Source organism: Allobosea sp. ASV33, from assembly GCF_016428755.1.
In the GTDB taxonomy this organism is placed as follows: domain Bacteria; phylum Pseudomonadota; class Alphaproteobacteria; order Rhizobiales; family Beijerinckiaceae; genus Allobosea.
Genome location: NZ_JAELTI010000015.1, coordinates 1 through 53,818 on the forward strand (window position 1 = coordinate 1; position 53,818 = coordinate 53,818).

The following is a 53,818-nucleotide window of genomic DNA, read 5'->3' on the forward strand; positions in this document are numbered from 1 at the left end:
CGTCGTGTCGGGATGGCCGAGGCTGTTGGAGCGTGCGAGCGCAGCCCAGTTCTCAGGCCGCAGCTTCTCGTCATTGCCGAGGACGCGGTCGACCTCGGGCATCTCGGCGAAACGGGCGGGCTCGATCTGCGCGGCGCAACCGGTGACGATGACGGGCCTGTCCGGCTGTTCGCGCTTGAGGCGGCGCAGGGCCTGCCGCGCCTGCCGGGTCGCCTCGGCCGTGACCGCACAGGAATTGACGATCGCGGCGTGTTTCAGCCCGGCCGCTTCCGCCTTGAGCCTCAGCGCCTCGCTCTCGACGATGTTGAGGCGGCAGCCGAAGGTGACGACTTCCAGCGTCATGATGTCCGGCCCTCAGGCCGCGCTCGAAAACAACGCCGGGTCGAGCGTGCCTTCCCATTCGAATTCGACTGGGCCTGTCATCAGGACACGGCCGTCGCGCTCGCGCCATTCGATGGCGAGATCGCCGCCGGGCAGGCTGACGGTGGCCTTGCGGGCAGTGAGCTCGCGGCGCACCCCCGCGACGAGCGCCGCGCAGGCGCCGGAGCCGCAGGCCTGGGTGATGCCGGCACCGCGCTCCCAGACGCGCAGCACGATATGATCGGGCGCCCTCACCGCGGCGAGCTCGATATTGGCGCGATCGGGGAAGATCGGATGGTTCTCGAGCAGCGGGCCGATCTGCTCGAGATTGTAGGCATAGGGGTCGGTGACGAAGAAGACCGCGTGCGGATTGCCCATGTTGACGGCGCAGGGCGTGTGCAAGATCGGGTTGTCGATCGGCCCGATCTGGAGCTCGAAGCGGCTGGTGTCCTCGAAGGGCTCGGCCAGGGGAATCTGGTCCCAGGCGAGACGCGGCGCACCCATGTCGACGGTGAAGAGCGTTTCGCCCTCGCGCACCGCCGGCAGCAGACCGGCCTTGGTCTGGAGCGCCAGCCGGGTCTTGGCTGCATCGCCCATCTGCGGATCGGCGATCATCGCCCAGGCGACGCAGCGCGTGCCGTTGCCGCAGGCGCCGGCTTCCGAGCCGTCGGTGTTGTAGATGCGCACGAAGGCGTCGGTGCCGGGCGTCGCCGCATCGTGAAGGACCATGAGCTGGTCGAAGCGGGCGCGCGGCTCGGATGCGATGGCGCGAGCCTCGTTTTCGCTGACGACATGCTTGCTGCCGCGCAGATCGAGCACCGTGATCTGGTTGCCGAGCCCGTTCATCTTCAGGAACCGGCGATTGGCCAGAGCGTTCATTTGGTCACACGTCCCATGAATAAGGGGTCTATGGCGGAGGCGACGTGAAAAAGCCACCCTCGTCCCCGTTCCCTAGGAGAAGGTGGACATTCTATGTTGCGCCGCAAGGGCGCGAATCGCGTGAAACTCGAAGGCCGTGACGATGCGTGATTCTCGGCAGTATTCCCTGAGCTATGTTCTGGCGCTCCTCGCGAGCCTGCCGAACGGAATGGCCTTCGCTCAGACGCGCGTGGCGCCTCCGCCCACGGTCGAATCCGCACCTCTTGCACCGCCGCCCGGCGCCAGTCCCGCACAGATGCCCTCGGCACCGGCGCAGACGCCGCCCGTGCCCGTGCCGGATTCCCAGCCGGGGCCGCAGCCGGTTCAGCCGGCGCCGCCACCGCCGAATCCGGTGGTGCCGCAGCCTGTGCAACCCGCGCCGACCTTGCCGGGACCGGCCGAGCCGCAGCCGGTGCAGCCGCCGCCGACCCTGCCGCCTCCCGGACAGCCCTTGCCCGCGCCACCCGCCCAGCAGCAGACCGGCGTGCCCGATCCCAATGCGACGCTCGCCGGCAAGCGCGGGGATTCCAGCGATATCGACGAGGTTGCGCTGGTCGCCAAGCCCGTTCTCGCGCTGTCGGGGCAGGCGACCTGGGACCAGGGTTTCCAGAAGCTCTCGGAAAGCTTCAACATCCTGCGCGCGGAAGCGCAGAAGGCGGGCCTGCCGGTCGCGGGCCGGCCCCTGTCGCTCTTCGTCGAGACGACGGATGACGGTTTCCGCTTCGAAGCCATGTTGCCGGTTGCGCCATCGGCCGGGGGGCAGGTTCCTGCCTTCGGTCCGGGCATCCGGCTTGGCGCCTCACCGGCGGGGCGGGCGCTGCGTTTCCTGCATGTCGCGCCCTACGATGATATCGATTCCACTTACGAGACGATCACGGCCTATCTCGAAGCCAAGAGCATCGCCGTGAAGGACGCCTTCCTCGAGGAATACGTCAGCGACCTCCGGGACCCCGGCGATCCGAACCTCGAGATCAACGTCTACGTTCAGCCGAAGTAGCGAGCGTCATGCTCGGGCCTGACCCGAGCATCTCATGACGATCGAGGCTCCCTGCGCCTCGCTTTCAAGAGATTCTCGGGTCTGCGCTTAGCTTCGCCCGAGAATGACGGTTGCGGATTTCGCTCACACGCTCCAGCTCAAGCCCGGCCGCATCGGCCTGAAGCGCTCTTCCGGCAGGCCGACTTCGGCGAGCGCCACCTTCAGCGCTTCGGGCGGGCGCTCGACGCCCTCGTCGGTGAGCTGGAATGTGCCCCAGTGATGGCCGATCGCCTGCTGCGCGCGCAGCGCCAGCATGACCTTCACGGCCTCGTCCGGGTTCATGTGGTTGTCCGACATGAACCAGCGCGGCTCGTAGGCGCCGATCGGCAGCACGGCGAGATCGAAGGGCCCATGCCTGCTGCCGAGCTCGGCATAGAGCGAGCCGTCATGGTAGCCGGTATCGCCGATATGGAAGATCTTCGCGGCCGGCGTTTCCAGGATGTAGGAGCACCACAGCGCCATGCGCCGGTCGAAGGCGCCGCGCGCCGACCAGTGATAGCTCGGCACCAGCGTCACCCCGACCTTGTCCGAGAGCGTGAGCCGGTCGTTCCAGTCATGCGCCTCGGCGCGGGCATCGGGGATGCGGGCGCGGACGATCGCGTCATTGCCGAGCGGCATGATCATGCGCGGCTGGTCTCTGGCATGCAGCAGCGCCAGCGTCTCGATGTCGAGATGGTCGTAGTGGTTATGCGTGACCAACACCGCGTCGATCTTCGGCAGATCGGCGAAGGCGACGCCCGGCGCGTTCACGCGCCTGGGGCCGATGAAGGAAAAGGGGCTGGCGCGCTCGGAATAGACCGGGTCGATCAGAAGATTGAGGCCGGCGACCTGATAGAGGAAGGAGGCGTGGCCGAGATGGACGATCCGGGCGCCCTCGACGCGGGCGGGGGGCTTGTCCTGCGGCGGCGCGGGGTAGGCGACTGGGAAGGCCTCGCGCTCGCGCTTGCCGGTCTGCCAGCGCAGCACGTCGGCGAGTCCCTTGGTCACCGGGCGGCCGTCGCTGAAGACGAGCCCGTTGAAATGGTCGCTGACGGGTCCCTGGTAATAGGGATTGCGCGAGCGGGTGATCGCGGCCCAGGCGGCGCCGGTCGAAGCCAGCAGGGCACCGAGGCCGACGAATGAGAGAAGCTTGCGGCGGGTCATGGTCCAGAACAGGTAGGCCGCCGCGGCGTTTGGTCAAGGCTTCGGCGATCTGATCGCCAGGGCGTGAAGCCAGCGTGTCGGCTGGCGGTCATAGCCGGAGCCGGTGTCCTCATCTATTGTCAGGGGCTGCCAGCGAGCGCTGTCGCCAAAGGCGGTGCGCAATTCGCCGGCCGAGAGATAGTTGAAATAGCGGCCGAGGCCGTCGCGTCCCTCCGCCCCGCCGGCTTTGAAGCTGGCATAGAAGATGCCGCCCGGCCTTAATGCCTGATGGATTCGGTCGATGATGCCGGGCAAGGCGGGGCGGGGTGCATGCAGGAGACAAGCGTGCGCCCAGACGCCGTCATAGGCAGCGACCTCTTCCAGGTCTTCGAAGAGCAGGACGCCGACCGGGCGGCCGAGCCGCAGCTCGGCCTGTTGGGCCAGCTCCGGGGAGCCGTCCGTCGGCACGACGTCGAAGCCGCGCCGCAGCATCTCCTCGCTGTCCTGCCCGCCGCCGCAGCCGAGTTCGAGAATCCGCGCGCCCGGCTTGAGCCCGGCCACGAAGGGATCGATGCGGCTGTGCTCTGCCAGCCGGTCGCGGCCGGCATAGGCGCTGGCTTCCTCGGCATAGAAGCCGAGCGTCCGGTCGTCCTTGCTCGACATGACGGGCGTCAGTTGCTGCCGGAGCGGATGGCGACGGTCGCGACGCCGGCGCCGATCAGCAGCGTGCCGCCGGCCTTGTTGAACAGCCCGATCGCACGGGGATTGCCGACCACCGCGCGGGCTCGCGAAGCGATCAGCGCGTAGCCCATGGCATTGGCGAAGGCGAGCGTGATGAAGGTCGCCTCGAAGATCAGCATCTGCGTCCAGAAATCGCCCTTGGTGTCGAGGAACTGGGGCAGGAAGGCGACGAAGAAGGTGATGCTCTTCGGGTTCAGCGCGGTCACCAGCCAGGCATGGCCGAGCATCTTCCAGCCGGGGGCGGCGTCCTCGCGCGGCTTGGCGTCGAGCGTGCCGCCGGCCCTGAAGAGTTTGATGCCGAGCCAGACCAGATAGGCCGCGCCGATCCATTTCAGCGCGGTGAAGACCAGGGCGGAGGTGGCGAGCAGGGCGCCAACGCCGAGCATGGAGAGCGTCATCGCGGTGAAATCGCCGAGCGCGACGCCGACCGCGATCGGGAACGCCGTGCGCCAGCCCTGGCCGAGCGCATAGGAGATGACGAGGAGGATCGTCGGCCCGGGAATGACCAGGAGGACGGCGGTGGCGGCGGTGAAGGCGATCCAGGCTTCGAACGTCATGGTGGTGATGGCTCCGTTAAAGACGAGAGCCATCACCAGAAGCCGGTGTTTGTAAAGAGCCGAATCGAGGTCGGCTCAGCCGGCTCAGCGCGTGCCCTTGAGGAAGTCGCAGAGACCCTTCCGAACGGCGTCTTCAGGCGCGATCTGGCCGGGCTGGACGGTGAAGGCGATATCGATGCGCGTGCCGGTCGGCTGCTTGCGTGCCGTCACTTTCAGGATCTGCGGGCGGCCGGAGCCGGTGACTTCCTGCATGGCGGTGATCGTGCCGCTCGCCTTGTCCGTCCGGATGTCGCCGAAATCGCCGTCGGCCTCGATCGCGCGGACGATGGCGGGCAGGACGGCGGCCGGAGCCTTCTTCGAGAGATCCCAGGTCCGGTAGGTGATCTGCGAGACCATCGGTACGCCCGATGAGGTGAAATTGGTGGCGCAGGGCTGGGCCTGAGCTGCGCCGATGGCGGCGAAAGAGGCGGTGGCGGCAATGACGAAGGGAATAAAAGAACGAATGGACATCTGAACGCTCGCTAGGAGTGACGGATATCGCTGGTTAACGAGGCTGCGGCGGGCTGTCACCGTAACCCATGGTCACGCGCGGCTCGGGATCGGCGGCGACCACCAACGCCCACCAGACGCGATATGTGGTGCGCGGATCCTTGGAGAGCGCGATGCCGTAGCGGGTCGCTTCCTTCATGCGCAGATTGGTGTCGTGGCCCGGCGACTTGCGCCAGCCGTCGAAGGCTTCCTCGACCGAGAAATAGCCGCCGCCGAGATTTTCCGCGGCCCGGGCGCTGTCGATGCCGGCGGCGTGGATGCGGCTGCCGAAGCTGCCTCCAGCGTCATGCGAGAGCGCATTGGCCTTGACCATCGCGTCGGCCTGGCGCTGTGCCATCGCCATCAAACGCGGGTCCGGCCGGACGGGGCCGAGGCCCTGGCTGGCGCGATAGGCGTTGAGGATGCGCCCGGCCTGGGCGGGATCGAGCGTGACAGCCGCGACCTTCTCGACCATGCGCGGATCGAGCGGGCCTTCGCGCCTTGGATCGCCGGCGCAGGCGGCCAGCAGGACGGAGAGGGCCAGCAGGATCGAGGCGGTTGTCAGTTTCATGGGCCGGCATGTCTCGCGAATCGGGCGCGCAGCGATGCCGCCAGATCAGGGCCGTTCTGCGGCCAAGACTCACAATTTCGTGTAGAGGTTGAATCGCATGCAGTGGAAGGACGCCGCTCCGGAACGAGACAGGGCGTCATTCTCGGGCTTGACCCGAGAAACTCTGAACGGTCAGGCATGGGAGCCTCTTTCGGCCGGAGATGCTCGGGTCAGGCCCGAGCATGACGGCCAAGAGGCTCTGCCGGCTCGCAAATCGCCGTCAAACTTGACTTTCGCCACAGTCTTCCGCTTTAAGACGCCCATCCGTTTCGCCGACATCGCCGAAACCACATCCGCCGACCGGGCCGCGCAAGCCGCTTTCATGAGCCCGGAGGTCAACGCCCGACAGCGCGATTGCGCCCTCGGGCGCGAAACCGCTTGGCGATGAGGCTCTGGCGCTGAAGGCTTCTGAGGCAAGCAGGCAGGTCCGCATGTTCGGCACGCTGAGCGACAGGCTCTCCGGCATCCTCTCGGGGCTGACCCGCAGGGGTTCGCTGACCGAGGAGGACGTCAACGCGGCTCTCCGCGAGGTTCGCCGCGCGCTGCTCGAGGCGGACGTCGCGCTCGAGGTCGTCCGGTCCTTCACCGACAAGGTGCGCGAGCGCGCCGTCGGCGCCGAGGTGCTGAAATCGGTCACGCCCGGCCAGCAGGTCATCAAGATCGTCAACGACGTTCTGATCGAGACGCTGGGCGGCGAGGGCGAGGGCATCAATTTCGATGCCGTGCCGCCGGTGCCGGTCCTGATGGTGGGTCTGCAGGGTTCGGGTAAGACCACCTCGACCGCGAAGATCGCCAAGCGCCTGACCGAGCGCCACAAGAAGAAGGTGCTGATGGCGTCGCTCGATACGCGACGCCCGGCCGCCATGGAACAGCTCGCCATCCTCGGCACCCAGGTCGGCGTGCAGACGCTGCCGATCGTCGCCGGCCAGTCGGCCGTGCAGATCGCCAAGCGAGCGGTCGAGGCCGCCCGTCTCGGCGGCTACGACGTCGTGATGCTCGACACCGCCGGCCGCGTGACGCTCGACGACACGCTGATGGCCGAGGTGGCCGAGGTGAAGGCCGCGACCAACCCGCATGAAGTGCTGCTCGTCGCCGACGCGCTGACCGGCCAGGACGCGGTCAACACGGCGCGCGCCTTCGATGCCCGCGTCGGCCTCACCGGCATCGTGCTGACCCGCATGGACGGCGACTCGCGCGGTGGCGCGGCGCTCTCGATGCGCGCGGTCACCGGCAAGCCGATCAAGCTGGTCGGTATCGGCGAAAAGGTCGACGAGCTCGACGAATTCCATCCCTCGCGCGTCGCCAACCGCATCCTCGGCATGGGCGACATCGTCTCGCTCGTCGAGAAGGCGGCGCAGACGATCGACGCCGCGCAGGCTCAGGCCACCGCGCAGCGCATGGCCAAGGGCCAGTTCGACCTCTCCGACATGCGCGCGCAGCTCCAGCAGATGGAGAAGATGGGCGGCATCGGCGGCGTGATGGGCATGCTGCCCGGCATGAAGCAGGCGCAGTCCCAGCTCGCCAATGCCGGCGTCGGCGACAAGATGTTCAAGAGCATGATCGCCGCGATCGACTCGATGACGCCGGCCGAGCGCAAGAACCCCGATCTGCTCAAGAACAGCCGCAAGAAGCGCATCGCGGCCGGCTCCGGCACCACGGCCGAGCAGATCAACAAGCTGCTCAAGATGCATCGCGGCATGGCCGACGCCATGAAGATGATGAGCAAGCAAAAGGGCGGCATGCTCGGCAAGCTCGGTTCGATGTTCGGGATGGGCGGCGGTCTGCCGGCCGGCATGCCCGATCCCTCGAAGATGGACGCAGGCCAGCTTGCGGAACTGCAGAAGCAGCTCGGCGCGGGCGGCGGCCTGCCCTCGATGCCGCCGGGCGGCTTCCCCGGCCTGCCGAAGGGCGTCACCCCGCCGGCCGGGATGATGCCGAAGCTGCCGGGCCTCGGCGGCGGTGGCTTGCCCGGCCTGGGCAATCCGTTCGGGGGCAAGAAGAAGTGATTCCCGTTCTGGAAACAGAGCGGTTGCGGTTGCGCGGCTGGACTGTCGCCGATTTCGACGTGCTCGCGCAGTTCTTCGGCAACGAGGAGCTCACGCGCTATGTCGGCGGCGCCAGCAACCGCGAAGATTCTTGGCGCCGTCTGTCCAGCATGGCCGGTCATTGGTCCCTGCGCGGCCACGGTCTCTGGGCGGTGGAAGCGAAAGATGACAGCCGCCTCGTCGGCTGGTGCGGCCTGCTCTCGCCGGAAGGCTGGCCCGAGCCGGAGATCGGCTGGAGCCTATTCGCAGGCGAGCATGGCCGCGGCTATGCGACCGAGGCGGCGCTGCGCGCCCGTGACTATGCCTATCGTGACTTGGGATGGACCACGCTGATGAGCCTGGTCCATCCCGACAACCGACCCTCGATCCGCGTCGCCGAGCGTCTCGGCGCGCGCTTCGAGAAACCCTTCGTGATCCGTGGCACCGAGGTCGGCATCTACCGGCACCCGGCCGCCACGCCTGCGAAACACTGAACCAAAACCAAACCTGACCGGAGAAGACCCATGTCCCTCAAGATTCGCCTGACCCGCGGCGGCGCCAAGAAGCGCCCGTACTATCGCATCGTCGTCGCCGACTCGCGCTCGCCGCGCGATGGCCGCTTCATCGAGAAGATCGGCTCCTATGATCCGATGAAGGCCAAGGACGCCGCCGACCGCGTCGTGCTCGACACCGAGAAGGTCCAGGCCTGGCTCGCCAAGGGCGCCCAGCCGACCGATCGCGTCCTGCGCTTCCTCGACGCTGCCGGCCTCGTCAAGCGCGCTGCCCGCAACAACCCGAACAAGGCCGTTCCCGGCGAGAAGGCCAAGGAGCGCGCTGAGAAGAAGGCCGAGAAGGCCGCTGCTCCGGCTGCCGAAGAAGCCGCCGAGGCGTGAGCCGTTTGATCCTCACACCGTCATTCCGGGGCGCGGCGCAGCCGCGGGCCCGGAATCCAGAACCGGAGGTCGTTGCAGGGAAACCTGAGCGGCTGTCGCGTTCATCCGAGATTCGGCATCGGTTCTGGATTCCGGGCTCTTCGCTGGCGCGAAGTCCCGGAATGACGGGAGTGGGGACATGAGCGACCTCATCCTGCTCGGTGTCGTCGGCGCGCCGCATGGCGTGCGCGGCGAGGTCAGGATCAAGACCTTTACCGGCGATCCCCTCGGGATCGCCGATTACGGCCCGCTGACCGATGGCAAGGGCCGCAGCTTCGAGATCACCGATATCCGCCCGGCCAAGGAGGTCGTCGTCGCCCGCCTCAAGGACGTGACGACGCGCGAGCAGGCCGAGGCGCTGAACGGGACGGAACTGTTCGTCGCCCGCGACAAGCTCTCGGCTGATGCGGACGAGGACGAGTTCCTGCATGCCGATCTGATCGGTTGCAGCGTGGTCGGGCCTGATGGCGCGGTGCTCGGCACCGTCACCATGGTCGAGAATTACGGCGCCGGCGATCTGCTCGATATCAAGACGCCGGACGGGCGCTACGTCCTGATGCCCTTCACCAAGGCCTTCGCGCCGCGGATCGACATCGCCGCGCGCCGGATCGAGGCCGAGCCGCCCTTGGGATTGTTCGAGCCCGACGATGACAAGCCATAAGCCGGCCCGCGCGCTGATCTTCGACATGGACGGCACCATCGTCGACAATATGCGCTTCCATGACGATGCCTGGGAGAGCTGGCACGTCAGCAACAAGCTGCCCTTCGACCGCAGCACCTTCGCGGCGCGCACGGCCGGCATGGCCGGCAACGAGATCATCTCCTCCTATTTCCCGGAAGCCGCCGTGGCCGAGCTCGACGCGATGAGCGACGCCAAGGAAGCGCTCTACCGTGAGGCCTATCTGCCGCATGTGACTGCGACGCCCGGTTTCCTGGACCTGATCGCGCGGGCCGAGGCGGCAGGCGTGCCGATGGCCGTCGGGACGGCGGCGCCGCCGGCCAATATCGAGGTGGTGCTCGACACGCTCGGCCTGCGCCAGCGCTTCGCGACGATCGTCTCGCCGAGCCAGGGCTTTCGCGGCAAGCCGCATCCTGACATGTTCCTGGCCGCGGCCGAGCGGATGAAGGTCGATCCCGCCGATTGCATCGTCTTCGAGGATGCGCCGCTCGGCGTCGAGGCGGCGCGCCGCGCCGGCATGCGGGCGGTGGCACTGCTCACCATGCTCGGCCCCGAGGGTTTCGCGGGCTATGACAACCTGATCGCCTCGGCTCGCGATTTCACGGCGCTGGACGGGCTGCCTGCGCTGCGCTTCAGTTAGTTAGTTCGCCTTTTTCGACCCGCGGGTCATCCCGGACAAGCCGCGTTAGCGGCGCCGATCCGGGATCCATGCCTGAACCGTTCCGGCATGGATCCCGGGTCTGCGCTTCGCTCCGCCCGGGATGACAGACCGGGAGCAATTGCCTGACACCAAGGTTGTCCATGTCCTTCCGCGCCTCGATCCTGACGCTCTATCCGGAGATGTTTCCCGGGCCGCTCGGCATCTCGCTGGCGGGCGAGGGGCTGCGCAAGGGATTGTGGTCGCTCGATACCCATCAGATCCGCGAGCACGGCATCGGCCGCCACCGCAATGTCGACGACAACCCGGCCGGCGGCGGCGCCGGGATGGTGCTGCGCTGCGACGTGCTGGCGGCGGCGATCGATGCGGCCGTGCCGGCGGATGATGCGAGACCGCGCCTGCTGATGTCGCCGCGCGGGCGGCCGCTCAAGCAGGAGCAGGTGCGCGACTGGGCTGAGGGGCCCGGCCTCGTCATCGTCTGCGGGCGCTTCGAGGGTGTCGACGAGCGCGTGATCGAAGGGCGCAACCTGATCGAGGTCTCGATCGGCGACTACATCCTCTCCGGCGGCGAGATGGCGGCGCTGACGCTGCTCGATGCCTGCGTGCGATTGATCCCCGGCGTGATGGGCAAGGTCGCGTCCGGCGAGGACGAGAGCTTCGAGAACGGCTTGCTCGAATATCCGCATTATACCCGCCCGCGCGAGTGGGAGGGCAGGGGCCTGCCGGAGGCGCTGCTCTCAGGCGACCATGCCCGCATCGCGAAATGGCGGCGGGCGGAGGCGGAGCGGATCACGCGGGAGAGAAGGCCGGATTTGTTGAAGGAGCGCGGCGAGGGCTGAGCCTGACCGTCATTCTCGGGCGGAGCGCAGCGCAGACCCGAGAATCTCTTCGCAGGAGGAGGCGCCTCTTTCTGCAGGAGATGCTCGGGTCAAGCCCGAGCATGACGGTGGTGGTTACGGATAGGCCGTCACCGGCAGCTTCTCGGCCAGCCAGCCGCCGGGCCCGAGCACACCGCCCCGCACGCCCGCGAGATCGCGCCAGCCACGTCCGGCGAGCTTCTGTACGACGGCGACCGCCTGCGCACCGGTCCGGTCGATCAGGACGATGCGCTTGCCGGGATTGTCGAGGCGAAGCCCGGCGATCCTGACCTCGAAGGCCGGTGCGTCGGCATCCAGTCCGAGAGCGCCCTGCGGCAGGCCGGTATCGGCCCATTCCTGCGCCCCGCGGATATCGATCAGCAGGATGCGCTTGGCTTGCGCGGCTTCATAGGCTTCGCGGGGCGAGAGCGTTGTCGCCGCTTGCCCGAAAACGAAAGAGGCCGGGAGCATGAAGCCCCCGGCCAGAACGATCCGGCGCGTTGCGGCGCCCATGGTCATCGTGCTCAGCGCAGCTCGGCGCAGAAGCGCTGGATGCGGCGGCAGGCTTCTTCCAGCTTCTCGTCCGAGGTGGCGTAGGAGATGCGGAAGTTCGGGCCGAGGCCGAAGGACGAGCCGTGCACGGCCGCGACGGCTTCCATCTCCAGCAGGCCCATGACGAGGTCTTCGTCGGTCTCGATCGTCTTGCCGTTCGGCAGGGTCTTGCCGATCAGGGCCGAGCAGTCGGGATAGACGTAGAACGCGCCTTCCGGCACCGGGCACTTCAGGCCGCGGGTCTGGTTCAGCATGGAGACGACGAGGTCGCGGCGACGCTCGAACGCCTTCTTGAAGACCGGGATATGCTCCTGCGTGCCGTCGAGCGCCTCGACCGCGGCCCATTGCGAGATCGCCGAGGTGCCCGAGGTCTGCTGGCCCTGGACGAGGTCCATGGCGTTGATCAGCTGCTGCGGACCGGCGGCGTAGCCGATGCGCCAGCCGGTCATGGCATAGGACTTCGAGACGCCGTTCATGGTCAGCGTGCGCTCATAGAGGGCGGGCTCGACCTGCGCCGGGGTGACAAACTGGAAGTCGCCATAGACGAGGTGCTCGTACATGTCGTCGGTCAGGATCCAGACATGCGGATGGCGCATCAGCACATCCGTGAGCTTCTTCATCTCGGCATGGCTGTAGGCGGCGCCCGACGGGTTCGACGGCGAGTTCAGGATCACCCACTTGGTCTTGGGGGTGATGGCCTTCTCGAGATCCTCGGGCTGCAGCTTGAAGTCGTTCCTGAGATAGGTCTCGGCGAAGGTCGGCGTGCCCCCGCAAAGCGCGACCATCTCGGGATAGGAAACCCAGTAGGGCGAGACGCAGATGACCTCGTCGCCGGGGTTCAGCGTGGCGAGCAAGGCGTTGTAGATGACGTGCTTGCCGCCGGTCGAGACGATGGTCTGGCTCGCCTTGTAGTCGAGGCCGTTCTCGCGCTTGAACTTGCGGGCGACGGCCTCGCGCAGCTGCGGGATGCCGGAAACCGGGGTGTACTTGGTCTCGCCGCGCTTGATCGCGGCGATCGCCGCTTCCTTGATATTGTCCGGCGTGTCGAAATCGGGCTCGCCGACGGAGAGCGAGATCACGTCCTTGCCCTGGGCTTTCAGGTCGCGGGCCTTCTGCGTGATCGTGATGGTCGCGGACGGCTTCACGCGCTTCAGGGCATCGGCAAGAAAGGCCATGGGACTGATCTCCGGGGAGGCGGAAGGGTGGGCGCCGAAAAAAGGCGCGGGCGAGGTTTATGACTCGCGGGCCATGATCGCAAGCGCAACTGATTGATGTCTGGCAGAAACGTCATGAATTGCGAGCGGTTTGCCCTTGCGGCCGGAGCATGCGAAGCCGACCCGATGACGAATGCTGCTGGCCCCATCGCTGTCTATGTCGACGCCGACGCCTGCCCGGTGAAAGACGAGGTCTACCGCGTCGCCGGCCGGCACCGCCTGCATGTCTTCGTCGTCGCCAACAGCTTCCTTAACGTGCCGCGCGAGCCCTGGATCGAGCGCGTGACGGTGCCCGGCAATTTCGACGCGGCCGACGACTGGATCGCGGAGCGGGTCTCGCGTGGCGCAATCGTGATCACGGCCGACATCCCCCTGGCCGACCGCTGCATCAAGGCCGGTGCCGACGTGATCGGGCCGACCGGAAAGCCATTTACCGAAGCCTCGATCGGCATGGCGCTGGCGACGCGCGACATGATGGAGGACCTGCGCGCGATGGGCGCGGCCAGCGGCGGGCCGAAACCGTTCTCGCAGAAGGACCGCTCGGCCTTCCTGCAGGCGCTCGACGTTGCGGTCCAGCGCCTGAAGCGGGCGGGCTTCGGCCCCTGAACGCTCAGATTTCCGAGAAGTCGCCGCCACGCCCCTTGCCCGCGGCGAAGCGGCCCGCGCCGGCCGCGCCTTCCGTCGCGATGGTATGGGCGCCGCGCTGCCATTCCTGCCTGAGAGCCTCGGCCACGCTGAGCCCGTGGCCGGCGATGGCGCTGGCGCGATCGGCCCGGACGGCGCCCTGCGGGAAGCGCGCGATCTCCTGCGCCATCGCTTCGGCCGCAGCGCGAGCCTGGCCTTTGGGCGCGATCGTTTCGCAGAGGCCGATGCGCAACGCTTCGTCGGCCGGGACCTTGCGGCCGGTCATGATGATCTCCAGCGCACGGCCCTGTCCGACGAGGCGCGGCAGGCGCACCGTGCCGCCATCGATCAGCGGGATGCCCCAGCGCCGGCAATAGACGCCGAAATAGGCATCCTCCGCCATCACGCGGATATCGCACCAGAGGGCGAGTTCCATGCCGCCCGCGACGGCCGGGCCTTCGATCGCGGCGATCAGAGGCTTGCTCATCGCGAGGCGCGAGGGACCCATCGGCCCGCGGGGCGTTGCGCCATCCGCCGCTGGAAAAGCGAGCCCGTCGACGATCTCGCTCTTGAAACGCTCGGCATCGGTGAAGGCCTGGGCGTATTTCAGGTCCCAGCCGGCGCAGAAGGCGCCTCCTTCGCCCCAGAACACGATCGCGGCCGTGTCTTCGTCGCGGTCGAGCTCGCGGAACGCGCGGGTCAGCGCATCGGCGCTGTCGGGGTCCATTGCATTGCGCGCTTCCGGCCGGCTGTGAACGACCGTCGCGACCTTGCCCTGCCTCTCGATCCGTACCGCCATCGTCTGTCCTCCCTCTGTTTCCCATGCAGATTACGCACTGTTTCCACGCGGATGTCTGGCGCTGGACGCATGGCGCCTTTGCCCGTAAATCTCGCCGCAAAGCAGGCCTGCCATTCAGGCGGGCGTCCGGGAGGAAGTCCATGTCGTTGACCCGCCGTTCCACGCTCGGCCTGATGGCCGGCGCCGTCTTCGCGCCGTCGATCGTTCGGGCGCAGAGCTTCCCCACCAAGGTCGTCACGCTGGTCGTGCCCTATCCGGCGGGCGGCCCGACCGATGCCATCGCGCGCTTCGTCGCGCAGGACATGTCGGCCGCCTTCGGCCAGAACGTCGTCGTCGACAACCGGGCCGGCGCCTCCGGCGCCGTCGGCACCCGCGCCGTCGCCCATGCGGCGCCGGACGGCTACACCATCGTCTTCGGCAACAACCAGACGCATGGCAACAACATGTTCCTGCTGAAGGAGCCGGGCTACGACGCGGTCAAGGATTTCGCGCCGCTCGCCGGCGTCGGCGCCTTCGAGCACGCCTTCGTGGTCCGCAAGGACCTGCCGGCCAAGAACATCCAGGAGCTGATCGCGCTCGCCAAGGCCGATCCGGGCAAGCTGAACTACGGCTCGACCGGCGTCGGCTCCGGCTCGCATCTGGCCATGGAGCTGTTCATGCAGCGCACCGGCATCAAGATGACGCATGTGCCGTTCCGCGGCGCCGCGCCTCTGGTTCAGGAGATCATCGCCGGCCGCATCGATATCGCCAACTCGACGCTGCCGAGCGTGCTGGAGCAGATCAATGCCGGCACGCTGCGCGCGCTCGCTCTAGCCAGCCCCGAGCGCAATCCGCGCGCCAAGGATATCCCGACGCTGCGCGAACAGGGCGTGAGCAATGCCGACGCCGATTCCTGGGCCGCCTTCTTCGCCCCGGTCAAGACACCGGACGCCGTGCTCGATACGCTCTCCAAGGCGGTCATCGCCTCGCTCAACAAGCCCGAGACGCGCGAGGCGATCCTGAAGCTCGGCTTTACGCTCAAGGTGCGCGATCCCGCGGCGTTCAAGCCATACCACGCCCAGGAAATCGCGACCTGGAAGCAGATCATCGCGGATGCCGGCGTGAAGCCGGAGTAAGGCTCGGAAGCCTCGCAAATTCCCTCATAGCGATGATCCTGAGGCGCCGCGATGCGGCGTCTCGAAGGATGCTGCATGGAGTGAGGGAGCCTGCTGGCCCATCCTTCGAGACGCGGTCTTCGGCCGCTCCTCAGGATGAGGGCTGAGGAGGCAACTCGTCTCACTTCGTCGTGAGCTTGCCGCAATGGCTTGGCGATCGGCGGCGTTCCCCTCAATCTCCGGCCGGGCCGGATGGAATGAGGAGAGCGTCATGCTGCGGTGGGGATGGGTTGGAATTCTCGGAACAGTGCTGGCGCTTGCGGGCCCGGCGCTGCCGGCATCGGCCCAGAAGCGCTTCCCGTCGAGCGCCGGTGATCTGACGGTCGAGACCGTCGCCGGCGGGTTGGAAAATCCGTGGGGCCTCGCCTTCCTGCCGGACGGGCGCATGCTGGTCACCGAACGCCCCGGCCGGCTGCGGCTGGTCGAGACGGACGGCAAGCTTTCACGGCCGATCGGCGGGGTGCCGAGCGTGGCTGCGCGGGGGCAGGGCGGTTTGCTCGGCATCGCGCTCGATCCCGGTTTCGCGCAGAATCGCCTGGTCTATCTCTCCTTTTCCGAGCCGCGCGGCGGCGGCAACGGCACCAGCGTCGCGCGCGGGCGCCTCAATGAGCAGGACACGGCCCTGACGGCTGTCCAGGTGATCTTCCGGCAGATGCCGGCGATCAATTCCAACCTGCATTTCGGCTCGCGCCTCGTCTTCGACCGGACGGGCGCGCTCTTCGTCACGGTGGGCGAGCGTTTCACCCAGCGTGACCAGGCGCAGAATCCCGCCAATCATCTCGGCAAGATCATCCGCATCCGGCCGGATGGCGGCACGCCTCCCGACAATCCTAAGAAGGACGGCTGGGCGCCGGAGATCTGGTCGATCGGGCATCGGAATGTCCAAGGTGCCGCGCTGCATCCCGATACCGGACAGCTCTGGACCGCGGAGCACGGCGCGCGCGGCGGCGACGAGGTCAACACGCCCAAGGCCGGGCTGAATTACGGCTGGCCGGTCATCACCTATGGCGTCGATTATTCCGGCGCGAAGATCGGCGAGGGCACGGCGAAGGCCGGGATGGAGCAGCCGCTGTTCTACTGGGACCCGTCGATCGCACCGTCCGGCGCCGCCTTCTATACCGGGCCGGTCTGGCCGGCCTGGAAAAACTCGTTCTTCGTCGGCGCGCTCGCCGGACAGATGCTGGTCCGGCTCTCGACCGAAGGCGAGAAGGTGACGGGCGAGGAGCGCCTGCTGACCGATATCGGCGCGCGCATCCGCGATGTCGTCCAGGGGCCGGATGGCTTCCTCTACCTGCTCAGCGACGATGCCGATGGGAAGATTCTGCGGGTGAAGCCCGCCCGCTAGACGCCGATCAGGGCCCGCAATCCCATTCGCGCTCGATGACGAAGACCTTGCGGGTGGCGAGGCTGCCATTGGGGTCGTAGAGATCGCCGACATAATATTCGGTGCCGGCGGCGTCATGGGCGCTGCGCTCGACCTGGAGCGACCAGCCATAGCCGACCTGCTTGCCGCCCTGCCAGTTGCGATGGACGGCGCTCGGCGAGGCCGCGGAGAGGATGCGAACGGTGTCGTTGCTCGGGCTGCAGGTCGGGCCGGCCAGGGCCGCGGCGGGAGCGAGCACGAGGCCGCAGAGAATCAGTGCCGTCTTTTGCAAGTCAGTAGGTCCTATCGAGAAGGAAGGTGAAGCGCTGCGCCCAGGTCTTGGCGTGGAACAGATCTTGGCGTGGAGAAAGCGCCGGCTGCCGGGAGCTTTTTTCGCGCCGACCTGTTCGGCGGCGGCAGATGACGGGCCTTTCGCATGGCAGTTGCGGCCGTCAGCCGAAGCGCAGCTTCATGGCGAGGATCACGAGGACGAGCACCAGCGTCAGCGCATTGGCGGCGATGACCGGCCAGGAGACGATCTGGACGCCGTAACTCAGCCAGAGCGCCGTGCCCGCGGCGAAAAGCCCCTGCGTCCACAAGGAGATCGCGCGCGTGTCGCGGGTGCGGATCGTCCGCCAGGCCTGGGGCAGCCAGCACAGGCTGGTCAGGGTGGCTGCGGCGAAGCCGAGGAGCTCGATGGCGGCTGGCGACATGGGGGCGAATCGCGGGAGGGATGCTGGCTCCCCCATAGCGGAATTCGCTTCTTCGTGCCGCCATTCTGGACGGTTAACCTCCGTTAACCACAGCGACCTAGCTTGTCGGGGAATCTGTCCCGAATCGGTGGAGACCATGCGCGCTATTCACCTGGCCTTGCCACTCGTCCTTCTCGCTTCCGCCGCTTCGGCGCAGGGCAGCTTCCAGTCCTGCGTTGCAGGCTTGCGGTCGGAGGCTGCTGCCAAGGGCGTCTCGGGGGCGACCTTCGACCGGGCCATGGCCGGCGTCGAGCCGGACATGAAGGTCATCGAGGCTATGAACAACCAGCCGGAGTTCAAGACGCCGATCTGGGACTATCTCGGCACGCTGGTCGACGAGGAGAAGGTGGCGGAGGGGCGCTCGATGCTGCGCCAATACGCCTCCGTCTTCGCCGCGGCCGAGCAGCGCTTCGGCGTCGACCGCCACACCATCGCCGCTGTCTGGGGCGTCGAGAGCGATTTCGGCAAGGCGCGGGGCAAGATGCCGCTGGTCCAGGCGCTCTCGACCGGGGCATGCCTGGCGCCGCGCCGCAACGCCTTCTTCAAGGGCGAATTGATCGCGACGCTGCAGATCATCCAGCGCGGCGATGTCCGGCCCGAGCGGCTGTTCGGCTCCTGGGCCGGCGCCTTCGGCCACACCCAGTTCATCCCCTCGACCTATCTGCGCCTCGCGGTCGACGGCGACGGCGACGGGCGGCGCGACCTCGTCGATTCGATCCCCGACGCGCTGCATTCGACCGCGAATTTCATGGCCAAGGCCGGCTGGGTTACCGGCGCGACCTGGGGCTACGAGGTGCGCGTTCCCGGCGGCTATTCCGGCCCGACCGGTCGCAATCCCAAGCAGCCGGTTTCGAGCTGGGCTTCGCGGGGTATCGTCAAGTTCGATGGCTCGGCGCTGACCGGCTCTGGCAATGCGGGGCTGCTGATGCCGGCGGGGCGCAACGGCCCGGCCTTCCTCGTCTTCAAGAACTACGACGCCGCCTACAGCTATAACGGCGCGGATTCCTATGCGCTCGCGATCTCGCTTCTCTCTGATCGCTTGCGCGGCAAGCCGGGTGTGCAGGGCGATTGGCCTACCGACGATTTGCCGCTCTCGCGCGAGCAGCGCCGCGAACTTCAGCGCCTGCTGATCGCGCGCGGCTACAATGTAGGCGAGCCCGACGGCGCCGTCGGTTCGCTGACGCGCGCCGCGATCAAGGAGATCGAGGGTAAGCTGGGCATGCAGCAGACCGGCCGGCCGGGCGAGAAGGTCCTGCGCGCGCTAAAGGGCGGGCGGGTCTAGGCGAGCGATCGATTCTGCAGCAAGGCGCCTCCCTCTTGTCATTCCGGGGCTTCGCAAAGCGAAGAACCCGGAATCCACGACAGGGCGCGGCACTTGGAACTGTTCCTTCGAGACGACGGCCGAGCGGTCTCGCCCGGTCGTGGATTCCGGGTTCAGGCCTGCTGCCTGCCCCAGAATGACAAAGCGCATCGCCTCGCAGAAAACGGGTGGCCTCGCGCCACCTTGTCGTATGAAAGGCTCGGTCATCCCGGACAAGCCGCGCGAGCGGCGCCGATCCGGGATCCATGCCTGAACCGTCCGGCATGGATCCCGGGTCTCCCTTCGGTCGCCCGGGATGACCGGTGTTTCATTCGGAGAATCCATGCGCCGCCTGCTTTCCACCGGCTCGCCCTTCGAGCGCAATTTCGGCTATTCGCGCGCCGTGATCGACGGCGACCTCGTCTTCGTTTCCGGCACGACCGGCTACGACTACGCCACCATGATCCTGCCCGAAGACCCGGCCGAGCAGGCGCGGAACATCTTCCGCACGATCAGTGCGGTGCTGGCGGAGGCGGGGTCGTCGCTGTCGCAGGCCGTGCGGGCGCAGTATTTCGTCACCGATCGCAGCTATTGCGAGCCGGTGCTGGGCGTCTGCGGGGAGTTCTTCCGCGAGATCAGGCCGGCGGCTGGAATCTACGTCGTGGCCGGCCTGCTGAAGCCCGAGATGAAGGTCGAGATCGAGGTGACGGCGCGCATGCCGAGCGCCTGACGGCAAGTTGTCGACAAGCTGCCGACACTTGGTATATCCCTTGCTTGGGAGTGCCCCTTGGGCATTTGCCTAACAATGAGGGAGATTTGCCATGTCGATCCGCCGTCGCACTGTCCTCAAGGGAGCCGGGGCGCTTGCCGCGACGGCCTTCATGGGCAACCGGGCCTTTTCTCAGGGGGCGGCGGGGACGCTGCGCTTCAACCCTTCGACGCCTTTGCCCTCGCTGGATCCGATCACGGCCACCAGCTACGTCATCCGCAACCACGGCTACCTGATCTACGACACGCTCTTCGCCACCGACGCGAATTTCCAGATCAAGCCGCAGATGGTCGAGGCCTGGGAAACCGCGCCGGACGGGTTGAGCTGGACCTTCCGTCTCCGCGACGGGCTCGCCTTCCATGACGAGACGCCGGTCCGCGCGCAGGACTGCATCGCCTCGATCGCCCGCTGGTCGAAGCGCGATGCCTTCGGCCAGACCTTCGCCACCTTCGTCGAGGCTTACGATGTCGTCGACCAGCGCAACTTCCGCATCCGCCTGAAGAAGCCGTTCCCGATGATGACGGCTGCGCTCGGCAAGCTGTCGTCGAACGTGCCCTTCATCATGCCGGAGCGCATCGCGCAGACCGACCACATGAAGAACATCACGGAGGCTGTCGGCTCCGGCCCGTGGCGCTTCATGGACAAGCAGTGGGTGCCCGGCCAGAACGCGATCTACGAGCGCTTCGCCAAATACAAGCCGCGCGAGGAGGCGCCCTCCTGGGCCGCCGGCGGCAAGGTCGCCCGGATCGACCGCATCGAGTGGCTCGCCCTGACCGAGGCCGCGGCCGCCGCCGGCGCCCTGATGCAGGGAGAGCTCGACTGGTACGAGCAGCCGCCCGTCGACCTGATCCCGATGCTGAAGGGCAACAAGGACATCGTCATCGAGAACGTGCCGCTCGGCCTGTTCCTGCTGATGCGGTTCAACCAGCTGCAGCCGCCCTTCAACAATCCGGCGATCCGCCGGGCGGTGATGGCCGCGGTCAACCAGACCGACTACATGGAGGCCGTCGTCGGCGACAAGGCGTTCTACAGCGGCGCCAAGACCTTCTTCACGCCGGGCTCGCCGATGTCGTCGGGAGCGGGCGGGGCTGCGGCCATGCCGGGCAATCTCGACAAGGCCAAGGCCATGCTCAAGGAGGCCGGCTACAAGGGCGAGAAGGTCGTCCTGCTCGCGCCGGCCGATCAGCCGATCGCCTATCAGCAGTGCATGATCACCGAGGATCTTTTCAAGAAGCTCGGCATCAATACCGAACTGGTCGCGACTGACTGGGCGAGCTTCATCGGCCGCCGTTCCAATCGCGGCCTGCCGGACCAGGGCGGCTGGTCGGTGTTCCATACGCTGTGGTCCTGCGCCGATACGCTCAATCCTGCGCTACACCCGCTGATGCGGGCCAATGGCGGCTCGGCCTGGTTCGGCTGGCCCGAGGACGCCCGGATCGAAGAGCTCCGGGACGCCTGGATCGCCACGCCGGAAGAGGCCAAGCAGAAGGAACTCGCGGCCAAGATCGAGGAGCGCGGCTTCGAGGTCGTTCCCTATGTTCCCTGCGGCCTCGTCCAGCAGCCGATGGCCTTCCGCCGGAACCTGAGCGGCATGGTGCTCGCGCCGGCGCAGTTCTTCTGGAACATGGAAAAGAAGGCCTGAGCGGCCTCACGGCGCCGGTGCATGGCCTGCCATGCGCCGGCTTCTTAGGCCCGCCGCTTGCGTCGTCGGGGCTGCGACCTTAAGCACCCCGCGAGGCCGGAAAACGGCCGAGCTGACGACATCTAGCGCGCGAGGCGACGACCATGGCGACCCACAAGCTCCTGCTGCTCCCCGGCGACGGCATCGGCCCCGAGGTGATGGGCCAGGTCGAGCAGATCGTCTCCTGGTTCGGCAAGCAGGGCCTCGCCTCCTTCGAGATCGAGAAGGGCCTCGTCGGCGGTGCCGCCTATGACGCGCATAAGCAGGCGATCTCCGAAGGCGACATGAAGCTGGCGCAAGACGCCGACGCCGTGCTGTTCGGCGCCGTCGGCGGGCCGAAATGGGCCGACGTGCCCTATCAGCATCGCCCGGAAGCCGGCCTGCTGCGCCTGCGCAAGGATCTCGGCCTGTTCGCCAATCTGCGCCCCGCGATCTGCTATCCGGCGCTGGCCTCGGCCTCCTCGCTGAAGCCCGAGGTCGTCGAGGGCCTCGACATCCTGATCGTGCGCGAGCTCACCGGCGGCGTCTATTTCGGCGAGCCGAAGGAGATCGTCACGCTGGAGGACGGCCAGAAGCGCGGCATCGATACCCAGCTCTACACGACCGGCGAGATCGAGCGCATCTCCCGCGTCGCCTTCGAGTTGGCGCGCACCCGCCGCAACAAGGTCTCCTCGGCCGAGAAGCACAACGTCATGAAGACCGGCGTGCTCTGGAAGCAGACGGTCACCGCGCTGCATGCGGCCGAGTACAAGGACGTCGAGCTTGAGCATGTGCTGGCCGACAACTGCGCCATGCAGCTCGTGCGCTGGCCGAAGCAGTACGACGTCATCGTCTGCGACAACCTGTTCGGCGACATCCTCTCGGACGTCGCGGCGATGCTGACCGGCTCGCTCGGCATGCTGCCCTCGGCCTCGCTCGGCGCTGAGGACCCGACTACGGGCAAGCGCAAGGCGCTCTACGAGCCCGTCCACGGCTCGGCGCCGGACATCGCCGGCAAGGGCCTCGCCAACCCCATCGCGATGATCGGCTCGTTTGCGATGGCGCTGCGCTATTCGTTCGGCGCGGGCGAGGCGGCGGACCGTCTCGAAGGCGCGATCGCGGACGTGCTGGGCTCCGGCACCCGCACCAAGGACATCGCGGCCCCCGGCGCCAACGCGGTCTCGACCAGCGAGATGGGCCAAGCGATCATTGGGGCGTTGGAAGCGCGGGGCTGATCGTCAACCGTCATGGCCGGGCTTGACCCGGCCATCTCGGAAACCAGCTCAGTTCGGAAAGAGATGCTCGGGTCAAGCCCGAGCATGACGGGCGAAGAATATCTCTCTCCCTCGTGAATTGCCGTGACCCCGCTTTCGTGGCCTAACAACCGCCAACGAAAACGGAGTATGTCCGTCATGCTGATCAAGCGCCTTGCCGGCTGGGAAATGCCGGAAAGCCAGGCCACGCCCGAGAGCGTGTTCCTCAACCGCCGTCAGTTGATGACTGCCGGCGCCGGGTTGATCGCGGGAGCCGCGTTACCGGGCCGTGCGATGGCCGAGGGAGCCGATCCCACGCTCGATCTCTATCCGGCCAAGCGCAACGAAGCCTACAAGCTCGACGTGGCGCTGACGAAGGAAGACGACGCGGCGAACTACAATAATTTCTACGAGTTCGGCATGTCGAAGGACATCGTCGATGCCTCGAAGCGCCTCGCCACGCGGCCCTGGACCATCCAGGTCGAGGGCCTCGTCGAAAAGCCCTTCGAGATCGGTTTCGACGACCTCATCCGCAAACTGCCGATCGAGGAGCGCCTGTATCGCTTCCGCTGCGTCGAGGCCTGGGCGATGGCGGTTCCGTGGACCGGTATTCCGCTCAAATCCTTCGTCGCGCTGGCGAAGCCGCTTTCGGGCGCGAAATACATCCGCTTCGAGACTTTCATGAACCCGCGCGTCGCGCCGGGGCAGAGCCAGCGCTGGTATCCCTGGCCCTATACGGAAGGGCTGACCCTCGCGGAGGCGGCGAACGAGCTTCCCTTGCTCGTCACCGGCATCTACGGCAAGCCGCTGCCGACCCAGCACGGCGCGCCGATCCGCCTGATCACGCCGTGGAAATACGGCTTCAAGTCGGTGAAATCGATCCGCAAGATCAGCTTCGTCGCCGAGCGGCCGAAGACCTTCTGGGAGGGCTTGCAGGCCTCGGAATACGGTTTCTGGGCCAATGTGAACCCGGCCGTGCCGCATCCGCGCTGGAGCCAGGCAAGCGAGCAGATCCTGGGCTCGCGGGACCGGCGCCCAACGCTGATCTATAACGGCTATGGCGAGCAGGTCGCCGGGCTCTACAAGGGGTTGGAGAGCGAGAACCTCTTCATGTGAGGGCGGTCTGGGCAGGTTTCGGGTGCCGTCTCCTGCCGCCGCCGTGATAGACCTCATGTCATCCCTAGCCGGAACGACACGAGTCGAGCATGGCCAACCAACATTTCCATCTGTTCGAAACCACGATCGGCCCCTGCGCCGTGGTCTGGGAAGGCGAGCGCTTCATCGGCGCGCAACTGCCCGAGCGCGACGAGGCCGCAGCCCGCAAGCGCCTGGAGCGACGGTTTCCCGAGGCTGATGAGACGGAGGCCGAAGGCTTCGTCGCGGAGGCCGTGACCGGCATCCGCGCGCTGTTCGACGGCGAGAAGCGCGACCTGTCGCATCTGCCGGTGGCGCTGGAGAGCGTCTCCGCGTTCAATCGCAAGGTCTACGAGGTCGCGCTCGCCATCCCGCATGGCGAGACCCTGACCTATGGCGAGGTTGCCCAGCGCATCGGCGATCCCGGCGCGGCGCGGGCGGTCGGCGTCGCGCTCGGCCAGAACCCCTGGCCGATCATCGTGCCCTGCCATCGCGTGTTGGCGGCGGGCGGCAAGACCGGCGGCTTCTCGGCCGAGGGCGGCGTCGAGATCAAGCTTCGCATCCTGACTATCGAGAAGGCGCGCACCAGCGCCGAGCCCAGCCTGTTCGATGCGTTGCCTCTGGCGGCACGGCCGGGGCGGCATTGAGAAGCCACATTTCCATAAGCGCAGGTCATCCCGGACGCAGCGAAGCGGAGATCCGGGATCCATGCCTGAACCTCGACCGGAAGCGCGCCGGCATGGATCCCGGGTCAAGCCCGGGATGACCCGCGTGGTTCCCGCGGAATATGGGCAGGCTTCAATACCCCTTCGTCCACCGCGCAGCTTGAAATCGCGCAATGTCGCTCTTGCAGCGCGGCGGCTTGCGCGGTCGAGGCTGCGACCTCTACTGTGCCGGCCTTTCCACCCTCACTGGGGACCGTCATGGCCAAACTGAAGCTCGCCGTCATCGTGGGCAGCAACCGCCGCGAATCGATCAACCGCAAGCTGGCCCAGGCGCTGGTGAAGCTGGGCGAGGGCGCCTTCGACGCCAGCTTCGTCCAGATCGACGACCTGCCGATGTTCAACCAGGACCTGGAGCCGAACCGGCCCGAGTCGACGCTGCGCCTGAAGCGCGAGATCGAGGCGGCCGACGCGATCCTGATCGTCACGCCCGAGCATAATCGCTCGATCCCGGCCGTGCTCAAGAACGCCATCGACTGGGCCTCGCGCCCCTATGGCAAGAATTCCTGGGCCGGCAAGACCGTTGCCGTCACCGGCACCAGCGGCGGCGCCGTCGGCACCGCCGTCTCGCAGAACGAATTGCGCATGATCCTGACCAATCTCGCCGGTGTCGTCGTCGGCGGCCAGGTCTTCGTGACCTTCAAGGACGATCTGCTCGACGTCCAGCACAATGTCACCAACGAGGCCACTCGCGCCTTCCTGCAGGGCTTCATCGACAATTTCGCGAAGATCGCCGGCAAGCTCGCCGCCTGATCGAAGCAGCCACTGCGCTTGCATCAAGGCGTCGCCTCCGGGCGGCGCCTTTTCTGTCTGGCATTGGGGAAGACGGGGTAGCCCGAAGGGAGCCGTCGCGCGCGGGCAAAAAAGAGCCGGCGTCCCCGAAGGGAGCCGGCTTTGTAAGTTTGAAACATCTGGCAAAAGCCAAACATCTCAGAGGGGAACGGCTGAAACGAACTCAACGCCGGGAGGAGATTGCGGAGCCCGTTCCGAACAACCGTGAATACAATATCGGCCATGACCTGCCGTTTTGCAATGCAACATATCTTGGGTCCGCCATGCGGCACATGCATGAACTAAGGGCAGATGGCGTGTATTTGAGCCTAAATGATTGAGAAATATGCGTTCGTTGCAGGATGGGGCCTGCGCGGGGAAGTTGCAGGCCTTTCCCAAATCCGATTTTCGTCCGCAGCTGAACAGTTTTCAGGCGAACAGTCCGATTTTGGCGCATGCGAGATGCCGGTCTGGTCACAAAATTGCCAGAATCGAAAAGGGCGCCGTGAGGCGCCCGATTCTTTATGCATATCTGGAGCGATCAGTAGGTCCAGCGCTGGGCCTTCTGGATCAGGAAGTCGCGGAAGACCTGGACGCGGGCGACCGACTTCATTTCCTCGGGATAGACCAGATAGCTCTCGAGCTGCGGCATCTCGGTCTCGCGCATCAACTGCACGAGCGGGGAGCCGGTCTCGATCAGGTAATCCGGCAGCACGGCGATGCCGGCCCCGGAATCGACCGCCCGCTTCATCGCCGTGATGTTGTTCACGACAAGGTGGATCGGCCGCGGGTTGCGCTGGTCGCGCCCCATCGTGCCGAGCCAGTGCACCGCCGTCAGATAGGAGGGCGAGGTGCCGCCGAAGGAGAGGATGCGGTGGTTGTCGAGATCGTCGTAGCTCTTGGGTTCGCCGAAGCGCTTCACATAGGCCGGCGACGCGTAGACGTGGAAATGCACCGTGAAGAGCTTGCGCTGGATCAGGTCCGGCTGCTGCGGCTGGCGCAGGCGGATCGCGATATCGGCCTCGCGCATCGACAGGTCGAGTTCCTCGTCGGTGAGGATGAGCTCGACCCTGATGTCGGGATAGAGATCCATGAACTCGGCGAGGCGCGGCGTCAGCCAATGGCCGCCCAGACCCCGGGTCGCGGTGACCTTGAGCTCGCCCGAGGGGTGCTCGCGCGTCTCGGAGAGCTGCGAGCGGGTGCGCTCCAGCCGCTGCGTCATCTCGCGGGCGGCACGCCACAGCAATTCGCCCTGCTCGGTGAGGATCAGGCCACGCGTATGCCGATGGAACAGCGGCGCGCGCAGCTCCCGCTCGAGCGCCCCGATCTGCCGGCTGACGGCCGATTGACTCAAGCCGAGAACATCGCCAGCTTTGGTGAAGCTGCCTGACTCCGCGACCGTATAAAAGATTCTAATGCGGTCCCAATCCACCGCGCTTCCCCCGCTATGCGTTTTTTGCATGATGGGGGATAAAGGCGTGGTGCGTCAATGTCTGCGTGGCAGACAGTCACTGTTATTCGTCGTGAATCTGGTGACGCAACCCATCAGAGTCAGTGATGGGTTGCGCCAAACGCTTCATTCCGCGGCTTCGCGGCGGTCCAGCGCGCTGGCTGCGAGCCAGCGCTCGGCGTCCAGTGCCGCCATGCAGCCCAGGCCGGCTGCGGTCACCGCCTGGCGATAATGCTCGTCGGTGACGTCGCCGGCGGCGAAGACGCCCTCGACATTGGTCCGGGTCGTGCCGGCCTCGACATCGAGATAGCCGGATTCGTTCATGGCGAGCTGGCCGACGAAGAGCTCCGTCGCTGGCTTGTGGCCGATGGCGATGAAGACGCCATCGGTCTTCAATTCGCTCTCAGTACCGGTCTTGAGGTTCTTCAGGCGCAGATGCGTGACGCTCGGCGGAGTGGTGCCGCCGCAGATCTCGGCGATCTCGGTGTCCCAGACCACCTCGATCTTCGGATGCTTGAACAGGCGCTCCTGCATCACGCGCTCGGCCCGCAGGCTGTCGCGGCGATGGATGAGCGTCACCTTGCTGGCGAGATTGGCGAGGTAGAGCGCCTCCTCGACGGCGGTATTGCCGCCGCCGACGACCGCGACCTCCTTGTTGCGGAAGAAGAAGCCGTCGCAGGTGGCGCAGGCCGAGACGCCGAAGCCCTGGAAGCTCTGCTCGGAGGGCAAGCCCAGCCACTTGGCCTGCGCGCCGGTCGCGATGATCAACGCATCGCAGGAATAGGTTTCGCCGCCATCGCCCCAGAGCCGGAACGGGCGCTGCGAGAGGTCGACGCGGGCGATATGGTCGGAGACCATCTTCGTGCCCATGTGCTCGGCCTGGGCGCGCATCTGCTCCATCAGCCAGGGGCCCTGGATGACGTCGGCGAAGCCCGGATAGTTCTCGACATCGGTCGTGATCATCAACTGGCCGCCGGCCTGCATGCCGGAGATCAGCACCGGTTCCATCATGGCGCGGGCGGCGTAGATCGCGGCGGTGTAGCCGGCCGGGCCGGAGCCGACGATCATGACGCGGGCATGGGTATGGGCCATCGTCTCAGTTCCTCTCCTGCGGGCGTGGAGCCGCAGTCTCGATCCGTCAAATACGGCGGCGCAACGCCGAAACAAGAGCGGCCGGGTTCAGGAGCGCGTGAATCCCAGCGCCGCTCGATGGCGCAGCCAGCCTTGCCGTATCGCATCGGCTATGATCGGCGTTGAGTCTATCGGTTCGTAAGGCTGGCCTTCAAGGCGTCCACAGAAGCGATACACAACGCCCTCGCGTTCCAGCGCCGCGACCAATGCCGCGATCTTGGGATGGCCGCCGGTCGGCTCGAAAACCAGCACGGGTTTGCCCGCCGCCGCGGCCTCGCCGATCATGTTGGTCGAGTCTGCGGTGACCACAACGGCATCGGCGTTGGCGAGCAGGGCGAGAAAGGGATTCTCGCCGGTGCCGTCCCACCACCAGCCGCCATGCCGGGCGAAGACGGCGGCAACCGCTGCTCCCAATGCAGGCGAGGTGCGCCGCGAGGGCGAGCCCATGAGGCTTGCGCCCGACCCTGCGAGTTCGTCGAGCTGGCCGGCAAAGCGCTCGATATCGGCCGGGGTGAAGCGGTGATGCCGGCTGTCGCCGCCGACGAGAACGGCCACGCGCGGCGCGTTCAAGCCGGCGATGCCCGAGGGCGGCGCGGCGCGGGCGGCGGCAAGCTTCTCGGGCGTCAGCCGGTGCGGCGAGGTCGTGGTGACCACGACGTTGTCGCCGCGCAACCGGTCATGCCCGGAGACCCAGATCAGGTCTGCGGTGCCGGGGCCTGTGCGCGGGTCCTTGAGGAAGACGGTGTAGGTCGCGCCGTTCGAGGCCTGTTTCAGCGCGCGCAGATAGGCGACGGCGCGCCGGCCCGAGGCGATGGCGATATCGGGGAAGGGCGGCTTGAGCGGGCTGTCCGGCCGATCCGGCGCCTCGCGCGGGTCGATCGGCCCGCGCGGCATCAACCAGGCCCAGGGCTTGCGCGGCTTCACCCGGCGGATTTCGGGGACGACGCCGAGCTGTTCGGCCACGCCGAGGCATTGCAACTCGTCGCCGGCTTTGCCGTCGGTCAGAACCCAGACGGTCGGCTCCGGATTGTCGTGCATGGCTATCTGGGCTCGTGGCATGCGCCTTGTATCGCTTGGCCGCGCCGTCTACACCAGCGCGACCTTCACGCGAGGACACTCGTTGCGCGCCAAACTCGACGATATCGACCTGCGCATCCTGCGCGAACTCCAGGCCGATGGGCGCATGACCAATGTCGAGCTCGCCAGCCGCGTCGGCATCTCGCCGCCGCCCTGCCTGCGGCGCGTCCGCGCGCTGGAGGAGGCCGGCCTGATCCGCGGCTACCATGCCGATCTCGACGAGCGAAAGCTGGGCTTCGAAGTGGTCTGCTTCGCCTTCGTGCATCTGGCGAGCCAGGCCGAGGCCGACCTCGTCGCCTTCCAGGAGCGCATGAGAGGCTGGCCGACCGTGCGCGAATGCTGGACGCTCTCGGGCGATATCGACTTCGCCCTGAAATGCGTCGCGCCGGACCTGAAGGCCTTCCAGGACTTCGTCGCGGAACTCACGGCGATGCCGAATGTCCGCAATGTCCGGACCGCGCTCGCCCTCGACCGGGTCAAGGACGAGCCGATCGTGCCGTTCGGCTGAGAACGCGCTGATTTGGCACGCCGCCGGCAAACGCGAAGCGGTCGCTGAGCACTAGGCGAGGTAGTGCTTGATCCACCAGGCGTTGTTGCGCGCCAATGCCGCAAGCCGCCGCGTGCTGGCATCCGGCAGGGTCCAGAGCACGCCGTTTCCGTTCTCGGTGGAGCGGATCGGCCAGCTTTCGAGAGCGCGGCCGGCGCGGTCGTAGAGCGTGACGGTGCTTTCGAGATAGTCGCTATCCGAGCCGCCGCCGTCCCCGTGGCGCCGGCCGCCACCGCCGCCATTGCCGCCGGCCGCGCTCGCGAGCCAGAGGCTGCTGACCGAGACGACCAGCCGGTTGCCGGCGCCGCGCTGGTAGCCGGGGCCGAGAATCTCGGCCAGCGTCCGCTCCAGCTCACTGCGGACCACGGCAACATTGTCGCCCCAGCCCTCCAGAACCGTCGGCGAAAACACGACGCTGACGGAGCCGATCGGCGCGCCTTGCGCGAGGACGGGCGATAAACCGGCCGGGAGCAGGGCAAGCGATGCGCCGGCGAGGGTCAGGCTGAGGAAACTGCGGCGATTGATCATGGCGTCGTCTCCGATGGGGTCGAAGACAATCTAGGGATGGCGGCGCCGATTTGCATCGGCGCCCTAACGCCATCGTTACCGGAAGACGACGCTAACGACTTCGTAGGACTTGCCGCCGCCGGGCGTGTTGACCTGGACGGAATCGCCGACCTTCTTGCCGATCAGCGCGCGGGCGATCGGCGAGCCGATCGAGACCTTGCCAGATTTCACGTCCGATTCCGGCTCGCCGACGATCTGGTAGCTCTTCTCTTCCTCGGTATCGTCGTCGATCAGCTTGACGGTGGCGCCGAACTTGATCGTGTCGCCGCCGAGCTTGGAGACGTCGATGATGTCGGCGCGGCCGATCAGCGATTCGAGTTCCATGATCCGGCCTTCGTTGAGCGACTGCGCTTCCTTGGCCGCGTGGTATTCCGCGTTCTCGGAGAGATCACCCAGCGCGCGCGCCTCGGCGATCGCGGTGATGATGCGTTGGCGCTGGACCTGCTGGCGGTCCTTCAGCTCGGCCTCCAGGGCGGCGAAGCCGCCGGCGGTCATCGGAACCTTTTCCATACCTTCCGTCCCATAAGCTCCGAAAGCGCGGCTCGCCGGCGGCATATCGACCGCCGGCTCCCGCGCTTCCGCTCAATCTATAGAATTCGCCCGGCGCGGCCCGTCAGGCTGCGCGTTCGAAATACGACTGCAAGGATCGTACTTCGAGATCGCCGCTGCAATAGGCCTTGATGCCCTCCGCCGCCGCGATCGCTCCGGCCAAGGTGGTATAATAGGGCACCTTGTGCAAGAGGGCCGTGCGCCGGAGTGCACGGGAGTCCGCGAGCGCCTGCGGCCCTTCGGTGGTGTTGAAGACGAGCTGGATCTCGCTGTTCTTCAGCGCGTCGACGACATGCGGGCGGCCTTCCAGCACCTTGTTGATCTTGGAGGCCGAGATGCCCTGCTCCTGCAGGTGGCGCAGCGTGCCGCCGGTCGCGAGGATGCGGAAGCCGAGATCGGCGAGGATGCGGACGGCCGGCACGATGCGCGGCTTGTCCTCGTCGCGCACCGAGACGAAGACCGTGCCCTTGACCGGAACCTTCGAGCCGGCACCGAGCTGGCTTTTGGCGAAGGCGGTGTCGAAGGAGCGGTCGAGGCCGATGACCTCGCCCGTCGAGCGCATTTCCGGCCCGAGCAGGACGTCGACACCGGGGAAGCGCGCGAAGGGGAAGACCGCTTCCTTGACGCCGACATGGTCGAGCTTCGACGGCTTCAGATTGAAGCTCGCGAGGCTTTCGCCGCCCATGATGCGGGCGGCGATCTTGGCGATCGGCTGACCGATCACCTTGGCGACGAAGGGCACCGTGCGCGAGGCGCGCGGATTGACTTCGAGCACGTAGATATCGCCGTCCTTGATGGCGTACTGGACGTTCATCAGGCCGCCGACATCGAGCGCGAGCGCCATCGCCTTGGTCTGGCGCTCCAGCTCGGCGATCGTCTCAGGCGAGAGCGAGCGCGGCGGCAGCGAGCAGGCCGAATCGCCGGAATGGATGCCGGCTTCCTCGATATGCTCCATGATGCCGGCCACGAAGACGTCCTTGCCGTCGCAGAGGCAGTCGACATCGACCTCGATCGCGTCCGACAGGTAGCGGTCGAACAGCAGCGGGTTCTTGCCCAGCACCGTGTTGATCTGGCCGGTCTTGTCGTTCGGATACTTGGCCTTGACCTCGGAGGGGATCAGCGAGGGCAGGGTGCCGAGAAGATAGTCCTCGAACATGATCTCGTCGCGGATGATCGCCATGGCGCGGCCGCCGAGCACATAGGAGGGGCGTACGACGAAGGGCAGGCCGAGTTCGCCGGCGATGATGCGCGCCTGCTCCACCGAGTAGGCGATGCCGTTCTTCGGCTGCTTCAAGTGCAGCTTGTCGAGCAGGCGCTTGAAGCGGTCGCGGTCCTCGGCGAGGTCGATCATGTCGGGCGAGGTGCCGAGGATCGGGATGCCGGCCTCTTCCAGCGCGTTCGCCAGCTTCAGCGGGGTCTGGCCGCCGAACTGGACTATGACGCCCATCAGCGTGCCGTTCTGCTTCTCTGTCTCGAGGATCTCGAGCACGTCCTCGGCCGTCAGCGGCTCGAAATAGAGCCGGTCGGAGGTGTCGTAGTCGGTCGAGACCGTCTCCGGGTTGCAGTTGACCATGATGGTCTCGTAGCCGGCGTCGCGCAGCGCGTAGCAGGCATGGCAGCAGCAATAGTCGAACTCGATGCCCTGGCCGATGCGGTTCGGCCCGCCGCCTAGGATCACGACCTTCTTGCGGTCGGACGGGTTGGCCTCGTCCGCTGCCTTGCCGGCGAAGGGCATGGCATAGGTCGAGTACATGTAGGCCGTCGGAGAGGCGAACTCGGCCGCGCAGGTGTCGATGCGCTTGTAGACCGGGCGGACCTCAAGCGAGCGGCGCAACGTGCGGACTTCCATCTCGGTCTTGCCGGTGACGGCGGCGAGGCGCTTGTCGGAGAAGCCCATCGCCTTGATCTGGCGGAAGGCGCCGGGCGTGGTCGGCAGGCCGATCGCGCGAATCTTCTGCTCGGTTTCGACGATCTCGCGCATCTGGGCGAGGAACCACGGATCGATCTTGCAGCTCTCGTGGATCTCCTCGTCCGTGAAGCCGGCTCGCATGGCCTGGGCGACGTGGAGGATACGGTCCGGAGTCGGCGTCGAGATCGCCGCCTTGATGGCGTTGCGGTCGTCGCCCTGGCCGAAGCCCTCGATCTCGATCTCGTCGAGGCCGTCGAGGCCGGTCTCAAGGGAGCGCAGCGCCTTCTGCAGCGATTCCTGGAAGGTGCGGCCGATCGCCATGGCCTCGCCGACCGACTTCATCGCGGTGGTCAACGTCGGCTCGGAGCCCGGGAACTTCTCGAAGGCGAAGCGCGGGATTTTGGTGACGACATAGTCGATCGTCGGCTCGAAGGAGGCGGGCGTTGCGCCGCCGGTGATGTCGTTCTCGATCTCGTCGAGCGTGTAGCCGACGGCCAGACGCGCCGCGACCTTGGCGATCGGGAAGCCGGTCGCCTTCGAGGCCAGCGCCGAGGAGCGCGAGACGCGCGGGTTCATCTCGATGACGATCATGCGGCCGGTGGCCGGGTCGATCGCGAACTGGACGTTCGAGCCGCCGGTCTCGACGCCGATCTCGCGCAGCACCGCCAGCGAGGCGTCGCGCATGATCTGGTATTCCTTGTCGGTCAGCGTCAGGGCCGGCGCAACGGTGATCGAATCACCGGTATGGACGCCCATCGGATCGAAATTCTCGATCGAGCAGACGATGATGCAGTTGTCCTTCTTATCCCGGACGACCTCCATCTCGTATTCCTTCCAGCCCAGCACGCTCTCCTCGATGAGGACCTCGCTGGTCGGGGAGGCGTCGATGCCGCGCTCGACGATGTCGATGAACTCGCCCTTGTTGTAGGCGATGCCGCCGCCGGTGCCGCCCATGGTGAAGGACGGGCGGATGATCGCGGGCAGGCCGATATCCTCCAGCGCGTCGAGCGCCTGGCCGAGCGTCTTGATGTGGTGCGAGCGCGGCGTGTCGAGGCCGATCTTCGTCATCGCCTCGCGGAAGAGCTCGCGGTCCTCGGCTTTGTCGATCGCCTCGGCGGTGGCGCCGATCATCTCGACGTTGAACTTCTCCAGCACGCCCATCTTCTTGAGCGAGAGCGCGCAGTTCAGCGCGGTCTGGCCGCCCATCGTCGGCAGCAGCGCGTCGGGGCGCTCCTTCTCGATGATCTTGGCGACGATCTCCGGCGTGATCGGTTCGACATAGGTCGCGTCGGCCAGGTCCGGATCGGTCATGATCGTCGCCGGGTTCGAGTTGACCAGGATGATGCGGTAGCCCTCGGCCTTCAGCGTCTTGCAGGCCTGGGTGCCGGAATAGTCGAACTCGCAGGCCTGGCCGATGATGATGGGGCCGGCGCCGATGATCAGGATGGACTTGATGTCTGTGCGCTTGGGCATGATCTCGACCGGTCTTGGGCAGGCGCGCGCAAGGCTTGCGTCCGATCGGGCGAGCGGAGGCCTGGCGAGCGTCTGAATGAATGCTAGGCGCTCGCTATAGAGGGCGAAGGCGCCGGGGGGAAGCTAAAAGGAGCGGCACGGCCAGATGTGCACGGCTTCGTCATGCCGCTTGCCAGACGCATGCTCCATATGAAATGTTATATTATAACATTTCATATGGAGTGCTGCCTCATGCCTCGCCTGCCCGTCACCGTCCTGTCCGGCTTCCTGGGAGCCGGCAAGACGACCCTGCTCAACCACATCCTCAACAACCGCGAGGGCCGCAAGGTCGCGGTCATCGTCAACGACATGAGCGAGGTGAATATCGATGCCGATCTGGTGCGGGAGGGCGGCGGCAAGCTCTCGCGCACCGACGAGAAGATTGTCGAAATGAGCAATGGCTGCATCTGCTGCACCTTGCGCGACGATCTGCTGGCCGAGGTGCGCCGTCTCGCGGAGGAGGGGCGGTTCGACTACCTGCTGATCGAGGGGACGGGCATCGCCGAGCCGCTGCCGGTCGCCGCGACCTTCGAGTTCCGCGACGAAGACGGGCTTTCACTATCGGACGTCGCGCGGCTCGACACGATGGTCACGGTGGTCGATGCGGTGAGTCTGCTCAAGGACTACGGCTCGCGCGATGTCCTGCGCGAGCGCGGCGAGACGGCGGGGGAGGGCGACGAGCGCACGCTGGTCGACCTCCTGGTGGAGCAGATCGAGTTCGCAGACGTGGTCGTGCTGAACAAAGTCTCCGACGCCTCGCCGGAGCAGCGCGAGGCCGTCAGCAAGATCGTGCGCGCGCTCAATCCGGATGCGAGGCAGGTCGAGGCGGATTTCGGCAAGGTGCCGCTCGATGCCGTGCTCGATACCGGGCTGTTCGATCATGAGAAGGCGCAGGAACATCCGCTCTGGCACAAGGAGCTCTACGGCTTCAAAGACCATGTGCCGGAGACGGAGGAATACGGCATTTCCTCCTTCGTCTACCGGGCGCGGCGCCCCTTTCATCCGGAAAAGTTCAGTGACTTCCTGGGGCGGACGTGGCCGGGGCTGATCCGCGCCAAGGGGCATTTCTGGCTGGCGACGCGGCCGGACTGGGTCGGCGAGATGTCGCTGGCCGGCAGCATCTGCCGCACCGAGGCGATGGGTTTTTGGTGGGCGGCGGTGCCGCGTTCGCGCTGGCCCGATCATCCCGAATGGCAGGCGATCCTGAACCGCCACTGGCATTCGGTCTGGGGCGACCGGCGGCAGGAACTGGTCTTCATCGGGACCGATCTCGACGAGGCGGCGATTCGCGCCGCGCTCGACCTCTGCCTCGTCGGCGATGCCCTGCCGATGCGCTTCAACCCCGAGCGCTATCGCGACCTGCCGGACCCTTTCCCGGCCTGGCGGCGGGCGGAAGCGGCCTGATCCGGGCAGCTCGCCTCAACTACGGGCCGGCGCTGCCGTCTCACACAGGGCCGGCACGCGCTTGGCAGCGCGCTTGCGATAGAGCGTGAAGGCGAGCACCGCGAGCGCCGCGACCTCGCAGGCGGCACCGACGAAGCCGAGCGGCCAAGTGCCGGCATGGCGCATGACCTGCTGGCCGAGCGCCGCGCCGGCCGCGATGCCGAAATAGAGCGCCGAGGCATTGAGCGAGAGCGCGACCACCGTCGCGTCAGGCGCCATCGCCGCCAACCGCGACATCTGCGAGGGATGGCCGGCCCAGCCCGCCGCGCTCCAGACGAAGAGGACGACGGGGATCGGCCAGATCGCCAGGGCCGGCGGCAGGCTGACCGCGATCAGCGAGGCGGCGAGCAACGCCGCCGCCAGGATCGACAGCACCACGGACAGCGAGCGCTCGGGGCCGAAGCGGTCGCTGGCGACGCCGCCGAACTGGTTGCCCAGCGCTGAGCCGATGCCGGATACGACGAGCGTCGCGGCGAGCCAGGGGCCGGTGATGCCGGCATGGTTGGTCAGGAAGGGCGCGATATAGGTGTAGAGGACGAAGGCGCCGGTGGTCCACAGCATGGTCGTGGCGAGCGCCAGCAGCACGTCGCCGCGGCCCGCGACCTGAAGCCGCTCGCGCAGCGTGTTGCTGCCGCGGGGCAAGCCACGCGGCAGCTTGATCAGCAGGCCGGCGAGCGAGAGCGCGCTGAGCAGGGCCACGATCAGGAAGGCGAGATGCCAGCCGCCGAAGCCGACGATGGCCGTCCCGATCGGGACGCCGAGGATCAGCGAGACGGTCATGCCGCCGGTGACGAGCGCTATGGCGCGGCCCCGGCGCTCGGGGGAGGAGATTGCGACGGCGACGGCATTGGCAGTGGGCATGAAGACGCCGGCCGAGAGCGCCATCACGATGCGCGCCGCCATCACCACCCAGAAGTCGGTGGCGAAGGCGGCGCCCAGATTGGCGAGGCCGAACACCGTCATGGCGCCGACGAGCACCACCTTGCGGTCGGCATCGCCCAGCACGGTGGAGAGGATCGGCGAGCCGATGGCGTAGGCCAGCGCGAAGATCGAGATGAGGAGGCCGGCGGTATCGACCGAGACGGCGAGGCCCGAGGCGAGATGGGGCAGGATGCCGGTGACGATCAGGCTGCCCGTGCCGATGGCGAAGGCGCCGCCGGCGAGCGAGAGAAGGCGCGTATCCATGGGAGAGATCCTTGGGGAGTGATCCTTGCGGATGGTCGCTGCGTCGAAGTCAGGCTTCGAAATTCAATGATCGTTGAATTAAACCTGCCTGGCGATTACCGCAAGGGTAATTTCAATGGATGTTGAATATTGTCAGGAGCGACCGCATCGCCTATCTCGGAGGTCATGAAGCCGGTTTTTCACCCTGATATCGAGGATGTCGCGCCCGCCGACGTGTTCGGGGCGCTGGCCGATCCGATTCGGCTCGGCATTCTCGTCGCGCTCTCGGACGTCAACGAGGTCGACAAGGCGCGCTGCAGCCATTTCACCGCCTTCGCCTCGCCCTCGCTCCTGTCCTATCACTTCGCCAAGCTGCGCGAGGCCGGCATCACCCGCATGCGGGTGGAAGGGACCTCGCGCTATCTCAGCATCCGGCGCGAGGAGCTGAACCAGCGCTTTCCCGGGCTGATCGACAGCGTGATCGAGACCGCGCGACGCGACCCCAACCTGCCGCGGCTCGGGCCGGAATGGCTCTCCGGCACCGTCGGGGCATAGGGACCGACAGCCTCTCGTTGACAGGTATCCGCACAGGTTTAACGTCCTCGTTTCCGCGATGGCGTCGAGCCGGTTCGCGATACGGCACCGGCAGCGCCCCCGAACCCGAGGAGGATGGCCATGCGTGCTGCCGACTCTCAGAAACTCGACGATCTGGTGGGGCGTCTCGTCGGTGATGTCGGGGCGTCCGTCACCGGCGCCCTGATCGTGCTGGGCGACCAGCTCGGCCTCTACAAGGCGATGGCCGACGGCGAGCCCGTCACCTCCCAGCAGCTGGCGGAGAAGACGGGCTTCAAGGAGCGCTATCTGCGCGAATGGCTCGCCGGCCAGGCTTCGGCCGGCTATGTCGACTATGACGAAGGCAGCGACAGCTTCAGCCTCTCGCCGGAGCAGGCGATGGCCTTCGCGCAGGAGGACAGCCCGGCCTTCTTCGCCGGGGCCTTCGAGATCGTCCAGTCGATGTGGCTCGACGAGCCGAAGGTCGCGGAGGCCTTCCGCAACGGCTCGGGCCTCGGCTGGCACGAGCACAGCAAATGCCTGTTCCGCGGGACCGAGCGTTTCTTCCGGCCGGGCTACAACGCGCATCTGACGGCGGAGTGGATTCCGGCGCTGGACGGCGTCAAGGCGAAGCTCGAACGCGGGGCGACCGTCGCCGATGTCGGCTGCGGGCACGGCTCCTCCACCATCCTGATGGCGCAGGCCTATCCGGAATCGCGTTTCTACGGCTTCGATTATCATGGGCCGTCGATCGAACGGGCGCGCGAGGCAGCGGAGAAGGCGGGCGTCGGCGACCGGATCGTCTTCGAGCGCGCCTCGGCCAAGGATTTCCCGGAGAAGAAGTACGATCTCGTGACGATGTTCGACTGCCTGCACGACATGGGCGACCCGGTCGGGGCGGGCAGGCATGTGCGCGAGTCGCTGGCGCGGGACGGCAGCTGGATGATCGTCGAGCCCTTCGCGCATGACCATCTCAAGGACAATCTCAACCCGGTCGGGCGGATCTTCTACGGGGCCTCGACGATGATCTGCACGCCGGCCTCGCTGTCGCAGGAGGTCGGGCTCGGGCTGGGCGCGCAGGCCGGCGAGATGCGTTTGCGCAAGGTCGCGATGGATGCCGGCTTCCAGCATTTCCGCAGGGCGACCGAGACGCCGTTCAACATGGTGTTCGAGGTCCGGGCCTGAGGAGACCTGTACCTCGCGTCGTTGTCACGGAATCGGATCGTCATCCCGGCCGAGCCGCGACAGCGGCGCCGATCCGGGATCCATCGCAAACCTCCGCCCTCTACGATGGATCCTGGGTCTTCCTTCGGTCGCCCGGGATGACGCGTGTTTCCGCGCAAAACCCACGCGCGCTCGTTGATCGCACTTCGCGCCAGTGGGACGTGCCGTTTTGTCCTCAGATTGCGCGCAAGCAGGTTGAGTTCGCGAGATCGAGATGAGATGTTATATCGTTGCATATTATCTTGGAGCTTTCCCGTGCCTTCCTTCCGCTTCGCCGGCTGCCTGCTTGCCTCCGCGGCGCTCGCCCATGATCACACGCCCTTGCGGGGCCGCCTCGTGTTCGCCGATCACGAGAAGCCGGTGGTCCGCATCCTCGATCTCGACAGCGGCGAGGTCACTGACAGCTTCGACGTGCCGAAGTCCAATCCCGGCTTTGCCGGGGTCTCCGGCGGGCGCTATGTCGTGGTGAAGACCGGTGACGAGGCCGGCACGCTGCGCATTCTCGACACCGGGCTGATTGCGGAATCGCATGGCGACCATGTCGATCTCGACAAGGCCCCGCCGAAGCTGCTCGATTTCAGCGTGAAGGGCGACCGGCCGGCGCATGTGCTCTCCGGTCACGGGCAGCTCTCGCTGTTCTTCGACGGCCTGCGGCCGTGGGAGGGCAAAAGCGAGCCGAAGGCGGTGCTGGTCGCGATCGATAGCCTGGGCAAGGACAAGCCGGCCGTCGCGATCTGGCCGAGCCCGGCGCCGCAGCATGGTATCGCCGTGCCGCTCGGCAACCGGCAATGGCTGATGTCGATCCCGAACCCGGCCTATGCCAGGGGCGACGATCGCAGCGCCTCGCCGCGCCCGAACGGCTTCGATATCCTCGCCGAGGGCAAGGGCTGGAAGCGCGTCGCGCTGTTCGACGATGCCGCAAAGCCCGATGCATCCTGCAAGCTCTTCCACGGCTCGGCGCAAGCGCGCGGCGGACGCCATGTCTTCGGTTGCGCCGAGGGCGAGGGCGGCGGCTTGCTGGTGCTGTCCAAGGCCGGCAAGGGCGCGGCGGCGAGCTGGAGCGGGCGCAAGCTCGGCTATCCCGACGAGCGGCGTGTGAGCGCGCTGAAATCGCGCGAGGGCGGGCGCCATCTCGTCGGCAATTACGGGCTGAAGGCGCCCTATGACGCGCTGCTGCGGATCGACCCGGAAGCCAAGGCGCTGAAGATCGAGGACGTGCTGGCGGTGCCGGGCGGACAAGCCGCCTGCCAGTTCGAGCTCAGCGGCAACGGCAGCCGCCTTGCCAACCTGACGCCGGACGGCAAGCTGCGCATCTACGAGATCGCGCCGGCCTGGAAGGAGCTCGCGGCCTTCGATGCCGTGCCGGCCTTCGACTGCGCCTATGGCGCGAAGACGCCGACGCCGAGCCTCGCCGTGATCGGCGGCAACGCTTTCGTCAGCGACCCCACCAATGGGCGCATCCGCGAATTCCATTTGGATACGCTGAAGCAGGGGCTCGACATGCCCGTCGGCGGCATGCCGGCCAATCTCGCGGGCAACGACGCCGGCTGACGGGCCGGAGCGACGCGACGCCGGCCGTCATCCCGGGCTTGACCCGGGATCCATCGTAACGCGCGATGCCCCTCGATGGATTCCGGATCGGCGCCGCTGACGCGGCTTGTCCGCAATGACGGCGTCTCTTTCCGGAAGGCCTGCGCATAGTCTAGGAAGCGCGGATGCCGCTTCGCCGTTATCCGCGCCAGTTCCGCCAGCTCGTCGCCTATGTCTTCGCCGGCGGGCTGACGGCTATCGCGCATTACGGCGTGCTGATCGGGCTGGTCGAGCTGGCCCATGTCGATCCCGTGCCGGCGACGCTCGCGGGCTTCATCGTCGGTGCGCTGGTCTCCTACGCGCTCAACCGCTGGATGACCTTCGATGCGACCCGCAGCCATGCTCAGGCCGGCTGGCGCTTCGCCCTGATCGCAGCCGGTGGCTTCGTGCTCACCGGCATCCTGATGCATCTCTTCGTGGCGCGGGCGGGCCTGCCCTATCTGCCGATGCAGCTGGTCACCACGGGCGTGGTGATGGTGTTCTCGTTCCTCGGCCACAAGTTCTTCAGCTTCGCCGACAGGGCGGGCTAGCCCGCCCTGTCCGAAGTGCCTGGCAGATCGGCGAGCGCTATCGTCCCGAGCCGATCGCGCAGTTCATGAAGGCCATATGCGCTCCGGATCCGCGCTTGGGGCTCCGCCAGACCAGCCGGCCCGGACGGTGATGATCCGGCATGATCCTGCCGCCATTGTCGAGCGCGCAACTGCAGGAGCGTGGATTGGTCATGCCGCGGCATTCGGGCCTGATCCGGCCGTATTGCGCCGAGGCGCTCGATAGTGTTCCCCATGCAGCGGCAAGCAAAGCCGCCGTCACCAGCCCGTATCTCATCTCGGTCCCCTCCAGCCGAGCCACGTTTTCATGCTTGCCGGCGGGAGTCCATCGGATGAGGCCTGGTCGCCCCCGAACCTGAAGGTCGAATCCATCATGCGGCGAGCCGCCTCGCGGCCCGCCCTTGCAGCCTTTACTGCTGCGGGGCGACGGTCAGCGTGAGCTGCCTGCGGCCGATGCGGCCTTCCTTGTCGGTGGCCTCGATCTCGATGATGTGGCTGCCGCTCGGCACGACGACGGAGGGCGCGTCGATGCCGCCCGGCGTGATGTACTGCTTGATGCGCTGGGTGATGTCGACCGGCGGGTCGCGCCGGTAGAAGACACGCACGGTCGCCGGATCGACCGGCACGCCGTTTGCCGGCATGAAGCGCACGTTCAGGCGGAAAGGCTTGCCGTCGACGCCCTTGTCCGGGGTCGGCAACGTGTCGATGCCGGGGCCGCGGGTCAGGTTGCGCGTGCTGGCCGGGACCTTGGGCGCGGCCGGCAACCCCGCTTCCTCGCGGGTGATGAGAGGGATCGGGTCGGCGGCTTGTGCCACCGACAGCATGGCGGCGGTGGCGAGAACGGCAGGCAGAATGTGCCTAATGAGCACAGACGTCATCATCGTCCTATTTCACTCCAAGGATTGCGGCGATGAGGCCGGCGATTGCCGAAATGGCGGTGCCGGCCATCAGGATGGTGGTTTCGATGGTCTTCAGCGTTTCCATCGGCACCTTGCCGTGGACGGCCTGAAGCCCCTTCCGCAGTTCCGGCAGCGAGACGAGGCCACGCGCGGCGAGCGCAGCCTGCGTCACGCGCAGCAACATCCCCGAGAACATCGAGGCGGCGATGCTCAGCGCGTAGAACGAGGTCTCGCGCCAGGCGACCGCCCCCTGCGGAAGGAGCGGTATGTTGTCGTGCCAGCCCAGCAACGCGTTCATGGTCGCGACGGAAAAAATCGCGAAGGCGATCGCGACGCCGATATCGAAGGCGATCAGGCGCGGGCGGATGCCGAAATAGATCAGGCCGGTGAAGAACGGGATCGCGATCGAGGCGAGGCGCAGCGTCCACAGCGGCAGATCGAGCCAGAGGATGACCGCGCAATAGGCGAGCAGCAGCAGCACGAGACCGAATGGCAGCACCCAGAAGCGCCGGCGCGCGACCGAGAAGGCGACCGGTGCCGCTTCCCGCTGGGGTTCCACCAGGTCGGCAAAGGTGACAGGCGCGGGCTCGGGCACCCGTGCGCTGGCGGGCGCGGGACGGCTTTCCTCCGGCTGCTTCTCGAGAGCTGCGAGCCGCTCTTCCAGTGCATCCAGGCGGCGCAGCAACGGCAGAACGGGCGTGAGGTCCCGGCCGCAGCTACGGCAGGACAGCACGCCCTTGTTGAGCGCAGCTTCGCAATAGGGACAGGTGAACTGGTCCTGCACGGCAATCTCGCGAGGGGAAGTCGCGGTCAAAGCCATATCCGAAGCGTCAAATCAAGGCATATGACGAACTTCCGTAAGGGAAGATCGGTGCAGAGGCGTCGGATTATCGGTCTGGATTCTACTTTCGTCTATGCTGCCGCCTTGATGGCCTTGAACGTCATGCGGTGCGGGTTGTGGCCGAAATTCCCCGGCCGCTGCACATCGGCGAAGCCGGCTTCGCGGATCAGGGCGGTGATCGCCTCTGCCGTATAGGTCGAAAGGCCGTACTGCGCCCGCAGTTTGCGGTAGTCCGAGAAGGCAGTGCGGACGAGGCCGCCGAGCGCCGCCATGAGGAAGCCGCCGCGCCAGGCGAAGGCGAGCAATTGCGAGGCATCGGTCAGCGGACTGACGTCCGGCGGGATGACGTCGGCGAGGATGAGCGCGCCGCCGGGCTTCAAACGGTCTCGCCAGGTTTCCAGCAGCGCCTTCAGTTCGTCGCGCGAGAGATACTGGAGCAGGGAATTGGCGACGACGAGATCGAGCGAGGCCGGCGGCAGGGCCTCGACCTCTTCCGGCGAGACCACGACGATCGTGTCCTTGCGGCCGAACTGGGCGCGCAGCTTGTCGCGCACGGTCGGCGCCGCCTCGCAGAGATAGAGCTTGCCGCAGGAACCGGCGACGCGGGCGGCGTCGAGCGCCTCGCCGCAGCCATGGTCGAGGACGACCGCATCTGCTGTCGGGATATGGCCGATCAGGTCGGTCGCGATGGCGCGGTAGTGCAGGGCCTTGTGGCGCGGCGAGACGTAGATCGCATGCTCGCCGTTCCAGAAATCGCGCCAGGACATGTGTTCGGTCGACCCTCGGGTTGCGGCACTATTCCCGATGACTACGCATAAGCCGGCTGGCTCTGCAACCGCCGGGCTTTCGAGATCGCGGGGTTTCGGCTTTAGTTGGCAAACCGAGACGAGGAGCGCCCATGCTGCTGCTGCCGCGATTGCTCAAGCGGTTCATCCGCCACGGACGGCTGACGGTGATCACGCCGGACGGCAAGCGCCATGTCTTCGGATCGGGGCCGGCGGAGCTGCTTTTCGCCGGCGTCACCAAGACGGCCCCGGCCGTCACCGTGCGCTTCCACGACAACCGCGTCGAACGCGAGCTCTTCCTCAATCCCGAGCTCGCTTTGGCCGAAGGTTATATGGACGGGCGGATCGATTTCGAGGACGGCACGATCCACGACCTGCTGACGCTGTTCTGGCTGCAGCGCAAGGAAATGCGCAAGGACCCGCTGCAGCAGGCGATCCGCAAGGTGCGGTTCAGGATTCGGCGCTGGCGGATGCACAACCCGCTCGGCGCCGCCGGGAAGAAGGTCAAGCATCACTACGATATTCCGACCGATTTCTACCGGCTCTGGCTCGACGAGACGATGACCTATTCGTGTGCCTACTGGCATACGCCGGAGGTCGGGCTCGAGAACGCGCAGAAGGCGAAGCTCAGGCACATCGCTGCAAAGCTGAAGATCGAGCCCGGCATGAGCGTGCTCGATATCGGCTCGGGCTGGGGCGAGCTTGCGATCTACCTCGCCAAGGCCTGCGGCGCGAAGGTGACCGGGCTCAACGTCTCGCCCGACCAGATGGCGGCGGCCTCGAGGCGAGCCGAGGCGGCCGGCGTCGGCGATGCCGTCACGTTCGTCAACAAGGATTATCGCGAGCTCGGCGGAACGTTCGACCGCGTCGTCTCGGTCGGCATGATGGAGCATGTCGGCGTCGCGCATTACGGCGAATACTTCGAGAAGATTCGCGACCTGCTGACCCCGGACGGGATCGCGCTGGTCCATTGCATCGGCCGCGTCGGGCCGCCCGGCTTCACCGGGCCCTTCTTCGACAAGTACATCTTCCCCGGCGGCTATGCGCCGGCGCTGTCGGAGGTCTTCGCAGCGCAGGAGCAGACGGGCCTGTGGGCTTCCGACTGCGAGTTCTGGCGCCGGCACTATCACTGGACGCTGGAAGCCTGGCGCGAGCGCTTCATGGCGAAGCGGCCCGAGGTCGTCGCCATGATGGGCGAGCGCTTCGCCCGGATGTGGGAATTCTACCTCTGCGCCTGCTCGATCTCCTTCGACATCGGCGGCGACATGGTGTTCCAGCTCCTGCTCGGGCAGCACAAGAGCGCCGTCCCGATCATCCGCGACTATATCGCGGATGACGAGAAGGCGCTGGAGGCGAGAGGGTTTTGAGATCGCTTGCCGTGGCGGCCTTCCACACGCGCAACGTCATCCCGGACAAGCCGCGAAGCGGCGCCGATCCGGGATCCATCGTAGAGCGCGGAGCCCTATGATGGATCCCGGGTCTGCGCTGCGCTTGCCCGGGATGACGGCTGGCGGTTCGCGCGTCGGGCGCGCTCAGCGCTTCAGGTTGACGACCACCACCCCGGCGAGCGCCATCGCACCGCCGATCAGGCCGAAGATCGTGGGAACTTCGCCGAGCCAGAAGAAGCCGATCAGCATCGCCATGGGCGGCACGGCATATTGGAAATTCGAGGCGCGGGCGGCCGGCAGCCGCGAGAGCGTGATCGCCCAGGTGCCGTAGGCGATCAGGCTTGGCACAACGGCGAGATAGACTACCGACCAGAAGGAGACGCTTGGCGCGGCTTTAGCCTGCTCGATGGCCGAAGGCAGGAAGGGCAGCAGCACGAAGCCGCCGATCGCCATGTTCCAAGCGGCGACATGGAGCGGCTTGTAGCGGGCGAAGAGCGGCTTCTGGACGACGGTGGTGATGGCGTTGCAGAAGGCCGCGCCGAGGATCAAGAGCACGCTCAACCCGATCTCGACATCGAGCCCCTTGCCGAGCGCGATGACGCCGATGCCGGCGAAGGATAAACCCGTGCCGAGCCACGCGGTCAGGCTGAAGCGCTCGCCCAGGATCATCATGGCGAGCACGGCCGTCATGATCGGGTTGGTGTTGATGATGAAGGCGGCCGGGCCCGCCGGCACGACGCGCTGGCCGAAATTCAGCAGCAGAGCGTAACCGGCGATGAAGATCACGCCGCCGACGAGGAAGCGCCAGATATCGCCGAGCTCGGGCAGCTTCGCCCGCGTCAGGATGAGGAAGAGCGCGGCTGGCGCGCCGGCAAGCGCGAAGCGCAGGGCGGCCATCTCGGCCGGGCCGAAGCCGGCGAGCCCGGCGCGGATCGCGGGGAAGGAGGAGGCCCAGGCCATGACCGTGAAGGTCACGGTGAAGACCAGCGTCGGATCGAGACGCTGGGAGCCTGAGGCGGCGAGGGTGGGGGAAACGCAGCTTGAGGAGGACATGGCGTCGATCCATCGATGACGAGAGGTTGCTCCCGATAAGCGCCTCGGCGAGCTGATTGACAAACGAACAATTCGCGCATGAGCTGTGAGAATGGATCACAGCTCGAACCTGCCGCCGCTCGACACCTTGCGCGCCTTCGAGGCGGCCGCGCGCACCGGCAGCTTCTCCTCGGCAGCGGAGGCGCTGAACCTGACTCATGGTGCCGTCAGCCGGCAGATCGCCAAGCTCGAGCACTGGCTGGGCCTGCGCGTCTTCCTGCGGCAGGCGCGCGGTGTTTCTCTGACGCCGGAAGGCCAGCGCCTGCTCCAGCGCACGCAGGAGGCCTTCGCGCTGATCGCCGACACGTCCGAGCGCTGGCGCGAGGCGCGCGGCGCCTCGGTGGTTCGGGTCAGCGCGCCGCCTTCGGTCTGCGCGCTCTGGCTGATGCCGCGACTGGCCGTGCTGGAAGCGGGGACGCCGTCGCTGCGGATCGTGCTGCAGGTCGAGCATCGCAAGGTGGATTTCGAGGAGGAGGGCGTCGACCTCGGCATCCGCTGCGGGCGCGGCGGCGCGCCGGACCGGCTCTCGCTCAAGCTGTTCGAGGAATGGTGCTTCCCGATCGCCTCGCCCACGCTCGCCGATGCTATTGGTGAGGGTGCACCTGAGCGCCTGCTTGCACAGCCGCTGATCCATGACTCGGATGCTGCCGGCTGGAAAGCCTGGTTCGCGGCACAGGGGCTGGATTATCGCCCGCGCCCGCAGGATCGGCGTTTCGAGGACTATAATCTCGTGCTCGATGCCGCCGCGCATGGGCTCGGCATCGCCTTGGCGCGTCCGCCGCTGGCACGCGAGCAACTGGCGGTGGGGCGGATCGTCAGGGTCGATGCGCGCGAGGCGCTGAACCCGGTCTCCTACTGGCTCGACCGGCCACTGGGTGTGCTCCGGCCGTCGGCTGCGGCGCTGGCCGAGCGGATCGCGCGGGAGGCGGGAAATGATCGGGGAGAGATCGAGGGTTTTTTGAGCCGGGAGGCGCGGGCAGCGTAGCTCTTTCGTGCGTCATGCTCGGGCTTGACCCGAGCATCTCATGACCAGCGGGCGTCGGAGCCTCTTTCGGCCCGAGATTCTCGGGGCAAGCCCGAGAATGACGGTCTGCATTTACCGCAAGCTGTGTCGTGGTGCCGCAACCTCGCCGCGCTGGCTGGCGCGGGCCATCTCGAAGCTGTCGGCGATGCGCCGCGCCCGGACGATGAAGGCCTGCGCGATCTCTGGCGGGCAGACCTCGTGGGCAGTGATCTCGAACAGATCGAGCCAGCGGTCGAAATGCTGGCCTTCCAGGGGCAGGATCAGATGCGGGCGCATCGGGCGGCCATCGTAGCGGCCGGTGCGCAGCATCACGCCGCTCCAGAAATCCGTGATCTTGCCGATATGGTGGTCCCAGTCCTCGACGGCGGCCGCGAAGACCGGGCCGATCAGCTTGTCCTCCCGGGCCCGCGCATAAAACGTGCGGACGAGCTCCGCGATCATCGGCTCGCGCAGATCGGGATGGGCGGCGCCCGGATAGAGCAGGGGATTGTCGGTCATCGTCGCGTGGTCGGGAATTGGCTGCATCCGATATGGCGAGTGCGGGGCTGGATGGATAGGTCCGCCAGCGTCGCAGGTCTCGTGTAAGCGCTCACGCATGTCATCCCGGGTCTCCCTGCGGTCGCCCGGGACGACCAGCGTTTTGATTAGACAGTCAGAAGCTCGCTATCGGTCGGCGTCGCGGCCAATCCGGTTTGCCGGCCATCGCCATGCTCCAGGAACAGCCGCATCTCCTCCGCCAGCGCGAAGAAGCGGTCGCGCACCGCCTTGGCATGCGGATTGGCGCGCTCGATCGCCATGAAGACATTGGGCGCGTCGTAGCGGACCATCTCGGTCGCCTGCATCAGCAGATCGAAGCTCGCCGTGGTCATCGTCCGGGGCAGGGGCTCCATGCGGACCAGGATCTTGGCGATGAGATGGGTCAGGCCCTGCACCATCGCGACCTCGCGGTCATGGGCGTCAGCCGTCGTCACGATGACCTTCAGCTTGAGGACGCGACGCAGGAAGGCCGCGATGCGCGGCGTGCTGCTCCCGCGGATCGGGCAAAGCGCGATCTTGAGGCCGGCGAGCCCGTTGCGGGCGCTTTGCGGGCCGAAGAGCGGATGCGTGCCGATGATCTCGACATCGTCGGGCAGTGCCGCCTGCATCGCGCGGGCCGGGCCGATCTTGACCGAGCCGACATCGAGCACGATGGCGCCGGCCCTGAGATGGGGGCGCAGAGCCGCGATCGCTTCGGGGATCGCCGGTACAGGCACGGCAAGGATCACGAGATCGCAAGTTGCGACTTCGGCGGCGGTCGCCGGCTGCAAGCCCTTGCCAGCCGCATCGGCCGCAGAAGCGTTGCCGGGATCGCAGACGCGCAGCGCGAAATGCGGCTGAAGATGACGAGCCATCAACTGCCCGAAGGCGCCGAAGCCCATGATGCCGATGGTGGAGATCGTTCTGATTTTCGAAGACATCGCTCTGGTCCGGTGGGAGCCGCGATGCCGGGTGATCTGCCTGAATTCAACCGCCAGCGCGGCGGTTGAACATGGGAATGCCACCGCCTTTATGAGGACGGGGCGTAATAGCTGCGCTGGAGGGCCATCAGGCTGGTCATGCGCTGCTTAAACCGCGCCTCCCGGGCGCGGTCAATCGGAAAACCAGCCTGCGGGACAATTCAGGCCGCCTTCTTCGCCTTCTCGGCCGCCATCAGCTCGGTGAAGCGGGTGAAGAGGTAATGGCTGTCCTGCGGGCCGGGCGAGGCTTCCGGATGGTGCTGGACGCTGAAGGCCGGGCGGTCGGTCAACGCGATGCCGCTGTTCGAGCCGTCGAAGAGCGAGACATGGGTCTCGACCGCATTGGCCGGCAGGCTCGCGGGATCGACTGCGAAACCGTGGTTCATCGAGACGATCTCGACCTTGCCGGTGGTCTTGTCCTGCACCGGATGGTTGGCGCCGTGATGGCCCTGCTTCATCTTCATGGTCTGGCCGCCGATGGCGAGCGCCATCATCTGGTGCCCCAGGCAGATGCCGAAGGTCGGGACCTTCTTCTCGAGCAGTTCCTTGATCACCGGCACGGCATATTCGCCGGTCGCCGCCGGGTCGCCCGGGCCGTTGGAGAGGAAGATGCCGTCCGGATTGAGCGACAGGATGTCGGCGGCCGTCGCCGTCGAGGGCACGACGGTGACGTCGCAGCCCGCCTTGGCGAGCAGGCGCAGGATGTTGCGCTTCACGCCGTAATCGATGGCGACGACCTTGAAGTTGCTGCCGTCGCGCTTGCCGTAGCCGGCCGGCCAGATCCAGGGCGTCTCGTCCCAGTCGTAGCGCTGCGCGGCGGTGACGAGCGGCACGAGGTCGAGCCCGGCCATGGAAGGCAGCCCGGCCGCCTGCTTCTTCAGGCGCTCGATGTCGAAGACGCCGTCCGGGCTATGGGCGAGGATGGCATTCGGCATGCCGTTGTCGCGGATCAGCGCGGTCAGCGCGCGGGTGTCGACGCCGCAGATGCCGACGATGTTGCGAGCCTTCAGCCAGGCATCGAAATGCCGGTTGGCACGCCAGTTCGAGGGCTCGGTGATGGCGGCGTGGAGCACGCAGCCGCGCACGCCGGAGGACGCCGCGGCGTTGACGGTTTCAGTGTCCTCCTCGTTCACGCCGACATTGCCGACATGCGGGAAGGTGAAGGTGATGATCTGCCCGGCATAGGACGGGTCGGTCAGGATTTCCTGATAGCCGGTCATCGCCGTGTTGAAGCAGACCTCGCCCGGTGCCTCGCCGACGGCGCCGAGGCCGAAGCCTTCCAGCACCGTGCCATCGGCCAATACGAGGAGCGCGGTCGCGCGCGGTTCGGTCCAGCCGCTGGCGGCGGGGTTTCCTTCGGGAGCGGTCATGTCTATGTCTCGATCCAGGCCGCGCGAGCGGCAAAATGCGGGGGCGGGGCTGCAGCAATCCACTCCGCCGGTCTGGAACGCGAGCCTTAAAGAGCCGGGCGCTGCCCGTCAATCAAGCTTGGTGCAGGCCGCACAGGACAAAGAAGCAAGAGAAAAGGACGATGACGATGACCAGCCTGCGCGAACGCTTCACGGCCGACATGAAGGAAGCGATGAAGGCCGGCGAGAAGGCGAAGGTCGCGGCGATCCGCCTGATCAGCGCCGCGCTGAAGGAAAAGGACATCGAGGCGCGGGGCGCCGGCAAGGGCGAAGCGACGGCGGACGAGATCCTCGGCGTGCTCCAGAAGATGATCAAGCAGCGCCAGGAATCGATCGCGATCTACGACGCCAACAACCGCCCGGAACTGGCCGAGGGCGAGCGCGTCGAGGTCGCGGTGATCTCGTCCTACCTGCCCAAGCAGATGTCGGACGAGGAGGTGAAGGCCGCGATCGACAAGGCCGTGACCGACACCGGCGCGACCGCTGTCAAGGACATGGGCAAGGTCATCGCCAGCTTGCGCGCGGCTTATGCCGGCCAGATGGATTTCGGCAAGGTCAGCCCGATGGTGAAGGCCGCGCTCGGCGGCTGAGATGGCGGCAGCGGGCGGGCCTCAGGCCCGCTCGACATCCGTCTCCGAGAAATCGCCGCCCTTGTAGAGCAGCGGCCAGCCGCGCGCTTTCGCCAGCGCGTAGGCTGCGCAATCGCCCATGTTGAGGCGAGCCGGGTGGCGGCCCTTACCGTAGCGGCCATAGGCCTCGAAGGCGAGATCAGAGAGCGGCTTGTCGAAGGGGATGATGTCGACGCCGTAATCGGCGATGAAATCATCGACAGCCGTGCTGGGCAGTCCCTTCGTGAAGGTCAGGACGAGGCGAGCTTCAAGGAGGTTGACGGCCGTCATTTGCCTCTGCCGCGAGGTCTGTATGAGATCGACAAAGGCGAGGCGCTCAGCCTCACCCGTCAAGCATACGACCACTGCCGACGTATCGATGACGAGGTTCACCAGAAGCCGTTCTCGTCATAGCCGATCGCGTCGTCCATCTCCTGCTTCGTCATCGACTTATCCGTCGGTTTGATATCGTATTTCTTGTAGAGCGCGTCGAGCTTGCGCCTGCCTTCCGCCACCCGCCGGGCCTTTTCCTCCTCGGACAATTCATCCTTGCCGAGTTCGCTCCTGACGGCCTGGCGCACGGCTTCCGTCAAACTCAGGCCACGACGACGCGCGAGCAGGCGCACGGCCTCCTCGGTTTCGCGGTCCTTGATGTTGAGGGCCATGGCTTTCTTCCTTTTCGACGATTTTCTTTACCAGATGGGGTGCGCTGTGGATATGGTCCATAAGCTCGGGCCGAGGCGTCTTGGCGGTTGGCAAGCGGCTTCGCAGGGTCCAGACAGAGCCCCATGAAATTCCCGCCCTCCGTCCTTGAGGAGATCAAGGCGCGGCTGCCTGTCTCGGCGGTCGTGGGCAAGCGCGTGCGCTTGCAGAAGGCCGGGCGCGAATGGAAGGGCCTGTCCCCCTTCAACGCGGAGAAGACGGCCTCCTTCTTCGTCAACGACCAGAAGGCGTCTTTCTTCGATTTCTCGTCGGGCAAGAACGGCGACATCTTCAAGTTCGTGATGGAGACCGAGGGGCTCTCCTTCCCGGAGGCCGTGGAGAAGCTCGCGGCCGAGGCCGGCGTCATCCTGCCGAAGATCACGGCGGAAGCGCAGGTCCAGGAGGAGAAGCGCAAGGGGCTGCACGAGGTCGTGGAGCTCGCGGCGCAATTCTTCGAGGCCGAACTGATGGGCGATCGCGGCGGTGGAGCGAGGCGTTATCTCGCGACGCGCGGGCTCGACGGCGAGGCGCGTACGCGCTTTCGTCTCGGCTATGGTCCGGCCGATCGTTTCGCCTTGCGCGACCATCTGGCGGGGAAGGGCGTTCCGGCCGAACTGATGATGGAGGCGGGGCTGCTCGTGCATGGCGACGAGATCGCCGTGCCCTATGACCGTTTCCGCGACCGGGTGATGTTCCCGATCCATGATTCCCGCGGGCGGGTCATCGCCTTCGGCGGGCGGGCGATGAGCTCGGAGGTCGCGGCGAAATACCTGAACTCGCCGGAGACGCCGCTCTTCCACAAGGGCTCGCTGCTGTTCAACCACCACAATGCTCGCAAAGCTGCGCATGACACCGGACAGGTCGTGGTGGTCGAGGGCTATGTCGACGTCATCGCCATGTCGCTTTCGGGCTTCCCGCAGACGGTGGCGCCGCTCGGCACCGCCCTGACCGAGGACCAGCTCGGCCTGCTCTGGCGCATGGCCGACGAGCCTGTGATCTGCCTCGACGGCGACAAGGCCGGCCGCAAGGCCGCGAGCCGGGCGATCGATATCGCGCTGCCGATGCTGGAGCCGGGCAAGTCGCTCTCCTTCGCGCTGCTGCCGGACGGGCAGGACCCGGACGACCTCGCCCGCTCGGGCGGGCGGCAGGCGATCGCAGAGGTGGTCGCGGCGGCACGTCCGCTCGTCGACATGCTCTGGCAGCGCGAGGTCGAGGCCGGCCCGCTCGATACGCCGGAGCGGCGCGCCGCCTTCGAACGCCGCCTGAAGGAGCCGCTCGGGCAGATTCGCGACGAGACCACGCGCAAGCACTACCGTCGCGAGATGGACGAGCGCCTGGCGCAGCTCTTCGCCAGCGCCGCCCCGGCGCGGCAGGAGCGTGGTGGCGGAGGGCAAGGCAACTTCCAGCGCGGACGCGGTGGGGGATCGGCGCGCGGCGGCGGGTTCGGCCGGCAGGTGCCGCCCTGGCTCGCCGGGCCGCTCAAGGCGTCGAGCGCGCTGACGCAATCGCGCCTCGTGGCGAAGCTGCGCGGCGAGGACCAGCGCGAGGCCTTCATCCTGCTGGCGCTGGCGTGCCATCCCGATCTCCTCCTGCGCTGTGCCGACGAGATCGCCGAATTGTCGCTGGACGGGCCGGCGGCCGAGCGCTTCCGGCAGGCGCTGCTCGATTCCGTCGAGGACACGCTCGATCGCGAGACGCTGGCGAATCGGCTGGCGCAGCCGCGAGTCAAGGAAGCGCGGGGGCATCTGATGGCGGTCACTGGGCCGGCGGAGCGGCGCAAGCTCGCGCAAGATGCTGATCCGGAATCGGTTTTCGACTCGATTCATCAGGCCATCGTCTTGCATCATCGCGCACGAACGCTAAATAGCGAGTTGAGAGCAGCCGAGCGCGCCTTGGCTGACGATGCGACCGAAGCCAATTTCGCCTGGATCAAGGACGTGAAGGCCCGCCTCGAGACGATCGAAGGCACCGAGGCCATGTCCGAGGATTGATAGCCAGCGAGTGGTGGACGCTAGTCTGATGCGCGCAAGCTGTGGGGTGGTTCACGATTCGTCAACGACGTCTGGTGCCATCTGCAACTGGATTTGGGTGGGTGAGCGCGCCGGGCCTGCGGTCGCGCCGCCCTTTTATGCGTCGGTATATGGCTGTCTCGGCCATGCCCCGGTGCGAGTGCGGAGCGCTGATTGATGGCGACTAAAGCGAGCGAACGGGAAAAGACCGATCAGGTCGCGCCGGATGCCCCCCCGACTACCGACGGCCCGTTGCTCGACCTGACCGATCAGGCCGTAAGGCGGATGATCAAGCTCGCGAAGAAGCGCGGCTATGTCACCTATGACGAACTGAACGAAGTGCTGCCTTCCGAGGAGTTCTCCTCGGAGCAGATCGAGGACGTGCTCGGCCAGCTCAGCGAGCAGGGCATCAACGTCGTCGACAACGAGGATCCGGAAGCGGCCGGCGAGGAGCGCGCGGCCCGCAAGGACGGCGGCGGCGACGAGGAAGAGCCCGAGGGCGGCGACATGGTCGACGCCTCGCGCCAGACCCTGCCGGTCGAGACCAAGCGCAACCTGGAGCCGACCGAGCGCACCGACGATCCGGTCCGCATGTATCTGCGCGAGATGGGCTCGGTCGAGCTGCTCTCCCGCGAGGGCGAGATCGCGATCGCCAAGCGCATCGAGGCTGGCCGCGAGGCGATGATCGCGGGACTCTGCGAGAGCCCGCTGACCTTCCAGGCCATCATCATCTGGCGCGACGAGCTCGTCGACGGCAAGGTGCTGCTGCGCGACATCATCGACCTCGAAGCGACCTATGCCGGCCCCGACGGCAAGAACCCCGTCGTCGCCGGCGAGGAAGAGGCCGAGGAAGCCGAGCCGGCCGAGACCCCGGAGGGCGAGACGCCGCCGGACATGGACGACGACGACATGGAGAACAACGTGTCGCTCTCGGCCATGGAGGCGGAGCTCAAGCCGCGCGTGCTCGAGACCTTCAACGCCATCGCCGACGACTACAAGAAGCTGCGCCGCCTGCAGGACCAGGACATCGCCAACCGGCTGGAGAACACCAAGCTCTCGCCGTCGCAGGACCGCAAGTACAAGAAGCTCAAGGACGACATCATCACCGCGGTGAAGTCGCTCTCGCTCAACAACAACCGCATCGAGGCGCTGGTCGAGCAGCTCTACGACATCAACAAGCGCCTGATCGGCCATGAGACGCGCCTGCTGCGCC

56 protein-coding genes and 1 pseudogene (1 of these 57 cut by a window edge) are annotated in these 53,818 nt (G+C 66.7%); 28 read left to right on the forward strand and 29 right to left on the reverse strand.

The genetic code is table 11. From position 1 onward, the window contains the following. Positions 1–342, reverse strand: a pseudogene (locus tag JHD80_RS06905) (tRNA (N(6)-L-threonylcarbamoyladenosine(37)-C(2))-methylthiotransferase MtaB); the annotation flags it as partial. A 12-nt stretch (positions 343–354) separates the two neighbouring features. After that, positions 355–1,239, reverse strand: a complete 885-nt coding sequence (gene dapF / locus JHD80_RS06910; RefSeq protein ID WP_199085638.1) for a diaminopimelate epimerase — start codon at positions 1,237–1,239, stop codon at positions 355–357. Positions 1,240–1,381: 142 nt separating this feature from the next. On the opposite strand from dapF, the gene JHD80_RS06915 reads away from it, so the two are divergent. Beyond that, positions 1,382–2,275: a GyrI-like domain-containing protein gene (locus tag JHD80_RS06915; RefSeq protein WP_199085639.1), complete on the forward strand. Its 894-nt coding sequence runs from the start codon at positions 1,382–1,384 to the stop codon at positions 2,273–2,275. A gap of 123 nt (positions 2,276–2,398) precedes the next feature. Here JHD80_RS06915 and JHD80_RS06920 read toward each other — a convergent pair whose 3' ends face one another. The 5 genes from JHD80_RS06920 to JHD80_RS06940 all read right to left on the reverse strand — a co-directional run bounded on the left by JHD80_RS06920 (position 2,399) and on the right by JHD80_RS06940 (position 5,833). Continuing rightward, positions 2,399–3,457, reverse strand: a complete 1,059-nt coding sequence (locus JHD80_RS06920; RefSeq protein ID WP_199085640.1) for an MBL fold metallo-hydrolase — start codon at positions 3,455–3,457, stop codon at positions 2,399–2,401. A gap of 33 nt (positions 3,458–3,490) precedes the next feature. Beyond that, positions 3,491–4,099, reverse strand: a complete 609-nt coding sequence (locus JHD80_RS06925) for a class I SAM-dependent methyltransferase (protein ID WP_199085641.1) — start codon at positions 4,097–4,099, stop codon at positions 3,491–3,493. A gap of 8 nt (positions 4,100–4,107) precedes the next feature. Beyond that, positions 4,108–4,734, reverse strand: coding sequence for a LysE family translocator (locus JHD80_RS06930; protein ID WP_199085642.1), 627 nt, complete (start codon positions 4,732–4,734; stop codon positions 4,108–4,110). Between the two features lie 84 nt (positions 4,735–4,818). Next, complete coding sequence (locus JHD80_RS06935; RefSeq protein ID WP_199085643.1) at positions 4,819–5,244, reverse strand: hypothetical protein; 426 nt, start codon at positions 5,242–5,244, stop codon at positions 4,819–4,821. Between the two features lie 34 nt (positions 5,245–5,278). After that, positions 5,279–5,833 carry a CAP domain-containing protein gene (locus JHD80_RS06940; RefSeq protein ID WP_199085644.1) on the reverse strand — a complete coding sequence of 185 codons (555 nt, stop codon included), beginning with the start codon at positions 5,831–5,833 and terminating at the stop codon, positions 5,279–5,281. A gap of 470 nt (positions 5,834–6,303) precedes the next feature. Here JHD80_RS06940 and ffh point away from each other — a divergent pair, with 470 nt between their 5' ends. From ffh to trmD, 6 genes are all read left to right on the forward strand, one after another. Then, positions 6,304–7,878, forward strand: coding sequence for a signal recognition particle protein (gene ffh, locus JHD80_RS06945; protein WP_199085645.1), 1,575 nt, complete (start codon positions 6,304–6,306; stop codon positions 7,876–7,878). Between the two features lie 29 nt (positions 7,879–7,907). After that, positions 7,908–8,390, forward strand: coding sequence for a GNAT family N-acetyltransferase (locus JHD80_RS06950; RefSeq protein WP_199085646.1), 483 nt, complete (start codon positions 7,908–7,910; stop codon positions 8,388–8,390). A 30-nt stretch (positions 8,391–8,420) separates the two neighbouring features. Continuing rightward, positions 8,421–8,789 (forward strand): 30S ribosomal protein S16, encoded by a 369-nt coding sequence (gene rpsP, locus JHD80_RS06955; protein WP_199085647.1) that lies wholly within the window; start codon positions 8,421–8,423, stop codon positions 8,787–8,789. A gap of 178 nt (positions 8,790–8,967) precedes the next feature. Further along, positions 8,968–9,489 carry a ribosome maturation factor RimM gene (rimM, locus tag JHD80_RS06960; RefSeq protein WP_199085648.1) on the forward strand — a complete coding sequence of 174 codons (522 nt, stop codon included), beginning with the start codon at positions 8,968–8,970 and terminating at the stop codon, positions 9,487–9,489. Continuing rightward, positions 9,476–10,147 (forward strand): HAD family hydrolase, encoded by a 672-nt coding sequence (locus tag JHD80_RS06965; protein ID WP_199085649.1) that lies wholly within the window; start codon positions 9,476–9,478, stop codon positions 10,145–10,147. Before rimM ends, JHD80_RS06965 begins: the two co-directional genes overlap by 14 nt. A gap of 161 nt (positions 10,148–10,308) precedes the next feature. Further along, entirely contained in the window at positions 10,309–11,004 is a 696-nt protein-coding gene (trmD, locus tag JHD80_RS06970; RefSeq protein WP_199085650.1) for a tRNA (guanosine(37)-N1)-methyltransferase TrmD, read from the forward strand. 114 nt (positions 11,005–11,118) lie between these two features. Here the strand turns inward: trmD and JHD80_RS06975 are convergent, their stop codons facing one another. Next, positions 11,119–11,493: a rhodanese-like domain-containing protein gene (locus tag JHD80_RS06975; protein ID WP_199085651.1), complete on the reverse strand. Its 375-nt coding sequence runs from the start codon at positions 11,491–11,493 to the stop codon at positions 11,119–11,121. 53 nt (positions 11,494–11,546) lie between these two features. Beyond that, positions 11,547–12,749, reverse strand: a complete 1,203-nt coding sequence (locus JHD80_RS06980) for a pyridoxal phosphate-dependent aminotransferase (protein ID WP_199085652.1) — start codon at positions 12,747–12,749, stop codon at positions 11,547–11,549. A gap of 165 nt (positions 12,750–12,914) precedes the next feature. On the opposite strand from JHD80_RS06980, the gene JHD80_RS06985 reads away from it, so the two are divergent. Further along, complete coding sequence (locus JHD80_RS06985; protein ID WP_199085653.1) at positions 12,915–13,394, forward strand: YaiI/YqxD family protein; 480 nt, start codon at positions 12,915–12,917, stop codon at positions 13,392–13,394. A gap of 4 nt (positions 13,395–13,398) precedes the next feature. Here the strand turns inward: JHD80_RS06985 and JHD80_RS06990 are convergent, their stop codons facing one another. Then, complete coding sequence (locus tag JHD80_RS06990; RefSeq protein WP_199085654.1) at positions 13,399–14,211, reverse strand: crotonase/enoyl-CoA hydratase family protein; 813 nt, start codon at positions 14,209–14,211, stop codon at positions 13,399–13,401. A gap of 140 nt (positions 14,212–14,351) precedes the next feature. Between JHD80_RS06990 and JHD80_RS06995 the strand changes: the two genes are divergently transcribed. Then, on the forward strand, positions 14,352–15,326 hold the full coding sequence (locus tag JHD80_RS06995; RefSeq protein ID WP_199085655.1) for a Bug family tripartite tricarboxylate transporter substrate binding protein: 975 nt from the start codon (positions 14,352–14,354) through the stop codon (positions 15,324–15,326). Between the two features lie 250 nt (positions 15,327–15,576). Further along, the gene (locus JHD80_RS07000; protein WP_199085656.1) at positions 15,577–16,710 is read left to right on the forward strand and encodes a PQQ-dependent sugar dehydrogenase; all 1,134 of its coding nucleotides are present in this window, start codon (positions 15,577–15,579) and stop codon (positions 16,708–16,710) included. Positions 16,711–16,717: 7 nt separating this feature from the next. Here JHD80_RS07000 and JHD80_RS07005 read toward each other — a convergent pair whose 3' ends face one another. Then, complete coding sequence (locus tag JHD80_RS07005; RefSeq protein ID WP_199085657.1) at positions 16,718–17,020, reverse strand: hypothetical protein; 303 nt, start codon at positions 17,018–17,020, stop codon at positions 16,718–16,720. Between the two features lie 160 nt (positions 17,021–17,180). Next, entirely contained in the window at positions 17,181–17,441 is a 261-nt protein-coding gene (locus tag JHD80_RS07010) for a SemiSWEET family sugar transporter (protein ID WP_199085658.1), read from the reverse strand. Between the two features lie 136 nt (positions 17,442–17,577). On the opposite strand from JHD80_RS07010, the gene JHD80_RS07015 reads away from it, so the two are divergent. From JHD80_RS07015 to JHD80_RS07045, 7 genes are all read left to right on the forward strand, one after another. Then, positions 17,578–18,762 (forward strand): lytic murein transglycosylase, encoded by a 1,185-nt coding sequence (locus JHD80_RS07015; protein WP_199085659.1) that lies wholly within the window; start codon positions 17,578–17,580, stop codon positions 18,760–18,762. Positions 18,763–19,123: 361 nt separating this feature from the next. Next, positions 19,124–19,510: a RidA family protein gene (locus JHD80_RS07020; protein ID WP_199085660.1), complete on the forward strand. Its 387-nt coding sequence runs from the start codon at positions 19,124–19,126 to the stop codon at positions 19,508–19,510. Between the two features lie 91 nt (positions 19,511–19,601). Next, a complete protein-coding gene (locus JHD80_RS07025) occupies positions 19,602–21,191 on the forward strand; it encodes an ABC transporter substrate-binding protein (protein WP_199085661.1) in 1,590 nt (529 codons plus the stop codon). A gap of 143 nt (positions 21,192–21,334) precedes the next feature. After that, positions 21,335–22,444: a 3-isopropylmalate dehydrogenase gene (leuB, locus tag JHD80_RS07030; protein ID WP_199085662.1), complete on the forward strand. Its 1,110-nt coding sequence runs from the start codon at positions 21,335–21,337 to the stop codon at positions 22,442–22,444. 177 nt (positions 22,445–22,621) lie between these two features. Then, the gene (gene msrP / locus JHD80_RS07035) at positions 22,622–23,578 is read left to right on the forward strand and encodes a protein-methionine-sulfoxide reductase catalytic subunit MsrP (RefSeq protein WP_199085663.1); all 957 of its coding nucleotides are present in this window, start codon (positions 22,622–22,624) and stop codon (positions 23,576–23,578) included. Positions 23,579–23,667: 89 nt separating this feature from the next. Then, positions 23,668–24,243 carry a methylated-DNA--[protein]-cysteine S-methyltransferase gene (locus tag JHD80_RS07040; protein ID WP_199085664.1) on the forward strand — a complete coding sequence of 192 codons (576 nt, stop codon included), beginning with the start codon at positions 23,668–23,670 and terminating at the stop codon, positions 24,241–24,243. 276 nt (positions 24,244–24,519) lie between these two features. After that, positions 24,520–25,071 (forward strand): NADPH-dependent FMN reductase, encoded by a 552-nt coding sequence (locus tag JHD80_RS07045; RefSeq protein ID WP_199085665.1) that lies wholly within the window; start codon positions 24,520–24,522, stop codon positions 25,069–25,071. A 559-nt stretch (positions 25,072–25,630) separates the two neighbouring features. On the opposite strand, the gene JHD80_RS07050 is transcribed toward JHD80_RS07045, so the two are convergent. The 3 genes from JHD80_RS07050 to JHD80_RS07060 form a co-directional block, all read right to left on the reverse strand. Beyond that, complete coding sequence (locus JHD80_RS07050; protein ID WP_199085666.1) at positions 25,631–26,521, reverse strand: LysR substrate-binding domain-containing protein; 891 nt, start codon at positions 26,519–26,521, stop codon at positions 25,631–25,633. Positions 26,522–26,665: 144 nt separating this feature from the next. Further along, positions 26,666–27,631: a thioredoxin-disulfide reductase gene (trxB, locus tag JHD80_RS07055; protein WP_199085667.1), complete on the reverse strand. Its 966-nt coding sequence runs from the start codon at positions 27,629–27,631 to the stop codon at positions 26,666–26,668. Positions 27,632–27,718: 87 nt separating this feature from the next. Continuing rightward, a complete protein-coding gene (locus tag JHD80_RS07060) occupies positions 27,719–28,708 on the reverse strand; it encodes a mitochondrial fission ELM1 family protein (protein ID WP_199085668.1) in 990 nt (329 codons plus the stop codon). An 82-nt stretch (positions 28,709–28,790) separates the two neighbouring features. On the opposite strand from JHD80_RS07060, the gene JHD80_RS07065 reads away from it, so the two are divergent. Further along, complete coding sequence (locus JHD80_RS07065; protein ID WP_199085706.1) at positions 28,791–29,255, forward strand: Lrp/AsnC family transcriptional regulator; 465 nt, start codon at positions 28,791–28,793, stop codon at positions 29,253–29,255. 51 nt (positions 29,256–29,306) lie between these two features. Here the strand turns inward: JHD80_RS07065 and JHD80_RS07070 are convergent, their stop codons facing one another. From JHD80_RS07070 to carB, 3 genes are all read right to left on the reverse strand, one after another. Next, on the reverse strand, positions 29,307–29,822 hold the full coding sequence (locus JHD80_RS07070) for a hypothetical protein (protein ID WP_199085669.1): 516 nt from the start codon (positions 29,820–29,822) through the stop codon (positions 29,307–29,309). 75 nt (positions 29,823–29,897) lie between these two features. Continuing rightward, positions 29,898–30,371 (reverse strand): transcription elongation factor GreA, encoded by a 474-nt coding sequence (gene greA, locus JHD80_RS07075; protein WP_199085670.1) that lies wholly within the window; start codon positions 30,369–30,371, stop codon positions 29,898–29,900. A 103-nt stretch (positions 30,372–30,474) separates the two neighbouring features. Beyond that, positions 30,475–33,792, reverse strand: coding sequence for a carbamoyl-phosphate synthase large subunit (carB, locus tag JHD80_RS07080; RefSeq protein WP_199085671.1), 3,318 nt, complete (start codon positions 33,790–33,792; stop codon positions 30,475–30,477). A 231-nt stretch (positions 33,793–34,023) separates the two neighbouring features. Here carB and zigA point away from each other — a divergent pair, with 231 nt between their 5' ends. Beyond that, complete coding sequence (gene zigA / locus JHD80_RS07085; RefSeq protein WP_199085672.1) at positions 34,024–35,235, forward strand: zinc metallochaperone GTPase ZigA; 1,212 nt, start codon at positions 34,024–34,026, stop codon at positions 35,233–35,235. 15 nt (positions 35,236–35,250) lie between these two features. Here zigA and JHD80_RS07090 read toward each other — a convergent pair whose 3' ends face one another. Continuing rightward, positions 35,251–36,459, reverse strand: a complete 1,209-nt coding sequence (locus tag JHD80_RS07090; RefSeq protein ID WP_199085673.1) for an MFS transporter — start codon at positions 36,457–36,459, stop codon at positions 35,251–35,253. A gap of 165 nt (positions 36,460–36,624) precedes the next feature. On the opposite strand from JHD80_RS07090, the gene JHD80_RS07095 reads away from it, so the two are divergent. The 4 genes from JHD80_RS07095 (at position 36,625) to JHD80_RS07110 (ending at position 40,334) form a co-directional block, all read left to right on the forward strand. Beyond that, entirely contained in the window at positions 36,625–36,993 is a 369-nt protein-coding gene (locus tag JHD80_RS07095) for an ArsR/SmtB family transcription factor (RefSeq protein ID WP_199085674.1), read from the forward strand. Positions 36,994–37,113: 120 nt separating this feature from the next. Further along, on the forward strand, positions 37,114–38,175 hold the full coding sequence (locus JHD80_RS07100; protein WP_199085675.1) for a class I SAM-dependent methyltransferase: 1,062 nt from the start codon (positions 37,114–37,116) through the stop codon (positions 38,173–38,175). 294 nt (positions 38,176–38,469) lie between these two features. After that, positions 38,470–39,765: a hypothetical protein gene (locus JHD80_RS07105; protein ID WP_349237224.1), complete on the forward strand. Its 1,296-nt coding sequence runs from the start codon at positions 38,470–38,472 to the stop codon at positions 39,763–39,765. Positions 39,766–39,929: 164 nt separating this feature from the next. Beyond that, entirely contained in the window at positions 39,930–40,334 is a 405-nt protein-coding gene (locus JHD80_RS07110; RefSeq protein ID WP_199085676.1) for a GtrA family protein, read from the forward strand. Positions 40,335–40,371: 37 nt separating this feature from the next. On the opposite strand, the gene JHD80_RS07115 is transcribed toward JHD80_RS07110, so the two are convergent. The 4 genes from JHD80_RS07115 to JHD80_RS07130 all read right to left on the reverse strand — a co-directional run bounded on the left by JHD80_RS07115 (position 40,372) and on the right by JHD80_RS07130 (position 42,859). Beyond that, on the reverse strand, positions 40,372–40,629 hold the full coding sequence (locus JHD80_RS07115) for a hypothetical protein (protein ID WP_199085677.1): 258 nt from the start codon (positions 40,627–40,629) through the stop codon (positions 40,372–40,374). Between the two features lie 133 nt (positions 40,630–40,762). Next, complete coding sequence (locus JHD80_RS07120; RefSeq protein WP_199085678.1) at positions 40,763–41,230, reverse strand: hypothetical protein; 468 nt, start codon at positions 41,228–41,230, stop codon at positions 40,763–40,765. A 7-nt stretch (positions 41,231–41,237) separates the two neighbouring features. Further along, the gene (locus JHD80_RS07125; protein ID WP_199085679.1) at positions 41,238–42,065 is read right to left on the reverse strand and encodes a hypothetical protein; all 828 of its coding nucleotides are present in this window, start codon (positions 42,063–42,065) and stop codon (positions 41,238–41,240) included. Between the two features lie 98 nt (positions 42,066–42,163). After that, positions 42,164–42,859 carry a class I SAM-dependent methyltransferase gene (locus tag JHD80_RS07130; RefSeq protein ID WP_199085680.1) on the reverse strand — a complete coding sequence of 232 codons (696 nt, stop codon included), beginning with the start codon at positions 42,857–42,859 and terminating at the stop codon, positions 42,164–42,166. Positions 42,860–42,990: 131 nt separating this feature from the next. On the opposite strand from JHD80_RS07130, the gene JHD80_RS07135 reads away from it, so the two are divergent. After that, positions 42,991–44,244: an SAM-dependent methyltransferase gene (locus tag JHD80_RS07135; protein WP_199085681.1), complete on the forward strand. Its 1,254-nt coding sequence runs from the start codon at positions 42,991–42,993 to the stop codon at positions 44,242–44,244. Positions 44,245–44,409: 165 nt separating this feature from the next. Here the strand turns inward: JHD80_RS07135 and JHD80_RS07140 are convergent, their stop codons facing one another. Then, on the reverse strand, positions 44,410–45,318 hold the full coding sequence (locus JHD80_RS07140) for a DMT family transporter (protein WP_199085682.1): 909 nt from the start codon (positions 45,316–45,318) through the stop codon (positions 44,410–44,412). 91 nt (positions 45,319–45,409) lie between these two features. Between JHD80_RS07140 and JHD80_RS07145 the strand changes: the two genes are divergently transcribed. Beyond that, positions 45,410–46,342, forward strand: a complete 933-nt coding sequence (locus JHD80_RS07145) for a LysR family transcriptional regulator (RefSeq protein WP_199085683.1) — start codon at positions 45,410–45,412, stop codon at positions 46,340–46,342. 111 nt (positions 46,343–46,453) lie between these two features. Here the strand turns inward: JHD80_RS07145 and JHD80_RS07150 are convergent, their stop codons facing one another. From JHD80_RS07150 to carA, 3 genes are all read right to left on the reverse strand, one after another. Continuing rightward, entirely contained in the window at positions 46,454–46,879 is a 426-nt protein-coding gene (locus JHD80_RS07150; RefSeq protein ID WP_199085684.1) for a group III truncated hemoglobin, read from the reverse strand. 146 nt (positions 46,880–47,025) lie between these two features. Further along, entirely contained in the window at positions 47,026–47,838 is an 813-nt protein-coding gene (locus JHD80_RS07155; protein WP_199085685.1) for a prephenate dehydrogenase, read from the reverse strand. Between the two features lie 200 nt (positions 47,839–48,038). Next, on the reverse strand, positions 48,039–49,247 hold the full coding sequence (gene carA / locus JHD80_RS07160; RefSeq protein WP_199085686.1) for a glutamine-hydrolyzing carbamoyl-phosphate synthase small subunit: 1,209 nt from the start codon (positions 49,245–49,247) through the stop codon (positions 48,039–48,041). Between the two features lie 161 nt (positions 49,248–49,408). On the opposite strand from carA, the gene JHD80_RS07165 reads away from it, so the two are divergent. Further along, complete coding sequence (locus tag JHD80_RS07165; RefSeq protein WP_248311427.1) at positions 49,409–49,876, forward strand: GatB/YqeY domain-containing protein; 468 nt, start codon at positions 49,409–49,411, stop codon at positions 49,874–49,876. Positions 49,877–49,897: 21 nt separating this feature from the next. On the opposite strand, the gene JHD80_RS07170 is transcribed toward JHD80_RS07165, so the two are convergent. Beyond that, complete coding sequence (locus JHD80_RS07170) at positions 49,898–50,287, reverse strand: PIN domain-containing protein (RefSeq protein WP_199085687.1); 390 nt, start codon at positions 50,285–50,287, stop codon at positions 49,898–49,900. Continuing rightward, on the reverse strand, positions 50,284–50,559 hold the full coding sequence (locus JHD80_RS07175) for a type II toxin-antitoxin system VapB family antitoxin (protein WP_199085688.1): 276 nt from the start codon (positions 50,557–50,559) through the stop codon (positions 50,284–50,286). Before JHD80_RS07175 ends, JHD80_RS07170 begins: the two co-directional genes overlap by 4 nt. 123 nt (positions 50,560–50,682) lie before the next feature. On the opposite strand from JHD80_RS07175, the gene dnaG reads away from it, so the two are divergent. Beyond that, complete coding sequence (gene dnaG / locus JHD80_RS07180) at positions 50,683–52,587, forward strand: DNA primase (protein WP_199085689.1); 1,905 nt, start codon at positions 50,683–50,685, stop codon at positions 52,585–52,587. Positions 52,588–52,782: 195 nt separating this feature from the next. Further along, on the forward strand, positions 52,783–53,818 hold the 5' portion of the coding sequence (gene rpoD, locus JHD80_RS07185) for an RNA polymerase sigma factor RpoD (protein ID WP_199085690.1). It continues 974 nt past the right edge of the window; 1,036 of the gene's 2,010 nt are visible here — the first part of the coding sequence; its start codon is at positions 52,783–52,785; the stop codon falls past the right edge of the window.

Coding starts and splice junctions, on each gene's coding strand:
- JHD80_RS07145 (WP_199085683.1), top strand. CDS start 45,410: ATGGATCACAGCTCGAACCTGCCGCCGCTCGACACCTTGCGCGCCTTC.
- dapF (WP_199085638.1), bottom strand. CDS start 1,239: ATGAACGCTCTGGCCAATCGCCGGTTCCTGAAGATGAACGGGCTCGGC.
- JHD80_RS07155 (WP_199085685.1), bottom strand. CDS start 47,838: ATGTCTTCGAAAATCAGAACGATCTCCACCATCGGCATCATGGGCTTC.
- JHD80_RS07150 (WP_199085684.1), bottom strand. CDS start 46,879: ATGACCGACAATCCCCTGCTCTATCCGGGCGCCGCCCATCCCGATCTG.
- JHD80_RS06990 (WP_199085654.1), bottom strand. CDS start 14,211: ATGGCGGTACGGATCGAGAGGCAGGGCAAGGTCGCGACGGTCGTTCAC.
- JHD80_RS07060 (WP_199085668.1), bottom strand. CDS start 28,708: ATGCACGACAATCCGGAGCCGACCGTCTGGGTTCTGACCGACGGCAAA.
- JHD80_RS06920 (WP_199085640.1), bottom strand. CDS start 3,457: ATGACCCGCCGCAAGCTTCTCTCATTCGTCGGCCTCGGTGCCCTGCTG.
- msrP (WP_199085663.1), top strand. CDS start 22,622: ATGCTGATCAAGCGCCTTGCCGGCTGGGAAATGCCGGAAAGCCAGGCC.
- JHD80_RS07025 (WP_199085661.1), top strand. CDS start 19,602: ATGTCGATCCGCCGTCGCACTGTCCTCAAGGGAGCCGGGGCGCTTGCC.
- JHD80_RS07070 (WP_199085669.1), bottom strand. CDS start 29,822: ATGATCAATCGCCGCAGTTTCCTCAGCCTGACCCTCGCCGGCGCATCG.
- JHD80_RS07045 (WP_199085665.1), top strand. CDS start 24,520: ATGGCCAAACTGAAGCTCGCCGTCATCGTGGGCAGCAACCGCCGCGAA.
- JHD80_RS07140 (WP_199085682.1), bottom strand. CDS start 45,318: ATGTCCTCCTCAAGCTGCGTTTCCCCCACCCTCGCCGCCTCAGGCTCC.
- JHD80_RS07020 (WP_199085660.1), top strand. CDS start 19,124: ATGCGCCGCCTGCTTTCCACCGGCTCGCCCTTCGAGCGCAATTTCGGC.
- JHD80_RS07040 (WP_199085664.1), top strand. CDS start 23,668: ATGGCCAACCAACATTTCCATCTGTTCGAAACCACGATCGGCCCCTGC.
- JHD80_RS06965 (WP_199085649.1), top strand. CDS start 9,476: ATGACAAGCCATAAGCCGGCCCGCGCGCTGATCTTCGACATGGACGGC.
- JHD80_RS07175 (WP_199085688.1), bottom strand. CDS start 50,559: ATGGCCCTCAACATCAAGGACCGCGAAACCGAGGAGGCCGTGCGCCTG.
- zigA (WP_199085672.1), top strand. CDS start 34,024: ATGCCTCGCCTGCCCGTCACCGTCCTGTCCGGCTTCCTGGGAGCCGGC.
- JHD80_RS07100 (WP_199085675.1), top strand. CDS start 37,114: ATGCGTGCTGCCGACTCTCAGAAACTCGACGATCTGGTGGGGCGTCTC.
- JHD80_RS06925 (WP_199085641.1), bottom strand. CDS start 4,099: ATGTCGAGCAAGGACGACCGGACGCTCGGCTTCTATGCCGAGGAAGCC.
- JHD80_RS06995 (WP_199085655.1), top strand. CDS start 14,352: ATGTCGTTGACCCGCCGTTCCACGCTCGGCCTGATGGCCGGCGCCGTC.
- trmD (WP_199085650.1), top strand. CDS start 10,309: ATGTCCTTCCGCGCCTCGATCCTGACGCTCTATCCGGAGATGTTTCCC.
- JHD80_RS07165 (WP_248311427.1), top strand. CDS start 49,409: ATGACGATGACCAGCCTGCGCGAACGCTTCACGGCCGACATGAAGGAA.
- JHD80_RS07135 (WP_199085681.1), top strand. CDS start 42,991: ATGCTGCTGCTGCCGCGATTGCTCAAGCGGTTCATCCGCCACGGACGG.
- JHD80_RS07095 (WP_199085674.1), top strand. CDS start 36,625: ATGAAGCCGGTTTTTCACCCTGATATCGAGGATGTCGCGCCCGCCGAC.
- JHD80_RS06930 (WP_199085642.1), bottom strand. CDS start 4,734: ATGACGTTCGAAGCCTGGATCGCCTTCACCGCCGCCACCGCCGTCCTC.
- JHD80_RS06915 (WP_199085639.1), top strand. CDS start 1,382: ATGCGTGATTCTCGGCAGTATTCCCTGAGCTATGTTCTGGCGCTCCTC.
- ffh (WP_199085645.1), top strand. CDS start 6,304: ATGTTCGGCACGCTGAGCGACAGGCTCTCCGGCATCCTCTCGGGGCTG.
- trxB (WP_199085667.1), bottom strand. CDS start 27,631: ATGGCCCATACCCATGCCCGCGTCATGATCGTCGGCTCCGGCCCGGCC.
- carA (WP_199085686.1), bottom strand. CDS start 49,247: ATGACCGCTCCCGAAGGAAACCCCGCCGCCAGCGGCTGGACCGAACCG.
- JHD80_RS07120 (WP_199085678.1), bottom strand. CDS start 41,230: ATGACGTCTGTGCTCATTAGGCACATTCTGCCTGCCGTTCTCGCCACC.
- dnaG (WP_199085689.1), top strand. CDS start 50,683: ATGAAATTCCCGCCCTCCGTCCTTGAGGAGATCAAGGCGCGGCTGCCT.
- JHD80_RS06980 (WP_199085652.1), bottom strand. CDS start 12,749: ATGGCCTTTCTTGCCGATGCCCTGAAGCGCGTGAAGCCGTCCGCGACC.
- rimM (WP_199085648.1), top strand. CDS start 8,968: ATGAGCGACCTCATCCTGCTCGGTGTCGTCGGCGCGCCGCATGGCGTG.
- JHD80_RS07110 (WP_199085676.1), top strand. CDS start 39,930: ATGCCGCTTCGCCGTTATCCGCGCCAGTTCCGCCAGCTCGTCGCCTAT.
- JHD80_RS07115 (WP_199085677.1), bottom strand. CDS start 40,629: ATGAGATACGGGCTGGTGACGGCGGCTTTGCTTGCCGCTGCATGGGGA.
- leuB (WP_199085662.1), top strand. CDS start 21,335: ATGGCGACCCACAAGCTCCTGCTGCTCCCCGGCGACGGCATCGGCCCC.
- JHD80_RS07010 (WP_199085658.1), bottom strand. CDS start 17,441: ATGTCGCCAGCCGCCATCGAGCTCCTCGGCTTCGCCGCAGCCACCCTG.
- JHD80_RS06935 (WP_199085643.1), bottom strand. CDS start 5,244: ATGTCCATTCGTTCTTTTATTCCCTTCGTCATTGCCGCCACCGCCTCT.
- JHD80_RS06985 (WP_199085653.1), top strand. CDS start 12,915: ATGACGAATGCTGCTGGCCCCATCGCTGTCTATGTCGACGCCGACGCC.
- greA (WP_199085670.1), bottom strand. CDS start 30,371: ATGGAAAAGGTTCCGATGACCGCCGGCGGCTTCGCCGCCCTGGAGGCC.
- JHD80_RS06940 (WP_199085644.1), bottom strand. CDS start 5,833: ATGAAACTGACAACCGCCTCGATCCTGCTGGCCCTCTCCGTCCTGCTG.
- JHD80_RS07090 (WP_199085673.1), bottom strand. CDS start 36,459: ATGGATACGCGCCTTCTCTCGCTCGCCGGCGGCGCCTTCGCCATCGGC.
- JHD80_RS07015 (WP_199085659.1), top strand. CDS start 17,578: ATGCGCGCTATTCACCTGGCCTTGCCACTCGTCCTTCTCGCTTCCGCC.
- JHD80_RS07130 (WP_199085680.1), bottom strand. CDS start 42,859: ATGTCCTGGCGCGATTTCTGGAACGGCGAGCATGCGATCTACGTCTCG.
- JHD80_RS06975 (WP_199085651.1), bottom strand. CDS start 11,493: ATGCTCCCGGCCTCTTTCGTTTTCGGGCAAGCGGCGACAACGCTCTCG.
- carB (WP_199085671.1), bottom strand. CDS start 33,792: ATGCCCAAGCGCACAGACATCAAGTCCATCCTGATCATCGGCGCCGGC.
- JHD80_RS07000 (WP_199085656.1), top strand. CDS start 15,577: ATGCTGCGGTGGGGATGGGTTGGAATTCTCGGAACAGTGCTGGCGCTT.
- rpsP (WP_199085647.1), top strand. CDS start 8,421: ATGTCCCTCAAGATTCGCCTGACCCGCGGCGGCGCCAAGAAGCGCCCG.